Origin of the sequence: Chitinolyticbacter albus (assembly GCF_024437655.1) — a bacterium.
Lineage (GTDB): Bacteria > Pseudomonadota > Gammaproteobacteria > Burkholderiales > Chitinibacteraceae > Chitinolyticbacter > Chitinolyticbacter albus.
Map to the genome: position 1 here is coordinate 1 of NZ_JANBVF010000045.1, position 46,576 is coordinate 46,576.

34 protein-coding genes are annotated in these 46,576 nt (G+C 58.6%); 27 read left to right on the forward strand and 7 right to left on the reverse strand.

Annotation, left to right across the window (positions count from 1 at the left end; all coding sequences use genetic code 11):
• Nucleotides 1-107 precede the first annotated feature (107 nt).
• The gene (locus tag NLI84_RS17355; RefSeq protein ID WP_255992044.1) at nucleotides 108-533 is read left to right on the forward strand and encodes a hypothetical protein; all 426 of its coding nucleotides are present in this window, start codon (nucleotides 108-110) and stop codon (nucleotides 531-533) included.
• A 162-nt stretch (nucleotides 534-695) separates the two neighbouring features.
• On the opposite strand, the gene NLI84_RS17360 is transcribed toward NLI84_RS17355, so the two are convergent.
• On the reverse strand, nucleotides 696-1,013 hold the full coding sequence (locus NLI84_RS17360; protein WP_255992046.1) for a hypothetical protein: 318 nt from the start codon (nucleotides 1,011-1,013) through the stop codon (nucleotides 696-698).
• Between the two features lie 218 nt (nucleotides 1,014-1,231).
• Here NLI84_RS17360 and NLI84_RS17365 point away from each other — a divergent pair, with 218 nt between their 5' ends.
• A complete protein-coding gene (locus NLI84_RS17365) occupies nucleotides 1,232-1,495 on the forward strand; it encodes a hypothetical protein (RefSeq protein ID WP_255992048.1) in 264 nt (87 codons plus the stop codon).
• Here NLI84_RS17365 and NLI84_RS17370 read toward each other — a convergent pair.
• Complete coding sequence (locus tag NLI84_RS17370) at nucleotides 1,465-2,478, reverse strand: DNA-binding protein (protein WP_255992049.1); 1,014 nt, start codon at nucleotides 2,476-2,478, stop codon at nucleotides 1,465-1,467. The two genes, NLI84_RS17365 and NLI84_RS17370, sit on opposite strands and share 31 nt — an antisense overlap.
• Before the next feature lie 293 nt (nucleotides 2,479-2,771).
• Here NLI84_RS17370 and NLI84_RS17375 point away from each other — a divergent pair, with 293 nt between their 5' ends.
• The 7 genes from NLI84_RS17375 (at nucleotide 2,772) to NLI84_RS17405 (ending at nucleotide 20,454) form a co-directional block, all read left to right on the forward strand.
• On the forward strand, nucleotides 2,772-7,793 hold the full coding sequence (locus NLI84_RS17375; RefSeq protein WP_255992050.1) for a DEAD/DEAH box helicase: 5,022 nt from the start codon (nucleotides 2,772-2,774) through the stop codon (nucleotides 7,791-7,793).
• A gap of 18 nt (nucleotides 7,794-7,811) precedes the next feature.
• Nucleotides 7,812-10,085 carry an nSTAND3 domain-containing NTPase gene (locus NLI84_RS17380; RefSeq protein ID WP_255992051.1) on the forward strand — a complete coding sequence of 758 codons (2,274 nt, stop codon included), beginning with the start codon at nucleotides 7,812-7,814 and terminating at the stop codon, nucleotides 10,083-10,085.
• Nucleotides 10,086-10,653: 568 nt separating this feature from the next.
• Nucleotides 10,654-13,059 carry an AAA family ATPase gene (locus NLI84_RS17385; RefSeq protein WP_255992053.1) on the forward strand — a complete coding sequence of 802 codons (2,406 nt, stop codon included), beginning with the start codon at nucleotides 10,654-10,656 and terminating at the stop codon, nucleotides 13,057-13,059.
• Between the two features lie 969 nt (nucleotides 13,060-14,028).
• On the forward strand, nucleotides 14,029-16,626 hold the full coding sequence (locus NLI84_RS17390) for a type VI secretion system Vgr family protein (protein ID WP_255992054.1): 2,598 nt from the start codon (nucleotides 14,029-14,031) through the stop codon (nucleotides 16,624-16,626).
• 88 nt (nucleotides 16,627-16,714) lie between these two features.
• Complete coding sequence (locus NLI84_RS17395) at nucleotides 16,715-18,949, forward strand: M23 family metallopeptidase (RefSeq protein ID WP_255992056.1); 2,235 nt, start codon at nucleotides 16,715-16,717, stop codon at nucleotides 18,947-18,949.
• Nucleotides 18,912-19,454, forward strand: coding sequence for a hypothetical protein (locus tag NLI84_RS17400; protein WP_255992057.1), 543 nt, complete (start codon nucleotides 18,912-18,914; stop codon nucleotides 19,452-19,454). Before NLI84_RS17395 ends, NLI84_RS17400 begins: the two co-directional genes overlap by 38 nt.
• Nucleotides 19,455-19,524: 70 nt before the next feature.
• On the forward strand, nucleotides 19,525-20,454 hold the full coding sequence (locus NLI84_RS17405) for a site-specific integrase (protein ID WP_255992058.1): 930 nt from the start codon (nucleotides 19,525-19,527) through the stop codon (nucleotides 20,452-20,454).
• Here the strand turns inward: NLI84_RS17405 and tnpC are convergent.
• Together tnpC and NLI84_RS17415 are read right to left on the reverse strand one after the other, a co-directional pair.
• On the reverse strand, nucleotides 20,442-20,804 hold the full coding sequence (gene tnpC, locus NLI84_RS19070; protein WP_308445834.1) for a Tn3 family transposase post-transcriptional regulator TnpC: 363 nt from the start codon (nucleotides 20,802-20,804) through the stop codon (nucleotides 20,442-20,444). The genes NLI84_RS17405 and tnpC overlap by 13 nt on opposite strands.
• Nucleotides 20,801-23,818, reverse strand: coding sequence for a Tn3 family transposase (locus NLI84_RS17415; protein ID WP_255992060.1), 3,018 nt, complete (start codon nucleotides 23,816-23,818; stop codon nucleotides 20,801-20,803). Before NLI84_RS17415 ends, tnpC begins: the two co-directional genes overlap by 4 nt.
• A gap of 174 nt (nucleotides 23,819-23,992) precedes the next feature.
• On the opposite strand from NLI84_RS17415, the gene NLI84_RS17420 reads away from it, so the two are divergent.
• The gene (locus tag NLI84_RS17420) at nucleotides 23,993-24,259 is read left to right on the forward strand and encodes a hypothetical protein (RefSeq protein ID WP_255992061.1); all 267 of its coding nucleotides are present in this window, start codon (nucleotides 23,993-23,995) and stop codon (nucleotides 24,257-24,259) included.
• Here NLI84_RS17420 and NLI84_RS17425 read toward each other — a convergent pair.
• On the reverse strand, nucleotides 24,230-24,631 hold the full coding sequence (locus tag NLI84_RS17425; RefSeq protein ID WP_255992062.1) for a DUF3693 domain-containing protein: 402 nt from the start codon (nucleotides 24,629-24,631) through the stop codon (nucleotides 24,230-24,232). The genes NLI84_RS17420 and NLI84_RS17425 overlap by 30 nt on opposite strands.
• 243 nt (nucleotides 24,632-24,874) lie before the next feature.
• Between NLI84_RS17425 and NLI84_RS17430 the strand changes: the two genes are divergently transcribed.
• The 10 genes from NLI84_RS17430 to NLI84_RS17475 all read left to right on the forward strand — a co-directional run bounded on the left by NLI84_RS17430 (nucleotide 24,875) and on the right by NLI84_RS17475 (nucleotide 31,317).
• Nucleotides 24,875-26,245 (forward strand): replication initiation factor domain-containing protein, encoded by a 1,371-nt coding sequence (locus NLI84_RS17430; protein ID WP_255992063.1) that lies wholly within the window; start codon nucleotides 24,875-24,877, stop codon nucleotides 26,243-26,245.
• A 10-nt stretch (nucleotides 26,246-26,255) separates the two neighbouring features.
• Nucleotides 26,256-26,591, forward strand: coding sequence for a hypothetical protein (locus NLI84_RS17435; RefSeq protein WP_255992064.1), 336 nt, complete (start codon nucleotides 26,256-26,258; stop codon nucleotides 26,589-26,591).
• Between the two features lie 10 nt (nucleotides 26,592-26,601).
• Complete coding sequence (locus tag NLI84_RS17440) at nucleotides 26,602-26,805, forward strand: hypothetical protein (RefSeq protein ID WP_255992065.1); 204 nt, start codon at nucleotides 26,602-26,604, stop codon at nucleotides 26,803-26,805.
• A gap of 11 nt (nucleotides 26,806-26,816) precedes the next feature.
• Entirely contained in the window at nucleotides 26,817-27,107 is a 291-nt protein-coding gene (locus tag NLI84_RS17445) for a hypothetical protein (RefSeq protein WP_255992066.1), read from the forward strand.
• On the forward strand, nucleotides 27,104-27,307 hold the full coding sequence (locus NLI84_RS17450) for a hypothetical protein (protein ID WP_255992067.1): 204 nt from the start codon (nucleotides 27,104-27,106) through the stop codon (nucleotides 27,305-27,307). Before NLI84_RS17445 ends, NLI84_RS17450 begins: the two co-directional genes overlap by 4 nt.
• 108 nt (nucleotides 27,308-27,415) lie before the next feature.
• Entirely contained in the window at nucleotides 27,416-28,642 is a 1,227-nt protein-coding gene (locus tag NLI84_RS17455; RefSeq protein WP_255992069.1) for a hypothetical protein, read from the forward strand.
• A gap of 11 nt (nucleotides 28,643-28,653) precedes the next feature.
• Nucleotides 28,654-28,977 carry a hypothetical protein gene (locus tag NLI84_RS17460; protein ID WP_255992070.1) on the forward strand — a complete coding sequence of 108 codons (324 nt, stop codon included), beginning with the start codon at nucleotides 28,654-28,656 and terminating at the stop codon, nucleotides 28,975-28,977.
• A 4-nt stretch (nucleotides 28,978-28,981) separates the two neighbouring features.
• Nucleotides 28,982-30,136: a zonular occludens toxin domain-containing protein gene (locus NLI84_RS17465; protein ID WP_255992071.1), complete on the forward strand. Its 1,155-nt coding sequence runs from the start codon at nucleotides 28,982-28,984 to the stop codon at nucleotides 30,134-30,136.
• A 158-nt stretch (nucleotides 30,137-30,294) separates the two neighbouring features.
• Entirely contained in the window at nucleotides 30,295-30,831 is a 537-nt protein-coding gene (locus NLI84_RS17470) for a hypothetical protein (protein WP_255992072.1), read from the forward strand.
• A gap of 114 nt (nucleotides 30,832-30,945) precedes the next feature.
• Nucleotides 30,946-31,317: a hypothetical protein gene (locus tag NLI84_RS17475; RefSeq protein ID WP_255992073.1), complete on the forward strand. Its 372-nt coding sequence runs from the start codon at nucleotides 30,946-30,948 to the stop codon at nucleotides 31,315-31,317.
• Nucleotides 31,318-31,469: 152 nt separating this feature from the next.
• Here NLI84_RS17475 and NLI84_RS17480 read toward each other — a convergent pair whose 3' ends face one another.
• Nucleotides 31,470-31,910, reverse strand: coding sequence for a hypothetical protein (locus NLI84_RS17480; protein WP_255992074.1), 441 nt, complete (start codon nucleotides 31,908-31,910; stop codon nucleotides 31,470-31,472).
• Between the two features lie 360 nt (nucleotides 31,911-32,270).
• Between NLI84_RS17480 and adhE the strand changes: the two genes are divergently transcribed.
• Entirely contained in the window at nucleotides 32,271-34,889 is a 2,619-nt protein-coding gene (gene adhE, locus NLI84_RS17485; protein ID WP_255992075.1) for a bifunctional acetaldehyde-CoA/alcohol dehydrogenase, read from the forward strand.
• Between the two features lie 150 nt (nucleotides 34,890-35,039).
• On the opposite strand, the gene NLI84_RS17490 is transcribed toward adhE, so the two are convergent.
• Nucleotides 35,040-35,972 carry an alpha/beta hydrolase gene (locus NLI84_RS17490; protein WP_255992077.1) on the reverse strand — a complete coding sequence of 311 codons (933 nt, stop codon included), beginning with the start codon at nucleotides 35,970-35,972 and terminating at the stop codon, nucleotides 35,040-35,042.
• A gap of 420 nt (nucleotides 35,973-36,392) precedes the next feature.
• Here NLI84_RS17490 and NLI84_RS17495 point away from each other — a divergent pair, with 420 nt between their 5' ends.
• The 6 genes from NLI84_RS17495 to NLI84_RS17520 all read left to right on the forward strand — a co-directional run.
• Nucleotides 36,393-38,237 (forward strand): ABC transporter transmembrane domain-containing protein, encoded by a 1,845-nt coding sequence (locus tag NLI84_RS17495; RefSeq protein ID WP_255992078.1) that lies wholly within the window; start codon nucleotides 36,393-36,395, stop codon nucleotides 38,235-38,237.
• A 164-nt stretch (nucleotides 38,238-38,401) separates the two neighbouring features.
• Nucleotides 38,402-38,770, forward strand: coding sequence for a nuclear transport factor 2 family protein (locus NLI84_RS17500; protein WP_255992079.1), 369 nt, complete (start codon nucleotides 38,402-38,404; stop codon nucleotides 38,768-38,770).
• Nucleotides 38,771-38,777: 7 nt separating this feature from the next.
• Entirely contained in the window at nucleotides 38,778-39,692 is a 915-nt protein-coding gene (locus tag NLI84_RS19185; protein ID WP_255992080.1) for a sterol desaturase family protein, read from the forward strand.
• A 9-nt stretch (nucleotides 39,693-39,701) separates the two neighbouring features.
• On the forward strand, nucleotides 39,702-40,700 hold the full coding sequence (locus tag NLI84_RS17510; protein WP_255992081.1) for a fatty acid desaturase: 999 nt from the start codon (nucleotides 39,702-39,704) through the stop codon (nucleotides 40,698-40,700).
• Nucleotides 40,701-40,774: 74 nt separating this feature from the next.
• Entirely contained in the window at nucleotides 40,775-46,006 is a 5,232-nt protein-coding gene (locus NLI84_RS17515; RefSeq protein ID WP_255992082.1) for a non-ribosomal peptide synthetase, read from the forward strand.
• Between the two features lie 57 nt (nucleotides 46,007-46,063).
• A partial coding sequence (locus NLI84_RS17520) for a condensation domain-containing protein (protein WP_255992083.1) occupies nucleotides 46,064-46,576 on the forward strand: 513 nt, incomplete at its 3' end.

Sequence of the window (46,576 nt, forward strand, 5' to 3'; positions counted from 1 at the left end):
TTTATTTGTTAAGCGCGTAGTTAATCGTCCGGGACTGGACAGCTAACTTGCCTCAACCGAGGCGGGCTGCTAATGATGGTTACTCACATGTCATGGAGCAACCAGGGATGAGAAGTGAGGGCGAGCAAATAGCAGTGGGACTTGAGGATGCCGCAAAAAAGTACGCAGCTTCACGCAAACAGTTCGATGGACTCATTGAGTACGTGCTAGGACTTTTCGGCAACGACTACTGGGGCGAGACTCTGGACGCGGAGGCTAAAGGTGGTTCTCTTCTCGTGAAAATAGCCGGTAAATCGATAAAAATATCGAACGAGTTCAAGTGGGATGACCCAGGCAATAACTGGACGTCATTTGTTGTGGTTAGCGTGAAAGACGCCAAGAACGAAGATGTCGAAATATCAAGAATCGAATACAAAACGCATGGGGTGACATCAGAAATCGGGGAGAGTCCGGCAGACACAATATACATCGGCAACAATGCCGGGTCGGCACTTCTCGTGACCAGACTCATACTCAAAGCGATAAAGGGCTAAATCCAAACAATAAGCCGGCGAATGCCGGCTTATTTCTTTCGCGCATGTCCTCGCCGGGGATTGACCCGGCGACCCTACGGGCAAGGGACGGCATGCGCTCGGCACCATCCGCTGCGGTTGATACGTTGCTCGGCTTGCAGAAAGGTCCGGGGCTCGATCAGTTTAGGCTGTCTTGCCAACGACGCCGGCATCGGCCAGCAGCTCCATGAGCCGATCCAGGGCGCGACCCAGATCCAGGTCATTGGCCACGGCAAACTGCGCTAGGCGCGCTTTGGTGTCCGCATCTACCGTGCAGGAAAAATCCACCGGCAGCCGTTCCTGGTAGTTCGCTGCGGCCCGTTGCCGGGCCATCGAGCGCGATCGACGCTTGCGTTCCGCAGGCGTCATTGCGCGCTCACCAACGGTCGGCCGACCGCGCTGCGCAATCGCTGGCAAACCTGGCAATTCGAGGGTATGGGAGTCTTGCGAGTGCTTTGCCATTTTTGTTTTCCGTGACATGTCACACCAATAAGACAATTATAATTAAATTCATAAAAACACCAATGAATAAAGCCGACCATTTGTCGGCTTTATTCAAGGTCCGCATCGTCGCTTGCGATGCAAGCGACGGGCGGCCCCAACACCAGCAGTGGGTATCCACCATCGCTGAAACCCAATTCCCGGTCCGCTAAGGGGCCTAGGATCGATTGCGAGGAAAAATGAACGTCAAGACCATGGGCGACTACCTGGACGCAGCAAAGGCCGCGCTAGGCATCGAATCGGACTATGCGCTGGCTAAGCGCGTGGGCGTTTCGCACGGAGCGATCAGTAACTATCGAGCTGGCTTCAGCAAGATGGATGACTACGCGGGGTTATGCCGGGATGAAGGGAAAATCTATACACATCGCCTGGATGTACATGATTTTAAAGAATTTTTATGTGGACGTCCGTTCTATAAATTGCGTCCTGCGACTTCATTCTGACCTGTTGCAACCTGCTCAAGCGTTACCAAGCGGGTTCGCGCCTCGGCGATTTCAATATCTTTGCCGTGCAGCCGTCCTTCCAGCACCGAAATGGTCGATCGGTATTGATCGCGCTCACTAGCCAACTGTTCGACATCCTGCTCGCAGCGTTGGAGTTTGCTGTTAAGCACATCGTGGTCGCGTGCCACTTGGCGAAGACCCTCCAGCTCTTTGTTGAGCCCGGTCTGAGTCACCTCATCCCTCCGCCGTTGCTCATTGAGTTGTTGCAGCTCCGATGCTAGGCGGACCGCTTCGCGATTCAAATGAATGACCTCTTCTCCTTTTCCGATCAGGCCATCACGCAGCTGCCGGTTTTCGAGCTGCAGGTGCTGTAACTGCTGCTCGTACTGGCGCTGATCACGGTCTCGCTGCTCCTTGACCGAGTTGCGGTAGTGCTCCAGCGCGTCGCGGGCATGCTGGTGTTTTTCGTCGAGCGAGGCCACATGACGAGCGTTTTCAGTCAGGCGTTCATGTAAATCGCGCACCTGCTGCTCGAGCTGGGAGTTGGCAAGGATGGCGGTCTGACGTTGCTCGCGTGTAATGCCGTGATTTGCCTGCTCAGCTTGGAGTACTTCTCTTACCGATTTCAATTGGTCCTCGAGCTTAGCGACCTGTTGCTGCAGCTCGTTCATTGCCGCGGTTTGTACAGCTAGCCTGTCCTCGTGCCGTTTGGCCGCTTCGGCGATCCGCGAATCAGCCTCTTCGTGCAGGCGCACGGCCAGGCGAGCGACCAAATCCTGTAGCGCTTCACTGATGGCCACGGCGCGGCCTTGCAGGCCCGCTTCTTCCCCTTCCAACTCCTTCAGGTAACGGCTGATGGTGGTTTTGGAGCCGGTATTTCCCAGTTCGACCCGTACTGCGTCGATCGAAGGATGTTTGCCTTGGGCTAGCAGCGCGTCGCGGGCGCGTTGAACTTCGGACTTGTAGATACCGCTGCGTGCCATGTTCCGCCTCGTGAGTGAAATTTCATAACATGATACGTAGCATGTATTTACATACTATAAACTTCCGACAGAAAGCAGAAAAACAGAACAAAATAAAGGCGTGATAATCAAGAGTTATCACGCCTCATGGGGTGCTCAGCCCGAAAATCCACTCAGAATCGGTACGAGTCTCGATCTGGCGTGGAAAACTAGCGGATAAAGTCCTCAACGTTCTATTTATGTGTACCGCCAACTCGGTCCGTCGCGTTATGTCGGAAGCCTAGCTATTCAGTTACTCCTCGCGTAACCGTTCGATGAGCGCACTCCATCAGGACAAGATTGGACCCGGCAGGCAAAATGCCCGGCACAACCAGAACCGAACCGTGCTGATAGATATGACCTCTCTCACCTCGCTGCTGAACACTTTCCGACAATCCTCCCAGTCAGAGCGCGAGAAGGGCGCATACTTCGAAGAGCTAATGCTCTGTTACCTCCGCAACGAAGCGACCTATCGCGACCTTTACAGCGATGTCTGGACGTACGCCGACTGGGCTCAACTGCAAGGTCTCGACAGGCGGGACGCCGGGATCGACCTGGTGGCACGAACCAGCGGGACCGGCGAAATTCACGCGATCCAGTGCAAGTTGTACGCCGAAGACTATCGCCTGCAGAAGAGCGACATCGACAGTTTCTTCACCGCCTCGGGGAAGAAGCCTTTCGCTCACCGCCTCATCGTCAGTACCACCAACCACTGGAGCACCCACGCAGAGGATGCGCTGCGCGACCAGCAGCCCCCTATCAGCAAAATCGACTTAAACGATCTGGAGAACAGCCAGATCGACTGGACCCAGTACCAGCCCAAGATCGCTCCCGCCCTGAAGGCGCGAAAAGAGCTGCGCCCGCATCAGCGGCAGGCCGTCGATGCCGCGTTGAAGGGGCTGCAGATCGCCGACCGGGGCAAGCTCATCATGGCCTGCGGCACGGGCAAGACCTTCACCAGTCTGAAGATCGCTGAAGCCTTGGCAGGCAGTGGCAAGCGCGTGCTCTTCCTCGTGCCCAGCCTGTCATTGCTGTCCCAGACCCTCACGGAATGGACTCAAGAAAGCGCGGTTCCGCTGCACAGCTTCGCGGTCTGTTCCGACAGCGACGTAGGAAAGAAGCGCAAGAAGGACGACGACAGCGTCCAGACCTTCGCGCATGAGCTGCGGTACCCCGCCACCACCGAGCCAGCCCGCTTGGCCTCAGAGCTGGCCAAACGACACGATGACGCACACATGAGCGTCGTTTTCAGCACCTACCACTCCATCGACGTCATCAGTCGTGCGCAGAAGAGCCACGGCTTGGGTCACTTCGACCTCATCGTTTGTGATGAAGCGCATCGAACTACAGGCGCGACATTTGGCGATGAGGACGAAAGCACCTTCGTAAAAGTCCATGACGCGGACTTCATCCATTCGACAAAGCGTCTCTACATGACGGCCACGCCGCGCATCTACGGAGACAGTGCCAAAGCCAAAGCCGAACAGGACAGCGTGGCGTTGTGCTCAATGGACGACGAAGCGCTCTACGGCCGGGAGCTTCATGTCATCACTTTCTCCGAGGCCGTCAAGCGTGGCTTGCTGGTGGACTACAAGGTCATCGTGCTGTCCGTGGAGGAAAGCCATGTCAGCCGCCGCATCCAGTCCTTGCTCAAGGACGAGAACAACCAGCTCAAGGTGGACGACGCGGCCAAGATCATCGGCTGCTGGAAGGCCCTCGCTAAACAGGGACTCGCCGACGAACTGAACAGCGACCACGAGGCCATGAAGCGCGCCGTTGCCTTCTGCCAGGTCATCGAGGTGAACAAGGGCGCGAAGACCCACAAGGTCAGCTCTAAGAACATCGCAGGCATGTTCCAGGCGGTGGTCGAGGCCTACCAGGCGTCCGAGGAGGGCGAGCCCGCCTCGACGCTGGCCTGCGAAGCCGAGCATGTGGACGGCAGCATGAACGCCAGCGAGAAGGAAGCAAAGCTTGCCTGGCTGAAGGCCGATGCCGCCGACAACACCTGCCGCATTCTCAGCAACGTACGCTGCCTGTCCGAAGGGGTCGACGTGCCGGCGCTGGATGCCGTGCTGTTCCTGACCCCAAGGAACTCCCAGGTGGACGTGGTGCAGTCGGTTGGCCGTGTGATGCGCAACGCGCCCGGCAAGAAGCGTGGCTACGTCGTCCTGCCGGTAGTCATCCCTGCCGGCGTGGAGCCACATGATGCGCTGAATGACAACAAGACCTATGCCGTGGTGTGGCAGGTGCTGCAGGCACTGCGCTCGCACGACGACCGCTTCGATGCGATGGTCAACAAGCTGGACCTGATCGGCAAAGACACCAGCAAGATGGAAGTCATCGCCATCACCGACAAGATTCAAAAGAAGCAGGAGAAAGCGAAAGGGCCCAAGAACAAGGATGCAGGCAAGGGCGGCTTCACCATCGGCGAAGCGGTGCCCAAGCGCCCAGGCAAAGAAGACCAGATGACGCTTGAGTTCGAGATTGGCGAAATCGAGAAAGCCATCTATGCCAAGTTGGTTCAAAAGGTGGGCAATCGCCACCACTGGGAAGACTGGGCCAATGACATTGCCAAGATTGCCCGCACTCACATCGACCGCATCACCGGCATCGTTGAGGACCCAGCCAACGAGAAGGAGCGCGCTGCTTTCAGCACCTTCGCCGGTGAGTTGCGCGACGACCTGAACGGCAGCATCAGCGATGGCGAGGTCATCGAGATGCTGGCTCAGCACCTCATCACCAAACCAGTGTTCGATGCACTGTTCGAGGACTACAGCTTCGCCCAGCACAACCCCATGTCGCTCGCCATGCAGGGCGTGCTCGACGTGCTGCAGGAGCACCGGCTGGACAAAGAGGCGGATACCCTCCAGCGCTTCTACGACAGCGTGAAGATGCGTGCCCAGGGCATCGACAACGCGGCGGGCAAACAGAAGATCGTCGTCGAGCTGTACGACAAGTTCTTCCGCAACGCTTTCCCGAAGATGACCGAGCGGCTGGGCATCGTCTACACGCCGGTCGAGGTGGTGGACTTCATCATCCACAGCGTCGCCCACATCCTGGAGACCGAGTTCGGCCAGACGCTCGGCAGCAAGGGCGTCCACATCATCGACCCCTTCACCGGCACCGGCACCTTCATCACCCGCCTGCTGCAGAGCGGACTGATCGCGCCTGAGCACCTAGCCCACAAGTACAAGCACGAAATCCACGCCAATGAGCTAGTGCTGCTGGCCTACTACATCGCCGCCATCAACATCGAGGCGGTCTATCACAGCATCGTGGGTGGCAAGTACCAGCCTTTCGCGGGCATCTGCCTGACCGACACCTTCCAGATGTACGAGAAGGAAGACTTGGTCGATGCCGTGCTCGTGGACAACAGCGCGCGGCGCAAGCGGCAGAAGAAGCTGGACATCCGGGTCATCATCGGCAATCCGCCGTATTCCGTTGGACAAGACACAGCTAACGACAACAACCGGAACGTTGGCTATCCCCATCTGGATTCACGCATCGCTGAGACTTATGCGGGGCGCTCTGACAAGACGTCCGTTCGCAATATCTACGACAGCTACATCCGGGCAATCAGATGGGCTAGCGACCGCATAGGCAGCAGCGGCGTCGTGGGCTTCGTAACGAACGCCGGCTTCTTGGACTCGAAGTCCTCAGATGGAATGCGTAAATGCTTGGCCGACGAATTCAGCAGCATGTACGTTTTCCACCTGCGGGGAAATCAGCGCACTGCCGGTGAAATGTCTCGCAAGGAAGGCGGCAAGGTTTTCGGTAGCGGCAGCCGAGCGCCCATCGCCATTTCATTGCTCGTCAGGAACCCGGCCGCAAAGCAACACGGACAAATCTACTTCCACGACATCGGCGACTACTTGAGCAGAGAGGAGAAACTGGCCAAGATCGAGTCCCTGAGCAGCATTGCCGGTATCACTGCAGCCAAAGGCTGGCAGGCAATCACGCCCGATGTACATGGCGACTGGTTGAGGCAGCGAGACGAGAGCTTTACGGAGCACATCCCACTCGGAGACAAGAAGGGCGACGGTCCCAAGCTGTTTGAGAACTTCTCTTTGGGTATCGCTACCGGGCGTGACACATGGGCCTATAACGCATCGAAATCAGGTGTCGCCGCCAACATGACGCGGATGATCGTGTTCTACAACGCGGAGGCAGAGCGCTTTAACCGCAGTTTTCCTGGCCTGGCTAGGCGGCAGCGGGAAGCACGGGTCGACGATTTCATCAATCCAGATGCAACGCAAATAGCCTGGACTCATAGCCTGAAGCAGGAACTGGCAAAGGGCACGCGCTTCGAGCTTGACCAGCGTTGCCTTATGCCGAGCATCTATCGCCCCTTCAACAAGCAATGGCTGTATTACAACCGTCGCTTCAATGAGCGCCTCTATCAGATGCTGCGCTTCTTCCCGGACGCCGCGGCCAAGAACGTGGTGATCGGAGTATCTGCGTCAGATTCGCGCAGCGCCTATTCGGTGTTCATCAGCGACCATGTAGCCAGCCTGCACGCCGTGGACATGGTGGGCTCGCAATACTTCCCGCTGTACCTGTACGACGATCCGGAAGCCGACGCGGCGGAAACCAGCTCGAAGCAATCGGCCTTGTTCGACACGGAGGACAAGTCGGCGCCAGCTCCGATAGCCAAGCGCCGCGATGCCATCACGGCCGAGGGGTTGGCACACTTCCAGTCCGCCTACTCTGATGAGTCCATCAGCCGCGAAGACATCTTCTACTACGTTTACGGCCTGCTGCACTCGTCCGACTACAGGGAGCGCTTCGCCGATAATCTGGGCAAGGAACTGCCACGCATCCCGCGGGTGAAGACGGCGGCCGACTTCTGGGCCTTCTCCCATGCAGGTCGCAAGCTCGCCGAGCTGCACCTGAACTACGAGAGCATCGAGCCCTACCCGCTGAAGATCGACAGCGGCGGCAAGAAGCTCACCGACGCCGACTACCGGGTCGAGAAAATGCGCTACGGCAAGGGCAAAGGCAAGGACCTGACGACCCTGCACTACAACGACCGAATCACCTTGACCGGCATCCCGCTGGAAGCCTACGACTACGTCGTCAACGGCAAGCCGGCCCTGGACTGGGTGGTTGAGCGCCAGTGTGTCAAGACCGACAAGGACAGCGGCATCGTTAACGATGCCAATGATTGGGCTGTCGAAACCATGGGCAATCCACGCTATCCGCTGGAGCTCTTCCAACGCGTGGTCACGGTTAGCCTGGAAACCATGAAAATCGTGCGCTCACTCCCCAAGCTCGACATCGCGCCGGCAACCAACTGAACCTGAGAAGTCGCGCTGATGTCCACCTTTGAAACGCAGGCGTATCACGTCGATTTCGCGCTCCACACACTGGGCTGGAAGGCCTTCCAGGACTTGTGCGCGCAGGTCATGGAGGAAGAGTTAAAGGCCACGGTTTCGGTGTATCGCGAAGCGCAAGACGGGGGGCAGGACGCAGTGTTCCTCGTGAAGAGTCCTGGTGGGCTCAAAGCGGTGGGTACGGTGCAGTGCAAGTTCTCCAGCAAGCCCGAACAACGTCTGCGACCAGCTGACATTTCCAGCGAACTCGAACACGTCGAGCAGCTCGTCGCTAAGCAGATGGCAAGCGTCTATTACTTCATCACCAGTATGGGGGTGGACGCAGATGTCGCGCGCCAAGTCCGCGAACAGCTATCGGCTAAAGGTGTAGCAGAGCCCCACGTCGTCGGCAAAGAGTGGCTGCTTGGCAAGATCAAGGCGAGTCCGCGCCTCCGTGCGCTGGTTCCTCGCGTCTATGGGCTGGGGGACCTATCCACCATTTTGGACGAGCGGTGCGCCGCCCAGACCCTCGCGCTGCTGGGTGATCATCGCAAGGCCCTCAACGTCTATGTCCCGACGGAGCCGCACCGAGCCGCAGTGCGCATCTTGGCGCAGCACAAGCTAGTGCTACTTCTCGGGGCTCCGGCAACGGGGAAGTCTACCTTAGCAGCCATACTAGCCATGATGGCCGCCGACACGAACGGCGTGCAGGTATTCAAGTGCGACGGACCCATGGAGCTGAAGCAACACTGGAATCCTAACGACAACAAGCGGCTGTTCTGGGTCGACGATGCCTTCGGCGCAAATCTGCTGATGCCGGACTATGTCAATGCCTGGATTGAGTTCATGCCGAAACTCAAGGCAGCGCTTGACCATGGCTGTCATTTCATCCTCACGTCCCGCACGCACATCTGGAAAGATGCTGAGCCCCGACTGGGTTCCAGGAACCACCCTCTCCTGACAACAAGCGTGGCAGTCGTCAACGTCGGAAAATTGACGCAGTCAGAGCGCGAACAGATTCTTTATAACCACCTGAAGGCAGGCACCCAGCCCCCTACATGGAAGGCAGAGATTAAGGACCACCTGCCGAAACTTTCAGCGGAGTCCAGCCTGTTGCCGGAGCTTGCGCGACGCCTAGGTGACAAGGACTACACAGGGAACATCAAAAAGCTCCCAGACGACCTGCTGCGCTTCGTTGCAGACCCGCAGGAGTTTTTAGTGCAGACGTTCAAGGAACTGATGCCAGAGCAGCAAGCTGCTCTTACATTGGTATTCCTCACTCGATCCAGACTTCCTGTCCACCTGCTCCCCGAGGATGAAGCTGCCTTAGTGGCAGCAAGCTACGGCGTGGCGAAGGCCAACATGACTCAGGCCCTGCAGCAACTTGCCGGCTCCTTTGTCGTCCGCCGGAATGACGGCAAGGAATACTGGGCCTTCTGGCACCCGACGTTTGCCGATGCCATCAGCGCGATCCTGAGCAAGCGACCGGACTTGATTGACGTCTACGTGCGGGGTGCAGGGCTAGACACCCTACTCACTGAGGTGATTTGTGAGGGGGCGCCTTCTGTTCGCGATGCTGTCGTGGTTCCACTTAGCAGCAGTGATGCGCTCATCGGGCGGTTATTAGAAACTCCTGATGAAGAAGGTGCGAACGAACAGCTGTTTGAGTTCCTGAACCACCGGCTCCCCAGGGATTTGGTAGAGAAGGTATTGCGGCGTGCCCCCGATGTTCTTGGCCGACAGGGAAAGTATCCGTCTTGGCGCCGTCTCCGTTGGCGGCAAGAAGTTCGCCTTCGAGCCGTGGCTCATGAGATGGGGTTACTCACTAACGAAGTGCGCGAGGCGACAGTCTCCATGCTTAACGACGGTGCCCTCTACTCTCTCGACGCTTCATTTGTTCAAAACGACAGCATCCTCGCAATGTTCCGGCCTTCGGAACTGATGCATCTGACTGCCGGCCTGCTGGCCAAGCTGGACTCGGAAATTGCAGAGAAGATCGTCAAATGTCTGAGGGAAGCGGACCCGGATGGCGACATTGACAGCCAATTCGAAGAGGTCACGGACTTCCTCGACAACATCCGATACCTGGCTGAGGCTGATTGGGTTTTCGAAGAGAAGCATGGCGGGTTGATAGCCGACTTGGAACAAGCCAAGAAGGACGTAGAAGCCGAGAAGTCCAGCGAGGAAGAAGAGACCAGCTTCTTTAACAGCGTCCCCCGAGCTGTGCAGCGCGAGCAGCAGGGTGGTCGCTCAATCTTCAGCGACGTTGATGAATAGCAGTGTAGCGGTTGCGTAATAGCGGCCCTCGGCTTGCTAGAACCGTTGGCCGAACCGGCTAGATGTGGATTGATCGACACCGGCAATCAGCGCGGCATCAGAGAACGCTCCCCATGGTTTATGCCGTCAGCGGCAGTCCTGGCGTATGCATGGCCTAGTCAGCCAAACCAAACAAATGTACGTGGCATGTTCCATGCGACTCATACGTCTAAGATTGTATGAGACTTGGCGTAGCGCTCGGCGGCTGCCATCGCCGCGCTAGCCGTTCCGAGGCTGCAGGAACCAAAGACATTCAGGGGGAACTATGTCTTCTGCCAAGCATGACTTCGAGCGGTTCGTTACTTGGTTGCACGAACCCGCAGTCGAGGCTCCATCTGACGTGCGGCGCCTCGCCAATCTCGTGTTGGCGAACTTTGACGCATTGGAAGGAACGTCACGGTAGCGCAGTCAGCGCTCCAGCTTTCTAGTGAATCATGCGCGGACGACCTTGGCTCAAACACCTGACGGGCCGCCCGGCATCCAGGCAATAGCTGTGGATGGTACCTGGCCTTGGCGGCGCCTACGGAGCATGACCATTGGTCCCTTCCGGGGCTTTCGCACCCCCGAACCGTTTGATCTACAAAAGCGCATCATCCTGTTCTATGGCCCGAACGGCAGCGGCAAAACTAGCCTTTGCGAAGGCCTGGAGTACGGACTTTTGGGGGCCGTCGAAGAGGCCGAGTCCAAGCGCATTGAGGGACGCGCCTACCTTGCCAACCTCCATGCACGGCGGTTTGAGCCACCCGTCCTACGCGCGACTGACCATCAGAATCGTGAGGTAGCGATCACTGCCAATGCCGACACCTTCAGGTTCTGCTTCGTCGAGAAAAATCGCATCGACGCCTTCTCCCGAATTGCTGCCAGGCCGCCCGCCCAGCGTACCGAGCTGATCGCCACGCTGTTTGGCATGGACAAGTTCAACGAATTCGTCGGCCATTTCAACGAGTCGATTGACCAGCAACTGACCCTTATCCCAACCAAACTCACAGTCTTAACCGGCAAGCGCAACGCTTTAATCGCGGATCAGGCGACGGTCAACGGCGAAGCTCAAGCGTTGTTGAGCTTGGCCAATGAAGAAGCCGCGGTGGCACTTACGCACTCGGAGGGGATGACGTATGCGGGGCTGAAGGCGCTCATTGGCACCGCGGAAGCACCTGGACGCCTGCAAGAGCTGGAAGGCATCGTGAACGCCATGCCGCCAGCGGCAATTGGGCTGTCTCGACAAGGTCTGATGGACGCATTCGAGGCGCTACACCGGAGTTATGAAGAGGGTGCCGGCATCGCTGCGCAGCTTCAAGCCCGCAGCAGCCAAGTTTCGTTCAAGGACTTATACACCGCCGTACTGGCCTTACAGGCCAGTGAGGATGGCCACTGCCCGGCTTGTGATACCCCGCTGGCTGAAGTCCAGGCCAATCCGTACGAGAAGGCAGCGGCCGGTCTGATCCAATTGAAGGCACTTGGGGAGCTACAGGGGCAACTGACAGCAGCGCAGGCCAAGGTAGCCGCCGGGTCGCGAGAACTGCGGCGGCAACTTGCCGTTCTGTCCGCCTTCCTTGCCTCCCATGAGAAGCAAGATACAACGGTAGGCCATTACTTGGCTGGCCTGCCAGCAGAACCCCCTGGTGAATGGTGGACAACCATCTATCCCGCGACGGCGGCACATCCGGAAGAAGCTGCTATGGAGCGAGTGACGCTTGAACACCTGATGGCCATAGCAGACCGTGCAGAGGAGCAGGATAGGGCATCAGCTCTTGCGCGACAGGAGCGTCAGAACAACATCGCCGAACGCGATGGGCTCAACGGGTTCCGTTTTGCCGTCCAGGCACAGGATTTGAAACGGCAGCAGCTTGTCGACAGTGTGATCGCGGCCAAAGCCCGCATCGCAGCCTTTGACGTGGACAACGCTGCACTCATTCAGGACGTGGCACAAGAAGCGCTCGACATAGAACGTGATACGCCCATCAAGAGCGCATATGACCGCTTCTTGGCCATGTTGAGGAGTTATCGGGACGAGCTTCCCGGAAATCTGATGGCGGGTCTGAACGACGCAGCGATGAACCTCTACAACGAGTTCAATCGCAACGACTTGGACGCGGATAAGCTTGCGGCCCTGTACCTGCCACTTACTGCCGAGCAGAAAATCGAGATTGCCTTCAGAGGGAACCCGCAGGTTCGAGTTGATGCTCTTCGCATCCTCAGTGAGGGCCATATTCGATGTCTGGGTCTGGCGATTCTGCTTGCCAAGGGCCAGAGTATCCAGAGCCCGCTGATCGTCTTCGACGACGCCATCAACGCTATCGACCATGACCATCGTAGCGGTATTCGCGAGACGATCTTCGAAAGCGACCATTTCATGGATACCCAGCTCATCGTCACCTGCCATAGCAACGAATTCATCAAGGACATCCAGCAGCATCTCCCCGCGCAACGTCGCAACGATTGTCAGGTGTACTTGTTCCGCCATCACACTGGCAACTACCAGCCCCGAGTGACCGGCAATGTTCCCAGTCGGAACTACGTGGTGAGGGCTCGGGCATTCAAGGATGCGCTGGACAACCGGGAAGCGCTGGCGTCATGCCGACAGGGCCTTGAGATGTTGTCTGATAAGGTATGGCGCTGGCTCGCCAGCCACGACCTCGGTGTGTTAAACCTGCAGCTCGCAGGCGTCGGGGCCGAACCAAGCCTGCGCAACCTTTGCGAAGCGCTCTTCAAACGGCTGAATGACGCTACCACCTTCAACCACGCCAATAAGCCTGCTCTGGTGGCCGCCTTCGGCCGCATACTTGGCATCCCCGAGGTCAACTTGGTGTGGACGTATCTCAACAAGGGGACTCACGAAGAGGCAAATAGGGATGACTTCGACGCCGACTTGGTGGAGTCGGTAGTTCATACGCTAGAGGCACTGGACGGTCTCGACCTTCGGGCGGGGCGATAGCGGGACACTCATCCCCTTTTCAGAATGCCAGTGGGCGTGCAGAGCTACGCGTCCGGCCAACCGAAATTGAACAGCCGAATCGTACCGATCAGGATGGTCTTCGTCCTTAGGTGATTCTGCTACAAAGCCCGAATGCCAAGCTTGCGCTGAGCCATCAGAGGGGCGGATCAAAGCCGCAATCCGTCAAACCTACCGGCTCAGCTCTTCAATACTTAGGTGCACGCCCTCGGGCGCCTGGAGTATCCCGGAAATGTCGCGCAGGGAGCGCGTCTTGGCCCGGACGATGACACCACGCGCCCGACCAGCCGGTCGATACGGTAGGCCGCCAGTGGGTCGGGGTTGCGACCGAACAGCGCAGCGAGCTGCTCCAGCACGTCCGCTTCCCTGTTCTCATTAGCGCTATCCGCATCAGGATAGCTTTTCCCGTCGTGGGTCATAGCAGCACCGACACCAGGTACCGGCCAGCGCCCTTTGCGCCAGCATTTGCAGCGTGCGACCACGGCGGCAAGTGAAGCGGTGCTGTAGGGGGCTCTCAGGGCATGGGCCGAGGTATTGGCCCCCACGTTGCGCGGCCAGCGACTGCAGCTGGGCGTGCAATGCAGCTTGGGCGCATTCGGGGCACTGGATCGGTCGGTGCAGCAGCACAGAGGCCGAGGCGCTGAAGCGATGCCCCGCCGGGCAGCGCAAGGCGTAGGCTGCTTTCCAACCCAGCCAGGCTTGTTCCTCCAGGGCGCAGTTTGCCTGCGCAGCATGCTGCTGCAGTCGCACAAACAGCAGGACGGGTTGTGGGTTGAGATGACGTGACATGAGCGTGGCAGTGTGGCGAACAAGGTGCTGGCGACACACTTCGCCAGTCTGGGGGTTCCTACCGTTCATCGTGACCGGCCCAATACCGGTACACCCAGGTTAGGCGAACAGCATGATGCTTGATAGCATGCTTTCTCTCTGACAAGTTGTGTCGGCAAAAGCATGGATATTCATCAGCTATTGGCTTCGTTCGCGGCGGCCTTCACCCAGGAACAACGGCTGGTCACGCTGCACCTCGGTGACGGGGCCAGTTTTGGCGAGCAACTGCTGCCTCAATCGGTGTCCGGTGAGGAAGCGCTGTCCCAGCCCTATCGCTACGTGGTGGAGTGCCTATCGCCCGATGTCGGATTGGAACTCAAATCGCTGCTGGGTCTGCCGGCCGAGCTGGGTATTCTGACAGCGGAAGGCGGCACGGTCGTGCGCTGTGGGGTGGTGACCCGCGCTCAGGCGCTGCCGTCGGACGGCGGCTTTGCCAAATACGGCCTGACCATCGAGCCGCCGTTCTCGTTGCTGCAACACCGCCGTACCAGCCGGGTATTCCAAGACCAGACCCCGGTCGAGATCATCAAGGCGGTGGTGGATGAGCACATCGGCAGCAACCCAGTGTTCGGCGCGTCGTTTGCCATCCGATTCGACCTGAAGCAAACCTACGCTCCCCGTTCCTACTGCCTGCAGTATCGCGAATCCGATTTTGCCTTTATCAGCCGGCTACTGGCCGAGGAAGGCCTGGCTTATCGTTTCGAACACGAGTCCGGTGACACGCCTAAGGTCACGCTGGTCGCTTTTGACGATCCCTATGCACTCCCCCAGGCCGAACAGGGCTCAGCCCGTTTCCATCGCGCCGACGCGACGGAAGCAGCGGACAGCATCACCGACTGGACCAGCGCGCGGCAGCTGGGACCGACCAAGGTATCGCTGGCCAGCTTCGATTACAAACCGGTGCTCACTCAGCAAGTGTCCGAAGACACCGCAGTGGACCAGGGCGCGGGCGGCGAGCAGGCACAGTCCTCCTTGGAGAACTACGATCCGCAGTCGCTGTACTACGCCGGCGATGCCGAGCAGCTGTCGCGCTATGCGCAGATTCGCCAGCAAGCGTTCGACGTCGAGAAGAAGTACTTCCGCGGTAGCGGCACGCTGCGCCAGCTCAAGGTCGGGGAATGGTTTGCCCTGACCGACCACCCGCTGCATGACGCCGACGCGCCAGAGCAGCGTGAATTCGTCGCCAGCAAGCTGAGCTTCACGGCGAACAACAATCTCCCAGGCGACCTGCTCAAGTTTCTGAAGCAAGGCGTCGAGACACCGCAACCCTTCGTGGCTCAGTTCGAAGCACAGCGCCGTGGTATCCCATTGCCGCCGCGCTATGACGACAGCCACCGCGCCAAGCCCACCTCGCTGGGCGTGCAGACCGCCACCGTGGTCGGCCCGGCGGGTGAAGAAATCCACACGGACGAGCACGGCCGGGTCAAAGTGCAGTTCCATTGGCAGCGTGGCCAGGAACATCCCGAGTTCGGTGCCAACCTCGACGAGCGCTCCAGTTGCTGGCTAAGGGTGATCTACCCCAGTGCGGGCGTCGCCTGGGGGCACCAGTTCATCCCCCGAGTGGGGCAAGAGGTCTTGGTCGACTTCATCGAAGGCGACGTCGACCGGCCAGTGATCAAGGGCGTGGTCTACAACGGCAGCCATCCGCCCCCCAGTTTCTCTGGCGCTGGCAACCTGCCGGCGAACAAGACGCTCTCCGGCATCAAGTCCAAGGAATATCAGGGCAGCCAGTATGGCGAGCTGCTGTTCGACGACACCCAGGGTGAAGTCAGAACCAAGCTCTCGTCCGAGCATGGCAAGACCCAGCTGAACCAGGGTTACCTGGCCCACCCCAGAACCGAGGGCAAGGCCGAACCGCGTGGCGACGGCTTCGAACTCAGAACCGACCGCCACGGCGCCCTCCGCGCCGCGCAAGGCCTGCTGCTCAGTACCGAAGCCAAATCCGGCGCCAGCGGTAAACAGCTGGATCGCGAACAGGCGCAAGCCCAACTCGAAGCGGCGCAGCAACTGGCGCAGACCCTGTCCGACACCGCGCAGCATCAACTGGCCGACCCCACTGAGATCGGCCCGGAGACGCTGGATATCGAAGGGGCGAAACAAGCCAAAGCCAGCGCAGGCCACCTCGATCACCTGAACGAAGCACTGAAGGCCTGGGAAGCGGGCTCCAACACCGACGAGCAAGGCAAGAGCGCCAAAGAACAACCCGGCCAGCAACCGATCCTGATCGCCACCGCCCCGGCCGGCATTGCCCTGACCACGCCGAATGAACTGGTGCTCAATGCTGGGCATAACCTCGACCTGGTCAGCCAGCGTGATACCCAGCAGACCACTGCACGGCGCTGGGTGCACAACGTCGGCAGCAAGCTCAGCCTGTTCGTGCAAGGGGTGGCGGACAAGGTGAACCTGAAGCTGATTGCCGCCAAGGGGCACGTGAACATGCACGCCCAAGCTGGCGATGTGGAGATCGTCGGGGACAAGAACGTCCGCGTCTATGCGAATAAAGAAACGCTCACAGTCGCCGCCAAGGAAGAATTGCTGCTCAATTGTGGCGGCGCCTACATCAGGCTATCGGGTGGGAAGATCGAGATTCATGCCCCCGGCAAGCTCAGCGTGAAAGGTAAAAACTACACTTTTGAAGGTCCGGCAAAGCTTAATTTCCGGCTACCGAGCTTCCCTATCGGGGAGCTGAAATTGAAACGCCGCTATTCCCTCTCTCGATAATCGAGATGACCCACTTATGCTGATCAGTCCCCCCTTCCTGCCTACGCGGCAAGACAACGAAACCGACAGTGCCTGGCTAGACCGGGCCATGAGCGAAGTCGCCGACGGTATGTACCCCGTCGCCCGGAACCTTTGCTGGCACGGCGGCATCCATCTCGAAGCGCCCTCTGTGGATCGGCAACCGCTGCCCGTACGAGCCATTGCCGACGGCATCGTACGCTGTGCTCGGCCCGCCTCAGCAAACCAAAGTGGCGATCCGGAGCATGCACAAAGCTATGGAGGCTGGACCGACAACGGCGTCGTGGTGATTGAGCACACCACCGAGATTGGCGCCGCCGCCAACGATACCCCAGTGACGGTACGTTTCTACTCGATTTACCAACACCTGATCGAGGTGCCTCGGACCTTGCGGCTTGGGCAACGGGTTTATCGCAAGGCCGAACTGGGCCACGCAGGCTACATAGACGGCCAACCTAACCGAATCCACTTCGAGATCGCCTGCGATAATGCAAACCTGCAGCTATTGATTGGCCGCAATCAGGGGCAAGTGGCCACCGAACAAGATGGCCGCAGCAATGTGGTATTCGGCGAAATATATGTCCGACTGCCCAGCGGTACGCCGATTTATACCCTGCCGGAAGGCCACAGGCTGCTCGACAACAATCCAGCTGCGCAGAGCCAGGGCCCGGAGCCCAGAGCCAACGCACCCCGCCCCCCTGCGCAGCCACTCGCAGCATCAATGTCCACCACTATTGATTGCTATGTAGGCCTGCGGTATGCCATGGGCGATGGTCCCATCAACGAACGAGGTGACCTAACAGTAACCACTTACCGCGAAGACGGTAGTGTCTGCGGTCAACGCAGCGAGGCAGGTGCCGAATACGACATCTTCAGTCGCGCCAAAGCAATCAGCCAGGCATATGCCGCCCCAAATCAACCCATTCGCAGTGCCGTTTATGAGTTGCTGCGCTTTGGCAGGGTGATCAATACCGCCAACGAAACGCTCACGCCAGCCGATGTGCCGCACTGGCGGGCAATCATCGTGCCAACTGCCAACGGCACCGGTACCCAGACCGGCTGGGTCAATCTGAACAATCAGGCACAAGGCCAGCAAGTACGGGTGTTCAGCGACGCCGACTTCCCGCATTGGCGCGGGTGGCAGCTGTTCAACGATGACCTCAGCGCAGGCGATAGCCGTTGCGACTCGGATGCAATCAAGACTTTGCTGGACGTGGATGGCGATCATCACGTGACTCCCAATGAGCGCCTCAGCCGCATGCAGGATGCTCAGGTTCGCAGCAAGCTGCGCCACGCAATTTGCCCCATGCCGTCGGAGTGGAACGCTGCGGACTTGCAGGCCCGCTGGGATTGGCTGCAAACGACTACCGAGGAAAACCCGGAACCGCTGGTGGGCGATAGTTACACCGACTTCATTGCCCATGCTCAGGCATTGAGTTTTGAAGCACCCCAAGCGTTTGCGGCAACGTGGCGGTTTCATCCGCGAGGGTTTATTGAAGCCTTCCGCTATTGCATGTGGTTCGGGCTGGAGGAATTTGCCCAATGCCTGCCCAGGCAAAGCCTATCTGCCGCTGATTTACCATGGGATATGGCACGAACACGTGCACAAACCCATTACATTCCTTTAAATAGATTGTTTCAAAAATACAAAGGGCACTCTAAACAACGAATCGCCCATAGCTTAGCGCAAGTCTATATTGAAACAGGATTGCTTCGTACCTTGTTTGAAGACGGTCGAGGGCGTAGGTATGTATATGGCGCATTTTACGGAAGAGGCTACCATCAGCTTACTTGGGCTGGGAATTATGAACAGTATGGAAAATACAAGGGCATTCCAAATCAACGGGCCCCGGTGTATTCTGATACGCGAATCACCTTGACATCCACACATGCGAAGGACAGTGGTGGGACAACCATGAATTGGTCTCCTCGCTACGACCCCGCTATTGTGGGTGAAAACACCGCACATGCTGCGGAATCGAGCGGCTTTTATTGGGTTTCCAAATCGTTCCGGCGCCGAACCAACATAAACCGTGCATGTGATTTGGCTTTCAACCAAACATCCCTGGCTTTTATATGTTGGCTAATCAATGGTGGCGGTAATGGATATGCGGATCGTCAGCAATTCGCGAAATATCTTGCCAATATGCTTTTTGACGCCCCTCCATTGACTGGCAGCGAGACTTATCGTTACCCCCCGCTTGAGCCGCCAGCCGATCCGCCTTTGTGCCGGACGTTTCCGCCGACAGAGGTGGTATACACTTTAAATGGAACAGTTAATTATGTCGCCCAAAGGCCTGCCTAGAAAATTTGCTTGCGCTTTCTTTTTTATTTTTTGGAACAATCTTGCTATCGCTTCAGCGTTTGAGGGAGGCAGGACGGGTGAGTGCTTTTCATCTGTTGACGACTACCTGCTTACTGTGTTTGGCCAAGGTTATGAACTTGATGACAATATCGAGGCCAGACCTCTCTCCAGCAATGCCGGGAATGTTATTACATTGGCAGTAGATAAAACGCCGGGCCTTAATCCAACTTACGTTCTTTTGCAGCAAAAAGACAATGCCAAGCACTGCGTAGTTTTGACTGCGCCATATGTGAGCAACTTTAAGTTTTCGCTCAACAGGGACGGAAGCTTGCCAACTGAAGTTGTAACTATTGACACTCCGCCTCCGGGCTTTCCAGCTACCAGGGTAGCATATAGATTAAAAAATACTGGCGTCTATGCCCCGAAAAGTTGTTTATTGATATTCCCAAACAACAAGAAAAGCAAAATCTCGTGCGACAAGGCCTTTGGTGATTCGCGAAATTAAATTCCGGCTGCCTTAGGCCCCCGCCTCTTGGTGATATTCCCCAATTAACCGTTAGAATACGGGGATACTCATGAGCGAACTGGAAACTTACCTCGCTGCTGCAACCCGAGATAACACCCGACGCAGCTACGAATCTGCCATCCGCCACTTTGAGGTTGAGTGGGGCGGCTTCCTGCCGGCGACAGCCGACAGCGTTGCGCGCTACTTGGTGGACCACGCCGCCACGCTGGCAATCAACACACTGAAGCAACGTCTGGCAGCGCTGGCGCAATGGCACCAGCAACAGGGATTTGCTGATCCGACCAAAACCGCCGTGGTGCGCAAGGTACTCAAAGGCATTCAAGCGCTGCATCCTGCGGTAGAGAAACAGGCCGTACCGTTGCAGATTGGCCAGCTTGAACAAGTGACCAACTGGCTGGGTGAAGCGATCCGACTAGGTCGAGAGCGTGGCGATCGTGCGGCCGAGCTGCGCCATACGCGCGACAAAGCCTTGTTGCTGATCGGCTTTTGGCGCGGTTTTCGCGGGGATGAACTGAAGCGGCTGCAGGTGGAATTCATCGAACTGGTACCGGGCCATGGGATGCAGTGTTTTCTGCCGCAAAGCAAAGGAGATCGGCAGCTGCAGGGGCGTACCTTCCGCGTGCCGGCGCTGGCGCAGTTGTGTCCGGTTACGGCCTACGGCGACTGGATTGCGGTATCCGGCTTGTCTGATGGGCCGGTGTTTCGTGGCATCGATCGCTGGGGTGGGATCAGCGACTCTGGTTTGCACTCGAACAGCTTGATTCCGCTCCTGCGCCGGCTGTTCACCAACGCTGGCCTGCCGGCGCCAGATGAATTCAGCAGCCACTCGCTGCGGCGCGGATTTGCTGGTTGGGCCAATGCCAATGGTTGGGATCTCAAAACTTTGATGGAATATGTCGGCTGGCGCGATGTGAAGTCAGTGATGCGCTACCTCGATGGCGCAGATCCATTTGCATTCGGGCCATTTCAGGATTCGTAGCTGGGCCGAAGCTGCGACAACGGCTGCAGCTGCTGGGCGATCGCGTCAAACGTGCTGGCGAGGTGTTTGAACTCGTCGGCCAGCGCCACGGCGCACTCCCAGAGGTCGGTGTCGCCGATGGGCTCGCTTAAAGGCCCGCCGTTGATGATGCAGTGGGCCATACGGTGGAGCCGAAGTAAGTCATCCCGGATGCCGGCACCGGCCGCTAGCCGTGGCCGTAGGCGATCCAGTTGCTCAACGAGTTTGAGTAACGCCGCCGTTTCATAGCCTTGTCTTAGGGTAGCCAATTGCGCGGCATCGACATCGCCATACGGCGTGACCGCAAACGTGGGCTTGGGTAGGTCCATCATCCGGCGTGCTCTAGTTCGTTGCGTCGAGCGGCTTGCGCCGCAATCAGCGCCCCCTGGAACGCGCCATTGCGAATCCACGGCTCGGGTGTGCGTTTCAAGCGTACGTTGTATTCGCCAAAGCGCTTGATATGGCTCGACATGTACGGGCTCAGAAAACCGAGATCGTCTTCACTGATAGAGATGCCTTCTGCTTCCAGCTGTCGGAGCACCAGAATCATGTCGACCGTGTTCTGCAGAATGAGCGCCGAGGCGACCAAATCGTTGTAACGTAGCCGCTTCTGCTGCTCGTTGGGTTCGTTGACGGGGATGACGTCGCCGCCGAACGATAGCCATTTGGCGAAACCGTTGTACGACTCGATCTTGTTGGTGTTGGCGGTCACTTCTTGGCGCAACTCCCTGCTGCCGATCCATTCGAGCAGGAAGCCAGTCCGCACCACGTTCCCCAGGAGCTGCGCTGCGGCGTACAGCTTGTTCTTGCGGCTGTAGGAACCCAGTTTGCGCAGCAACACCGGCGACGAAATCTTGCCAGCATGGATCGACAGCGTGACTTGCATCAGATCCTGCCAATGCCTCTCGAGCATCGGCCAGTCGACGGTGTCTTCGAACAGCCGGTTGATGTGTTGGTATTTGACGCTCTTGTCGGGGCGATACAGGGTCAGGTTTTTCCAGTTCCGGATGCGTGGCATCAGCTTGATGCCGAGCAGATGGGTGAACGCAAACACGGTGGCCGACTGGCCTTGCGTGTCGGCATGTACCGTATCGGCCGCGACGCTCAATCCGGCCTTGAGCAAGCCCTCGATCACGTAGATGGCTTCCCATACACCGGGCGGGATGAAGTGCCGGAACACGGCAATGTAATTGTTGGCCACGTGCCGGTAGGCCACGGCTCCCATTTTGCGATAGCGGAAGTGGTAACCGGCCAGCAGGTTTTCATCATAGAAGTCGTACTGGGAGCCATCCGCGGCGACCGTTTTGCCGTCGCCCCACATTTTGGGCAAGTCCAGTTGCAGATAGACCTCGTTCAGCACCCGCTGCGCGGCCGTGAGGTTCTCCAGCGAAAAATGACGGCGATTCACGAACGACAAGGCGTGGGGGCTGACACCGGATTTGGATAGATGCCGTGCCGCTTGTGTCGGCCCCAGATTGCATCCCATGGAAAATACCGTCATCAGGTAACGTTCGGCGGGTTCGCGCAACTTGCTCTCGTTCCCGGAAAGCGGACCGAAAAAGCGCGTGAACGACAACCAGTGCTCAATGTTGGCCAAAACGTCGAGGATATGCCGCTGCGGCAGGCGCTGCGTCAGCAGGTTCTGCAACGAGATGGCGGAATCGGGGATCTCCTTGGCAACGGTCTTGCGCAACACGGGCTCGCCGTTACTGCCCCACGTAACGTCGCCGCGGCAGTCCGGAAACTTGTTGTCCAGATCTTGGGCTTTCTCGGTCAGCCATTCTCGCAAGCTGGCGACGAATTCGGCCGCGGTATCGGGCAGGCCGACCTTTTCGCAGTAGGCCGGCAGTAACGTCTGGCATTCGTCCCACGGCAGCAGCTGCTTACGATAATCCGCAAAGTCCTCCGAGCCCGCCACGCACAAGTCGCCCGAGCGGAGTTCATCGGCGAGGTAGGAAAACACGCAGATTTCGAGGTGCCGGCGATCGATGCCGAGTTGGCCGCCGGTCGATTGCAACAACAACTTGCGCCAGCGTTCCGACGCGAACGATAAATCGAGGTCTTCGTCGATGAATTCGATCCGGTGCTTGTCTTGATACGCCTTGATGACCTGCAAGGCGTCCAGCAAGGCGGTGTCTTGGCTGGTCGCCTCGATTCGTAGCAGGTGGACCAGCCGGAATAGCACCGCGCGATGGCTTTTGAAGAATGCCCAAATGCGCGGGAGATAGTTAGTGCTGCTGCTGGCCTGAATCTGTTCGCAGGTCAGCAGCATCTGATCGGCCGTGCTGCCAGAGACGTATTCCCGGATCGCTTTGCCGGCCTGAGTGTCGTCGTTTTCGTGCTTGATGATGGTGATCACGCCGGCCAGCGTTGCAGCCACGCGTTCGACCTGACCGCGCTGGCGCAAATGCGCTTGGTCAAGATCCTCTTTGGCCCGTTTGTGAATTGTGGCCACCCGCCGCAGGAACATTTCGGTCAGCTGGTCGCGAGCGCGAACCTGCATCCGGTGAATCAACGCCAGCAACAGCGTAAAGCGTTTCGGTGGCGTGCATTCCTTGAGTTCGGAGATGTCGTAGGCCATCGCCTGTTCGGCGAGATGGCGTACTTTGGTCTGTGGCACCTCATGGAAGGCGTCTTCCACATCACCTAACGACTCGAGCCAGGTCAAGTGCTCGACCAACATTTCCAAGTGCTTGCGGGTAGGGCGTCGCGCGGCGCTCTTCAGGGTGTTGTACTCGCTTTGGCGAGCCTCGAAGTTTTCGCCGAGGAAAAGTTGCCCCAGCGCAGCCAGGTGCGAAGCCGACAGACGGGCCAGCACCATATCGAACAGTTGGCTCTGGGTTTTCGCATGCACGCGCTCGGCGAGGTCATCGAGCGTAGAGAACGCCGGCAGCTCATATTTGTGCTGAATAAGCCCCTCGATCACGGCGTTAATGATGTCCAGTCGCTGATCCAGCAGTTGCGCCGCTTCGGTTGCAAGCAGCTCCGCCAATGCCATGGCGTGGTTGCCGTAAAACGGTGTCACCTCCAAGAATGCCAAGATCGCCGCCATGTGCCGTTGCAGCGTCAACTGCACGGCGTATTCAAAGCGGAACTGGTCACCGATGCCCAAGCTGTCGCGGACGTAGTTCACGACATCCGGTGGGACCGCTTCCGGCCGCGGGAAGTACCAAAGCTGCTGGAAGCATTTCAGCAGCACAGCCAAGCCCAACCGGGTAGCGGGCGAACGCCCCTGAGCGCGAAGCCAAAGCAGTTCGTCTTCAGAGAGAGTGAAAGTGCGCCGTAGCTCGGCACTGGTGTAGCTACGCGCGAACTGGGGGTATGCGGAACGTTGAATGGAGGCCATGCGAGCGGGGCAAGTTTTATGACTTGAACAGCCTAGTACATGATGATGACAACGCCAGTTCGTTCCGCTGATTTTCGCGTGGACGAGTGAGAAAAATCCTCTTATGAATCATGCACATCTAGGCGATGTGTATAGATTTTCCCTTCATCCCGGCATGACCCCTACGCCGCATGCGTGATCGCAGGAATTCTGGACATCGATCCGCTGGAGATCATCGCGGCGCGAGAGCTGGCCAAGGAGAAGAACGAGAAGAAGCGGGAGTTCTGGCAGGGTTTTTGGAACCAGCGATTTGGGAAGTTGGCCGTGTGCCTGGCGCTGGCGGGGGTGTTGCTCGGGGCGGCCAACCCGAGCTTACAAAGCGTAAGTGAGGCTGCGACGGCGTTTATAGCCGTTCTAGCCATCCTGATCACTTTACATAATATACAGAGCGTCCTTATTTGATAATGTAAGGGCCGCCCGATTTTGCCCTGCGGCATCGGACGAAGAGGGCGTTCCGAACAGGGCTACCGCCGTCGCCAAAGCCACGGCGGAAGAAACGCCTTTCGTAGAGAAACCTTTTTTGATTTCCTCCCAGTAACCGCGTCGTTCCTCGGTTTTTGCGCGTTCTGCTTCGATGGTCGCGAGCAATTCGCGGGCGTCCACCTTCAGGATTTTTTGAAGCTCCATTAGCCCGTACGCATCGGGGGCTCCTTTCTTCGTGCGCCATAGGCTGATGGCGGCAGGGGTCACTCCCATGTGAAGGGCGAGTTGCCTGTCGCTTTCTTTTCCTATCGCAGCTTTTGCTGCATCAAGTATTTCGTCCAGCGTGTTCATATCAATACCCCTTGACATCAACGGTCGTTAATACGTAGCGTGTAAAGCATCGTTGATACGGTAGCACGCTATGCCCCAGCGCGAACAGTTCCTGATCGTTCTCGACCAGCCACGCCCCAGTGACGACGCCTTAGCGCTCCTGTGTGGCCTGTCCGTCACCGCCATGGCCATCTTCTGCGCGTGGGGTATTTAACGGTGCCTAAGCGTCAACGCCCTCCAGAGCCGCTGCTGCTCACGCCGACCGTGCTGGACGCCGCCAACTTCCCCAGGGCGCCGTTGCAGTGCTTCATGCCGCCGCGCCCCGAATACGCGCCCATTCACGGCTCTGCGCTCACTCCCGCTTTCGTGGCGGATGTCACTGCGGTTAGGGCGGCTGCAGTCGAGCGGGAGCGAGACGCGGCCGACATGGCCGCAGGCCTTCCCCCCCACACTAACAGGGGGGAAAAGGCCCTAGCCGGCGATGGCGTCGCCGCGGTCGTGGCGCAAGAACTGGAGCATGTCGAGCTGGTTTTGTCCGATTCCGGCGATGTTCTCCTCGTGCCCCGGCGCTTCGGCTATGGCGACGATGCGGCTTTCATCGACTGGCTGCACATCACGATGCACAAGGACACGGCGCTGCGTTACAGCCCGCTGCCCTTCGCAAGCGATGAGGATCTGGTACTTGCGCTGAGCTTGCGCCTGGAAACCATCCTTGGCTATGGCGTCACCAGCCAAAAGCCCAACGGCCACAACTACTACAAGGCCACGTACGCCCTGGGCGACAACTGGGGCACCGTCAGCGTCGGCGGCCAGCAGGACACGATCATGGTCGCCGTCTTCGGCTCGGGCCTTGCTGCAGCCGCTGCAGGCTGGGAAGCACGCATGCACCAGTTCCTGACTGCCGAAGCCATCCGACCGCGCATTACCCGGGTTGATCTGTCCTTTGATGACATCGATGGCCAGTACTACAGCGTCGATCAGGCTCACGCCGAATGGGTGGCGGGTCGGTTTACGAACGGCGGCCGTAGGCCTGCCGGAGAACGGCGCGGGGATTGGGATTTTCCGAGTGGGGCAGGGCGGACCATGAATATCGGGAAACGCGATTCCGGCCGTATGTGCCGCGTCTACGAAAAGGGCATGCAACTTGGCCACAAGTGGCACCCATGGGTGCGGGTTGAGGTTGAGCTTAAAAGCGAAGGTTATCTGATCCCGTTCGATGTGCTGATGCATGCCGGGGCCTATCTGGCCGCTTCGTATCCCGCTCTGAATTGGATTGCTGAAAAGAAGGCCGACCGGCTCGAATCGGTCAAAAACACCGCCGTAATCAACCTCAACAAAGCGATTGAAGTGGTCCGTAATCAATTCGGCCACTACCTCTGGATGATTCAAGAGCTTTGTGGTGGCGACGCACAAACGACGCTTGATCTCGTGTCGCGTCAAGACAAAATCCCGCCCCGCTTCAAGGTTCCGGATCACAAATTCACGCCGCAGCCTATGCATGACGAGCAAAAACGCTGGCTGAGCAGTGACGAGCTGCAACGGCTCTACGTTGGCGAACTTGATTTTAATTGGAAAAAAGCCCCCGCACATTCAGGCGCAATGCGGACTGGTGGCTTAACTGCGCCGCTCCATTGAGGGTGATCAAATGCAATTTCATACCGTAGTTACCGTAGTGGGCGTTAAGGGCTTCAAAGGCGAAATTAACGGTGATTCGCTCAACTCGACAACACTTTTTGTACAGGTTGCTCTGGACGAAAGTAAGGGTACGCAACGCGGTTTTTCAGCCGCTGAATATCGTTTTCCCGATGTGGCCCTGTATGAGTCAATGAAGAATCATCCTTTTCCGCATCAGGCTGAATTGGAGCTGGAATTGGTGGCAACGGGTAAAGGCGACTCTAAGACCATCCTGCGCGGCTGGAAACCCATTAAACCCGCCCAAACGGTTGATACCGGTTCGGGCGAAATTAAGAATAAGCTGTAAGGGGTAGGTTATGCCGGAATATACCCAAGCCTTTTTGGTGCAGGACAAGGATTCCGGCTTATTCCTTCGTCCGCGTGAGGGCGATGTAGGTTATACGAAATATGTCGATCAAGCTGGCCCCTTTGATTCGTATGAAGAAGCGTTTGAAACGGCAAAATATAACCTCGGCGCCAATTTCCTTATATGGTCATTTGGCCGGCGGGTGAGGCACTAATGCCGCTTTGCGTGCTTGTCAAAGAGTTGGTGGCGGGTGGTCGCCCGGCCGGTTTTACCGATGGATCAGCTAATGCATTGGGAATGCAGGTTCAAGACTTGCCCATTGAGCAGTGTGCGGGCTACGTCATGGTTACACCGGTTGAGTTTCAGCAATTAAACGTAATTGCTCAGGTGTTTGCCGCGCCGTCGCCAGAGCAAATTCAAGGTGCGTTCATGGCCGGGCTATCGTTGCCGGTCATAGCGTACCTAACGGCGTGGGCATATCAGTTCGTAATTAACTTCATAGGGAAATCAAGATGAAAACTCGCATCGTTGCTGTTGCCGCTCTGCTTGGCGCCATGTCCGCTCCTTCGTGGGCTGCAGCGCTCGATTTCAGTGCAATCACTAGCGCTGTAGATGCCACCACAATCGTGGCTGCAATCAGCGCTATCGCCGCAATCAAGGTGCTGCCGAATGTCGCCAAGTGGGGTTACAACAAGGTGATTAGCTGGTTCCGTTAATCAAGTCAACATGGGCGGGGCTTCGGCCCCGTTTTTTATGCTAATACTCTCGCTTACTTTTCTGCTTGGCGCGCTCGTAGCCTTTGCGATTATCAAGGGATTTACGTCATGATTAAGCGATATTTGCTAGTGCTCGTAATCGCACTTATTCCGCTATTTGCGCAAGCTGTAATCCCGAAAACGATTCTTGGTTATGTTAAAAACGGTACCAATGGCGGCGGAACTCTGTGCACTACGTTGCAGTGCACGGCGCAATTAGAGGGGTTGCAGTGTGACAGCGTTGATTTTCTGTCTAGGTACGCATCAGGCAGTGTCATTCAGAACGAGCTGTATTGTAATGGCAAAAATTGGTCCGGGAAATTTTACGTTATTGAGTATTTTCAATGCCCGTCGGATGGTGTGAAAACCACCAATAAAGATTACCAATGCAATGAATGCCCGGACGGCAAGATTTATAACGCCACGCTTAAGCAATGCGTTTCGCCAAATACGCCCGTACCTACTCCGCAAATTTGCCCGGCAGCTGGGACGAACTGGCAAGGGGCAACCGTATATGTGGGATTGCAAAAATATGGGTGCAATTTGGCGGGTTGTACCGTCGAGCTGTCGAACATCGGCGGTTGTTCTGGGGGTGTATGCGATGCCACGTTTACGTCTACGGGCCAGTCTTGCACTTCGCAGCCTCCGCCGCCGTCGTCGAATAACGATTGTCCTAGCGGTACGGTGTACGCCGAATTCGATGGTGCGGGACGTTGTGTGAAGGTAAGCGACCCGGTAACGCCGCCTCCTGGAACGACGCCGACTCCTCCAACTGCTACGCCGCCTCCGGCGACGCCTACGCCGGGTGATGGTGGCGAAGGTGGCGAGGGTGGGGAGGGCGGTGATGGTGGAACGGGGGGAGGTGGCACTGGTGGTGGCGGTGGCACAGGCGGCGGTACGGGTGGTGATGGTGGCGAAGGTGGTGAGGGCGGGGAGGGTGAAGAAGGTGAAGAGGGGGAGGGAGGTAATTCCTCTGTTCCAGGGTCGCCCAGTGGCAGTGATATTTACAAAAAGAAATATGAACAATCAGTTGCTGATATGGCCTCTGGTCATCTCAATAAAATCAGACATACACCAGTATTTGAGTCTGCATCAAAATTTTTCGAAATTAATGTAATGGGTTCGTGCCCGATTTGGACAATACCGTCGGTGAATATATACGGCACTTATTCCTTGCCAGCCATTCTTATTGACCATTTTTGCACGTCTACTGCTAAAGCAATATATGCAATCATGAAAACCGTTCTATTAATTTGCGCCACGTGGGTTGCTTTTAGGATTGCCATTTTGGATTAGCGGGGGTTGTTATGGAATGGTTGTCGGAAAAAATTAGCAAGGCATTGCTATGGCTGCTCAGTTTGGTCAAGGCAGTATTTGCAACAATTTTTGATATTTTGTCAGACGTTTTTTATTGGCTTGTTGACAAATTATTTAATTTGATAGTTGAGCTATGGAAGCTGATTCCTCCTATCGATTTTAATGGGTATAGCTTGCAAGCGCTGATGGCGTTGCTCCCGGACTGGCTGGCTTATCTGTTTTATATAACGGGGTTTCATATAGCGCTGGCAATCATTGGTGGCGGTGTTGTGTTTAGGTTGGTTCGTAAACTGTTTACTGTTGGCCAGTGGTGACGACATGATTGTTTTTCACGAAGGCTTGCCGCGCTCGGGAAAGTCATATGAGGCGATGGTTAATCAGGTGTTGCCGGCAATTAAGTCCGGCAGAAAGGTCTATTCCAACATAAAGGGGATGAATCACGCCAAAATAGCTGCCGTACTTGAAATGGATGAGAATCAGGTGCAAGAGTTGCTTTTTCAAGTTGAATGGGAAAAGACAACTGAAATAAACACTTTCGTCACCAATGATTCGCTCGTGGTTATCGATGAGGTGCAGGATTTTTGGCCTACGCGAGCCGCAAAGCGAATGGCGAATGATGTGCAGCAATGGTTTACGCAGCATGGTCATTTGGGTCTCGATATTGTGTGCTGCGGGCAGGATATACGCGACGTTGACCCGATCATTAGGCGTCGGGTGGATCAGAAAATTGTGTTCCGAAAGCAGGATGCCTTGGGTCGGGCGTCAAAATATTCTTGGGTAAATCACAAAGCGACGGCATCAGAAAAATTTGAACCGATTTCAAAGGGTGTTGGGAAGTATGATGAAAAATACTTCGGCGTCTACCAATCGCATCGCCCGGAAACGACAAATAAAGAAACAAAGCATGACGATCGTTCGATTCTGTGGAAAACGCCGGGATTTAAGTATGGATTGCCGGCCGCTGCAATTGCGGCCATTTTGGCAGCCAACTTTCTTTTTGGGTTCTTCACAAAACCCAATGCTTTGGTTAATTCACCCAATGCCGCGACGCAACTGCCGGCGCCGATGGATGCAAGGTATACAACCTTGATGACAAGGCCGCCTGAACCAATGACGGCTCCTGTTTTGACGCCCGTGCCGGCGCCGGTCCCTACATCTGTGCCGGTTATGCAGGACTACTTCACGAACGCATTGAAGCAAGGCCGGCCGCGCCTGGGCGGCTATGTCGTGAACGCCTATGGGCGAATCGGTGGATACGTTGAATTTCTGGACGATGGCTATCGGGTCAAAGACATGTTGACGTTCGCGCAGCTTCTGGATCTCGGGTTCACGGTGAAGCCAATCACTGATGGTGTCGTACTGATAAACGACCTCACCGGCGAGAAAACGGTAATTACCGCATGGCCGATTGATCCGTTTGGCCGGGTCAGCGACATCCAGCGTCGCGAAATGTCCTCAATGAAGGCTAGCTAAGGGAGTTGTATGAAAAGAGTCGTCATCATCGCCCTGATCCTCACCGGCTGCGCCAGCATTGAGCGATCGCCAGAGCAGCGGCGTCTTGACTTCATCGCGTGGGCCGAGTGTCCCATACGCTCCCCGAGGCCAACCGATTGTCGTTAAGTGGCATAATCATGAGGTTCATTTTGGGAGGTGAGCGGGAGATGGTTAGATTAGAGCGGTGGATAAAGGCTAGTCATGTGCTTGCGGCGTATGCTCCAAAGAGAGCCTTCATCGTCGTAACCTGTCAAGACTTGGCGCGGCTGGATGTGAAATTAATTTCAGAGGATGAGCTTGTTACTCAGCAGCTCAAGTTGAATAATGAGGTTGGCGTGTTTTCTGAAACAAGCGCTTATTCATATTTTTGGGTTTTGGGCGGTTATGAGTTAGTTAGAGCGCTTGATCAAAGGGCCCGGGAAGATTCGGATTTTTTTCCAGATTTTAGTCAGGCAATAAATGATTTGAAGCACCAGTTTGAGAGGGTGCGAGTCCCTCTTGCGAAATTTGAGCCTGCGGGGCGCCATAGAAGGACGGATGATGACATTGCAGTTCCGGGTTTTAATTATGATCTTGGTACCATGTGGCGGGTAGCTCCTGATGTTTGGATTTCTCGACGCGAACTCTCGGATGGTCTGTTAAACCTTTTGGAGCTGATGGCCAGTAAGGGCTGATTGCAACTGCCACATCACGATGTTCGCCGGTGAAAAACAAAGCCCCAAGTTGGGGCTTTTTCGTTGCTGCAGCTCATGCTATAGGTATTGCTTGGGTTCTCACGTCACATAGCTATGGCTCGCAACTTCCTTCTCTTCTCTGCTGCTTTGCTCATCATTACGGGCGCTGTGATGCATTTCCTCGGCCCGTTCTCGTTCATGGTCGGCTCGGCCTACGTCACGTTGGCGTTGCCGTGGCAGCAGCGCCCATCGGCCCTTCGGCAGCTTGAGGTTGTCCTGGAGCCGGCAGGGCAGGCTGGGGATTATCAGGTGCCAGTGGAACAAGTAGAGCCAGCGCCTTCACTCGAAAACCGTGATGAAAGTACGCGAGTTAAGCGCCCGTCCGCTCCTGAGGATGGCGTTTACAAGTGCAAATCGTCTTCTGGTGGTGTCCTGTATCAGCAGACCCCTTGTGAGCGCGATACGCTCAAGCGTGACACGCTCTAAGGCCGATAGCGGTTATTGCAAGCCGGAAGACGCCCAGTCCCGCAAAGCTCCGTCATCAGCCCGTGCTGTTCCTTGCCCTCGGTGCAGGGGTCCGAGGGTGCCGGGGTCGAATCCCCCGGCAGGACACGGGCGTTACGCTGCAGCGTGACTTGTCACGTAAATAGGTTGGTCAGCATCAGCCCCCAGCGCGCTTCAAGCCCGCATTGCTGCTTGTAGAAATCACGCTGACGCAACGTGCCGTCCAGTAGCTCGGCTTGCTGTTCGGTGAGGCGTCGATCGATGCGGTAATGGTCGATGAATTCCAGCTCGATCTGCCTGGGCGCTGCGGCCGGCGTCATGCCAGGTGCGCAGATGCGGTCCTCGATAAAGCGCCAGCCAGCCCACGGCCCGAACGGCACGCGGCCCAGCGCCCGGAACAACAGCAACTGATAGGCCATGTATGGCACCGGCTCACGACCGGCACGCCATGCTTCGGCCGTGGTAATTCCGACGCCGCAAACCTCTGCAATTTCCGACACGCTGAGCGAGAACAGCGCGTGCATCAGATCGGCCAGGTCAGACTTAAACTCCGTTCTTGGGAATCTGCGTTCCATTTTTCACCCCTGTAAAAGCAAACACCCGCAAGAAGCGGGTGTAGGTTCCGTGCAACAAAGCATGTGTTATAGGAAACCGTTCGTCGGGATGAAAGGGGGTCGAAACAGCGCCTTGAGGAATGACAGCTTTCTTAGGAAACCTCGGATGTAACTTGACATAATATACATTATTTGTATTTATGGTGCTGCAAAGGCAAATTTCTGCGCCAGATCAAATCCTGTTGCATTGCTGGAGCGTATCTTGAGCTTGCGGCCGTCGGGTGGTGATGACGATAGCGCGGCACTAAGGTAACGCGCGCGCTATCAAACGGACAACACGCCATCCTTTCGGGCCATCCATACATAGCTAGGAGAACACCGATGACAGTTACCAATGTGCAGGAACTGGACGCACTGGTCGCTCGGGTCAAGAAAGCGCAGCAGCTGTTTGCTACATATTCCCAACAGCAGGTCGACGAGATCTTTCGTTGCGCGGCCTTGGCTGCGGCCGATGCACGGATTCCGCTGGCCAAGATGGCCGCTAGCGAAACTGGTATGGGTGTCGTCGAGGACAAGGTGATCAAGAACCACTTTGCCTCCGAATATATCTACAACAAGTACAAGGACGACAAGACCTGTGGCGTCGTCTCAACCGACGACAACTTCGGCACCATCACCATCGCCGAGCCGATCGGCATCATCTGCGGCATCGTGCCCACCACCAATCCGACGTCAACCGCCATCTTCAAGGCACTGATTTCGCTGAAGACACGCAACGCTGTCATTTTCAGCCCGCACCCGCGCGCCAAGAAATCCACTACCGAGGCTGCGCGTCTGGTACTGGAAGCCGCGGTTAAGGCCGGCGCACCCAAGGACATCATCGGTTGGATCGATACACCATCGGTCGAACTCTCCAACCACCTGATGCGCCATCCGGATGTAAACCTGATTCTGGCTACCGGCGGCCCGGGCATGGTGCGCGCGGCGTATTCCAGCGGCAAGCCGGCGATCGGCGTCGGTGCCGGCAACACGCCGGTGGTGATCGATGAAACCGCCGATATCAAGCGCGCCGTTGCCTCGATTCTGATGTCGAAGACCTTCGATAACGGCGTGGTCTGTGCGTCTGAGCAGGCCGTCATCGTGGTCGATGCCATCTACGACAAGGTACGCGAACGTTTTGTGCAGCATGGTGGCCATCTGCTGAACAAGAAAGATACCGAGGCCGTGCGCAAGGTGATTCTGGTCAATGGCGGGCTCAATGCCGACATCGTTGGCCAGAGCGCGATCAAGATTGCCGAGATGGCGGGCGTCAAGGTGCCGCCGTATACCAAGGTGTTGATCGGCGAGGTGACCTCGGTCGGCGAGGAAGAAGCCTTCGCGCATGAAAAGCTGTCGCCCACGCTCGGCATGTATCGCGCCAAGGATTTCTACGACGCGGTAAGCAAGGCCGAAGCGCTGGTGGCACTGGGCGGGATCGGTCATACCTCTTCGCTTTATACCGACCAGGATCTGCAGCCAGAGCGCATCAAGTACTTTGGCGACAAGATGAAGACGGCGCGGATCCTGATCAATACGCCCTCCTCCCAAGGCGGGATTGGCGACCTCTACAACTTTGCGCTGGCACCCTCGCTGACGCTGGGTTGCGGCTCATGGGGTGGCAACTCGATCTCGGAAAATGTCGGTCCGCAACACTTGATCAACAAGAAAACCGTCGCCAAGAGGGCCGAAAACATGTTGTGGCACAAACTGCCCAAGAGCATCTATTTCCGCCGTGGCAGCCTGCCCTTCGCGCTGGAAGAACTCAAGGACAAGCGCCGCGCGGCCATCGTTACCGGCAGTTATCTGTTCAACAATGGCTACTGCGATGAAACCATCCATATCCTCAAGCAGATGGGCCTTGAAGTTGAAGTGTTTTATGAAGTAGAGGCCGACCCAACGCTGGAAGTGGTACGCAAGGGTACGCAAATGCTCAACACCTTCAAGCCGGACGTGATCGTGGCGCTGGGTGGCGGTAGCCCGATGGATGCAGCCAAGATCATGTGGGTGTTGTACGAGCATCCGGACGTCCATTTCGAGGATCTGGCGCTGCGTTTCATGGATATCCGCAAGCGGATCTATCAGTTCCCCAAGCTGGGCGCCAAGGCACAGCTCGTTGCCATCCCGACCACCTCGGGCACTGGCTCGGAAGTCACGCCGTTTGCCGTGGTCACCGATGAAAAAACCGGCAAGAAGTACCCGATTGCCGATTACGAGCTCACGCCAAACATGGCCATTGTCGATCCGAACCTCGTGATGAACATGCCCAAGAGCCTCACGGCCTATGGCGGTATCGATGCGGTGACGCACGCGCTGGAAGCTTATGTGTCGGTGATGGCGAACGAATATTCCGATCCGCAGGCGCTGCAGGCCCTCAAGCTGCTGGGGCAGTACCTGCCCTCCTCCTACGCCAACGGTGTGAACGATCCGAAGGCACGCGAAATGGTGCATAGTGCCGCCACCATTGCGGGGATCGCCTTTGCCAATGCTTTCCTCGGTGTGTGCCACAGCATGGCGCACAAGATCGGCGCCGAGTTCCATCTGGCGCACGGCCTGGCCAACGCGCTCTTGATCAGTAATGTGATCCGCTACAACGCGGTGGACATTCCGACCAAGCAGACTGCATTCAGCCAGTACGACCGGCCGATCGCCAAGTGCCGCTACGCCGACATCGCCGAGCACCTGGGGCTCAAGGGCCGCAACGACGACGAGAAGGTGGAAAGCCTGGTGGCGTGGGTGGATAACCTCAAGACCGCGCTGGATATTCCGGCGTCGATCCAGGCCGCCGGCGTTCCGGAAAAGGAATTCCTCGCCAAGCTCGACGTGGTGGCGGAAGAAGCGTTCGACGACCAATGCACCGGCGCCAACCCGCGTTTCCCGTTGATCAGCGAAATCAAGCAATTGCTGGTCGACAGCTACTATGGCCGGCCGTACGTGGAAACGTATGCGCGCGAGGTAAAGTAAGCAGGGAGCCTGAGTAAGCTTCATGGAAAAACCCGGTGCATGCCGGGTTTTTCATTTCAGGGAGGCTCAGCCCGGCGACCAAAGTCTGGCATGGCGGTTCTAGCCAGTGGCGCGAAACGTACTGGACCATCAGGGCTTTGTGAGCTGCTCTTAATACGGCGCGTGTCGAGCGTTGCTGTTGCGCGAGTCCGCAGCGTTCAGTTGATCAAGGAACGTGCTGACGGCGCTCCAGCAGGCGGTGCGATCCACAATATTGTTGTGATTGGCATCCGCAAGGTTTTTCCATTGTTTAGGGCCTGCCCACGCGTCGAATAGTCGCCGTGAATGCGCGGGCTTGATGTACCCATCCTGATCGGCAACGACCATCAGTACCGGCGCATGAATGCCCGGAGCGCGCGAAGCCGAATCGAACGGGTGCTTGAGCAACAGCCCGACTGGCAGGAATGGATATATTTCCTGCGCAACGTCGCGCACGCTGTCGTAGGGGGAAATCAGCACCACGCCGGCCAGCGGCCGCTGTTGGGCCAGATAAACCGCGACACCGGTTCCCAGACTGCGCCCCAGCGCTACGATTTTGCTGTTGTCCACGCCAGGGTGGTGCGATATGGCATCGTAAATCGTCAGCGCATCAGCCTGCATCGCCCGCTCGCTCGGATGGCCCGTGCTCCGCCCGTAGCCGCGATAGTTCATCAGCAGGATGTTCCAATATTTAAAGAAGTGACGCTTCCCGGCAAACCACGACACCTCCTCATCGTTGCCGCCAAAGAAAATCAGCGTGGGGGCCGGTTCGTCGGTATCGGCGTGCAACAGCCAGCCATGCAAGCGCTGTCCATCCGGCGTAGCCACGCTGATGGTCTGCGCACGCTGCTCTGGCTGAGCGAGCTTACGTGCCGCCACCACATCGGGCTTGGGCGGGAAAAAGATCATCTGTTCCTGGTAGAGGAAGAAGTAGCCGAAGACAGACAGCAGCGCGAGTACGGGAACAAGCAGCAGCCAGGAAAGTACTCGCTTGGCGGACAGTCTGGATTTCCTGGGCAATGTGGCTGCCATCGGCAGGCAAGGCTGCGGCTCGGCTTGCGGCACTTGGCGGGGGGGCGCTAGGGGGTGATTGATGCCGTTGCGGCGTTGTCTCCCTAGCATTCCGGGCGCTCTGCTAATGAAGGCGTCGCGAAGCTTTCGGGTTGTTCGCTTGCACGGCGATCGTTACGGGCGGGGGCCATGTCGAATCCAATAAATGCGGTCACGTCCTGCAGCACATGCCCAGGCAAATTGGCGCAAGGACGCATCAGTCAGGCTTTGATCCGATCGTTGTACCGCGCGCTGAGCTCGGTCAGCGGTGCGAAGCGGTCGCCGCTGATTGGGTCCGGGCGCGACGATGATACCTAAATAACAAATAATCAAGAAAGAAAACGTAGTGAATATATAAGCAACTCCTTTAATTTACTGTCCGTTGGATTGCCTTTACCATCAGCGCCAATTTATTAGGTCCCGTGGAACGAAGGCATGAATCCAGCCCCCACTAGGTCCCGCCGACCCGCTGCACTGGCTGGCCTGCTGCCGTTTGCGCGCCCCTATCGCGCGCGCATCCTGCTGGCACTGTTGTTCCTCGTCCTCGGCGCAGCTGCCACCCTTGCCCTGCCGGTCGCGATCCGCAGCCTGCTGGACCAAGGCTTGTTCGATACGGACTCGGCGCAGCACGGGGCTCGCCTGTTGATGCTGCGGGGCCACTTCCTATTGCTGTTCGGCGTGGCCATCGCCATCGGCGTCTTTACCTCGGCGCGCTACTTTCTGGTGACCTGGCTGGGCGAACGCATCACGGCCGACCTGCGCAACGCCGTCTACGCCCATGTATTGCGACAAAGCCCCGCATTTTTCGAGTCAGCCCATACCGGAGAAGTACTCAGCCGACTGACCACCGATACCTCGCTGGTACAGACCGTGGTTGGCACTTCGCTGTCGATGGGGCTGCGCAATCTGATGATGGGCGCCGGGGCGCTGGGCATGCTGGTGTGGACCGCCCCGTGGATGATGCTGCTGGTGTTCTGTGGACTGGCGTTTATTGTCGCGCCTTCCGTCTGGATCGGGCGGCGCGTGCGCAAGCTGTCGCGCGCGAGCCAAGATCGTGTGGCGGATTCCAGCGCCATCGCGACGGAAGTGCTGAATGCGGTCTCCGTGGTGCAGAGCTATACGGCTGAGGCGCGCGAATCGGCCCGGTTTGCCACAGCAACCGAACACGCTTTCCAGACGGCGGTTCGGCGAACGGTATCTCGCTCGGCGCTGGTGGCCTTTATCACCATCGCAACCTCCGCCATCCTGCTTTGGGGGCTCTACCAAGGCGCCGAGTCGGTCATGGCGGGGCGCATGAGCACTGGCGAGCTGAGCCAAACCGTGGTTTACGTCATCATCCTTGCCGGTGCCGCGTCCATCATGAGCGAGGTATATGGCGACTTGTTGCGCGCTGCCGGTGCCACCGAACGCCTGATCGAACTGCTGCATACCGAATCCATCATCGTCTCCCCCGACCAGCCCGTGGCTGCGCCGAAAGTCGGCGGCGGCTGTGCGCTGGCTTTATGCGATGTCGGTTTCCACTACCCCTCCCGCCCTCAAAGCCCAGCGTTGCAGCGGCTGTCATTCTCGATCGCCCCTGGTGAGACCGTCGCGCTGGTCGGCCCAAGCGGTGGGGGCAAGACCACGGTGTTCCAGCTGCTGCAACGCTTCTACGACCCACAGCACGGCGAGCTGTTGATCGACGGCGTACCCATACGCCGGTTGTCGCTCGAACAACTGCGCCAGCGCATCGGCATCGTGCCTCAGGAAGCCTCGATGTTCTCTGGCACCGTACTGGACAACATCCGCTATGGGCGGCCCGATGCCTGCCTCGACGAGGTTGAGGCCGCTGCCCGCGCGGCGTTCGCCCATGACTTCATCGTTGCCCTGCCCGATGGCTATCAAACCGTTCTTGGCGAGCGTGGCATGCGGCTGAGCGGCGGTCAGCGACAGCGTATCGCCATCGCTCGGGCCATGCTCAAGAACCCACCTCTACTCCTGCTCGATGAAGCCACCAGCGCCCTCGACGCGCACAGCGAGCGCATGGTGCAGGCAGCGCTCGATGCCATCATGGTTGATCGCACCACATTGGTGATCGCGCATCGGCTGGCCACGGTACAGCAGGCTGACCGTATCTTGGTGCTGGACCACGGCCGGCTGGTCGAGCACGGCTCGCATGCCAGTCTGATTGCGGCCAACGGGCTGTATGCCAAGCTCGCGGCGCTGCAGTTTGCCGCCACGCCCACCGCCGCTCCGACCATTGCACCTTTCCAGTTCGGCGTAGTGGAGAAAGAGATTTGAAATATGTTTGTTGCCAACGCATCAACCACGCAAAAGGCAGCAAAATCATATCGAAAAGAATAAATAGAATATTTACATCTTTGGCTTTCGCCACGCTTCAACGGAAAATTCTTTCCGGCTCACGGGGGCGTGTACCTACCAGACGGACCTGACACGCGATGACTATGCAGCACGACACGATCACGCCGGAAATGGTGGTTCAGCGTCAACTGGACGCCTATAACGCACACGACCTTGCCGGCTGGTTGGCAACCTATGCGCAGGATGCGGTCCAGTACCAGTTTCCGGATACGGTGCTGGCCTCTGGCATTGACGCGATTGCCGACCGCGCCGCAAGCCGCTTCGCTGAGCCGAATCTGCACGCGGCGCTGAAGCACCGCACCGTTTGCGGCAATGTGGTTATCGACAGCGAGGACGTCATACGCACCTTCCCCGAAGGGCCAGGCCGCATGGCGATGGTCGCGATCTATCAGGTCGTCGAGGGCCGGATCAAGACCGCGTCCTTTGTTTTCGGCGACAAAGTACTCGACTGAGGGCCCGGTGGAGATTCCCTCCTTGGTCATCGCCAGTGGCATGCAGGCGATGGCGGCAGCCTGGGTGAATGCGTTGCCCGTCACCCTCGTGGACTTCGCCGGCACACTGGCGATCGCCGCGGGCGTCTTGTTGCTCGAATGCGTGCTGCTGGGGTGGTCACGGTCATCGTCACAGGCCTTGCTGCGCCCCAAGGGCAGTGCACGCAATGACCTCTGGGCTATGCTACTGGTCGGCCTGGGGCTGGCTTGGCCTCTGGCGCAGATGATGCTGGCCGGCCTGCCCGAATGGCTGAAAGAAGCCGTTGTTGCAGGGGGCAAGGCGGCAAGCCCTGATCTTTCCAACCCCATGCTGCTTACGCTGCTGTGGTTCCTCTGCTATGACCTCACGATGTACTGGATACACCGCTGGTCGCACGCCATCCCCGCGCTATGGGCCTTGCACAGTTACCACCACAGCGCAGACCGGATGACGGTCCTGACGCGCTTTCGCTTTCATCCGCTCGAAGAGGCCCTGTATACGATAGCCTTTGCCGGCCTGCTGGCCTTGCTGCCCGTGCCAGCGCAGCATGTTTTTATGCTGCTGGGCGTGTCGATCGCCCATACCTGCCTCAAGCATTCCCGCATCATTCATGACTGGGGCTGGATAGGACGGCACATCCTGTCGTCACCGGCAGCCCATCATCTGCACCATTCCAGTAGCAGCACACACTATGGCCGCAACTATGCGACCACGTTCCAATTCTGGGACAACCTGTTCGGCACGGCCTGCTACGCGGATAGAGCCAGTACGGCCAGCCTGAGCTACGGCGTCCCCGGCACGCCAGGCGACGATGCGGTGCTGCTCACGCTGTGGCGTCACTACGTGCTCTTCGTCAAAGCCTTGCTTCCTCCCATCTGGCGCCCGCGCCCCTCCCGGAACTGATCTCACGCCATGGAACCCACCCGAATCACGCGCAATGCAAGCCTGCCGGAGCGCAGGCTATTCAAATATTCACGCTGGGATGCGTTCAATGTGGTCATCATCCCGCTGCATATCGGCTTCTTTGTTTGGCTGGCGTGCGCCTTCCACTCGCTGCCGCTATGGGCCTTGCTGGTGCTGGTACCGGTGCAGTTCGCCATTTCGCTCCAGAATGCCGGCGCCAATCACAACCACTTCCACACGCCCTTCTTTACCGTGCGCGGGCTCAACACCTTGACGCGCATGGGTTTTTCCATGACTGCCGCACCCAAGACGCCACACAATATCGGGCACGGCCTGCATCATGCCAACCCGCGGTCGTGGAACAACGATACGTTGCTGGGCACGCTCGGGCTCAAGCGAGCCTGGCACGTGCAACTGCTGGCGTTCGCGCAATACGTGGCAGAGTCTCTGGGCCTGAAATATCTGGTCTTGCTCTACCTGCTCGAAATCAAGCAATGGCCGTCGGAGCGGCTTGCGGCGTTGGCGGCGCCGGGCGAGCCGGAACTGGGCAAGCGCTTTTTCGACAAGATCAGGGCTCCCCACAAGCTGCGTGAGGCCAAGCTCGATCTTGCCGCTTGGATGATGTTCCGCATCGCGCTATGCGTGATCGACTGGCGTTTCTTCCTGTTTTATTTCGTTCCCGTCGCTTATGTGGTCGATACCGTCCGGTTGGCGGAGAACTTCCTGCAGCATTGGGGTGCCACTGACCCGGCCGACGCGAGCCGTGACTCGGTAAGCAGCTACGGCCGTTGGTATAACTGGCTGACCTTTAATTTGGGCTATCACCAGGAACATCACTACCGTCCTGGCGCGCACTGGCAGCAACTCCCGCTATTACGCCAGCAACTGCCAGCCGACCGGCGCACCGTGCCCTACACGCACTACATCAATATCCCGCTGTTCTACCCCGAGCTTGCAGTGAGGCTAGCTCGCGCCAAAGAACAGGCATCAGCTGCCACCAATGCCTGAGCCTATCCAATGACTTCCCGCGCGCCAATCCGGTACGCGAGGCAGGTCGAACGCCCCATTGCGAACATCTAGTCATGCCACTTGCGACGCTCCCAGACCTGCATACCCTGTTCGATATCCTGCGCCATCGTGCTTCGGCAGCCTCGGGCTGGGCAGACCGGCCTGCTTTTACCTATCTGAACGACGGCGAGCAGATCGGCACTGAACTGAGCTACGCCGAGCTGGATGCGCGCGCTCGCGCGCTTGCAGCCCACCTGCAGCGGCATACCCGGCCGGGTGAGCGCGTGCTGCTGGTCTATCCACCTTGCGTCGATTACATCGTCGGCTTTTACGCCTGCGTCTATGCCGGCGTGATCGCGGTGCCTACCGTGACGCCAAGCAATGCCCGCACCTTGCCCAGATTGCGCGCCATGGCGATCGACTGCCAACCGGCGGTTGCACTGACTCTGCAAAGCATCGTCGATACCGTAACGGCCTGGCCGCAGGATGGCACGGACGATCCGCTACCCCGGCTGCGTTGGCTGGCCAGCGATCACGTCACGGACGACGGCGCCGGCTGGCATGCGCCGAACACCCGGGCCGATGACATCGTTTTCCTGCAATACACCTCCGGCTCAACGGGCACGCCCAAAGGGGTCATGGTCAACAACGCCAGCCTGCTCGCCAATGCCAAACTCAGTCGTCAGGCTTACCGGATCGAGGAAGGCGACGTCTTTGTCTCCTGGTTGCCGCCGCACCATGATTTTGGCTTGATTGGCGCCACCATCATTCCGGTCTGCGTGGGCGGACATTGCGTACAGTTCCCGCCTGCAAGCTTCCTGATGCGCCCCTATCGCTGGCTGGAGCTCATCAGCCGCTACCGCGCCCGTATCACGGGTGCTCCCAATTTTGCCTATCAACTGTGCGTGCAACGGATCAGCGATGGCGAAAAACAGACGCTGGATCTGAGCAGCCTGGCCATCACCGTCAACGGCGCGGAGCGCATCAGGGCTGAAACGCTGCGCCAGTTCGCGGCCGCATTTGCGCCGTGCGGGTTGGCCCCCGAGAGCATGACGCCCTCGTATGGAATGGCCGAGTCGGTGCTGATGGCATCGGCCAATCTGGCCACACCGAGCGGGCAGACGCCGAAGGTCTGCAGTATCAGCAAGTCGGCGCTGGAGTCTGGGCAGATCCAGCCGGGTACTAACGAGCAGGACACCGCGGAAGTGGTGCTCACGGGGGCAGGCCTCACGATCAACCACCGTGTGGTCATCGTCGATCCGGCCAGCGCCGCCGCATTACCCTCCGGGCAGGTTGGCGAAGTGTGGATACAGGGGACCACGGTCGCCAGCGGCTATTGGGGGCGACCGGAAGAGAGCGAGCAGGTGTTTCGCGCCCGCTTGGCCTCGGAGGCGGGCACCTGGCTGCGCACGGGTGACCTTGGCTTCATGCGGGAAGGGGGCTTGTACATCACGGGCCGCATCAAGGAAGTGATGATCTTCAACGGCCGTAACATCTATCCCCAGGATGTGGAGATCACGGTCGAGTCGCTCGATCCGGCATTTCGTGCCAATGGTTGCGCGGCCTTTGCGTTGGAAGAAGGGGCAACGACCTCGCTGGTGATCGTGCAGGAGCTCGATCGTCGGCAGCAGCCGGATCTGGAGGGGCTCGTGGCGCGCCTGCGCACGGCATTGGCCGAACGGCATGAGATTCTCGATCTGGCCGCAGTGCTGCTGGTCAGGGCTGGCCATATCCCGCGGACGTCCAGCGGAAAAATCCAGCGCGGGCGCTGCCGGGAGCTATTCGAGACCGCCGCTATCGCTTCGGTTTGGTCGTGGCGACAGGAGGATGACGTTCACGGCGACGAGGTTGCCTATCCTGAGACGCCGACCGAAATACAGTTGCTGCAAGCCTGGTGCGATGCCTTTGGCCGTCGCGATATCACGGTCGTTGATAATTTCTTCCGGCTCGGCGGGCATTCGCTGCTCGCCACCACGCTGATTGCCCGCCTGCGCGACGAATTTGGCGTCGACCTGCCGTTGCCCGTGCTGTTCCATGCGCCAACGATCAGGGCGCTGGCGCGTGAAATTGATGCTGCACGTGGCAGTAGCAGCATCGCGCTGCCCGCGATCATCCACGGCGAGCAGGGGGATAGGCTGCCGCTGAGCTTTGCACAGCAGCGCTTCTGGTTCCTCGACCAATATCAGCCCGGCAATCCGTTCTACACCGTACCGCTGGCGTTGACCCTGGCTGGCGAGATCGATGCAGCCGTGTTGCAGCGTGCTGTCGATGCATTGGTGGAGCGACACGCACCACTGCGCACCGTATTTGCAGAACAGGCGGGGCAGCCGGTACAGATCATCTGCGCCGATCTGCGCATTCCGCTGCGGGTGATCGATCTAAGCGCGTTGGCGGCAGATGAGGCTGAACGCCAGACCGATACCGAAATCCGCGCCGAAGCGCACCACGCCTATGACCTTGGCTCCGGCCCGCTGATGCGCGTGACGTTGCTGCGGCGCGAGGGCGGGCCCAATACCTTGCTCTTGTCGTTCCATCACATCATCTACGACGGCAGCTCCACCCTGCCCTTGCTGGATGAACTGAACCGGTTGTATGCCGCACTGCGGGGCGCTCCGTCGGCGTCGCTTGCGCCATTGCACGTCGATCATGCCGACTACGTGACATGGGAAGCACGTCATTTCACGGGCGCATGGCTCGATATGCAGTTGGCCTGGTGGCGAACCGAACTGGAAGGCGTGCCTGCGCTGCTGGCACTGCAGACGGATCGCCCTCGGCTGCCTGGTAATCGTCGTAGTGGCGCGGTAGAGCGGCTGACCCTGTCGCCCGAGTTGGTCCAGGGCCTGGTGGCCATGGGCGGGCGCTGCAATGCCACGCTGTTCATGGTGTTGGCGGCAGCCATGAACGCCTTGCTCTACCGCCAAACCGGGCAGGAGAATTTCTGCCTGGGCGTGATGACCGCCAACCGGCCGGCGGGTACCGAAAGGCTGATCGGCAACTTCATCAATGTGATCCCGCTGCGAGCCCACATCGATCACGACCAGTCATTCGACAAACTGCTGGCTGATACTGCCGTGCGCTTGCTGGCAGGCTACGAGCGGCAGCTGCCATTCGAATTGATCCTGCAGCACTTGGCGCCGCAACGCGAAGCGACTTGGCAGCCTTATGTGCAAGTGGTGCTCAATTTCCATAGCGAACTGGCCCTCGAGGATGCATCGGGGCAATGGCAGGGTGCACAGGCACTGCAGATTGCTGGCCGCCATCCGGCCAGCATCCTGCATGCGGCGTTTGACATCAAGGTTGAAATCCAGCATCACGATGATGGCCTCGCAGTCGACTTCGAATACAGCACCGAGTTGTTTGATGCCGCCACCATCGCCAGCCTGGCCCGCCAATTCCATACCCTGCTCACCGCCCTGCCCAGCCAGGCGCACCGCCCCCTCGCCGCGCTGCCCCTGCTCGAGCCCAGCGAGCGGCAACGCCTGCTGCAGGCCGGCCAGGGACCACACACGCCCCTGCCCGAACACACGCTCACCGCGCTGTTCGAGGCCCAGGCCGCCCGCACCCCACACGCCCCCGCCGTCTGCTGCGGCACGGTCCAGCTCGACTATGCCACCCTCAACCAGCGCGCCAATCAGCTGGCACATCAGCTGCGCCAGCTGGGGGTCGGCCCGGATCAGCTGGTCGCGCTGTGCGTCGAGCGCGGGGTTGACCTGCTGATCGGCCTGCTGGGCATCCTCAAGGCCGGCGCGGCCTATGTGCCGCTCGATCCCGATTACCCGCCGCAACGCCTGGCCTGGATGCTGCAAGACACCGCCGCGCCGGTGCTGCTGACCCAGGCGGCGCTGCAACCCCGGCTGCCGGCACACCCGCAGGTATGGTGTCTGGACCGCGACTGGTCGCGCATCGCGACCCAGCCGGTCGACAACCCACCCGACTTGGCGTTGCCGCAGCATCTGGCGTATTGCATCTATACCTCCGGTTCGACCGGCACCCCCAAGGGCGCCATCAATACCCGGCAAGGTTTGCTCAATCTGCTGCAGTGGTATGCCGATCCGGCGCTGGGCAGCGTGGAGCGGGTGCTGCTGGCCAGCTCGCCCAGCTTCGATCTGACGCAGAAGAACCTGTTCGCACCGCTGTTGGCCGGCGGCCTGCTGGTCATTCCCGAGGGGCCGCTGGCCGACGTGACGGCCTTGCAGACGGCCGTGCGTACCCATCGTCCGACCCGCATCAACTGTGCGCCGTCGGCCTTCCGCGCCTTCCAGTTGCCGCCGGACTGCCCGGTGCCGACGGTGGTGCTGGGCGGCGAACCCATTGATGCCGCGCTGGCGGCGACCCTGGCGGCGCAGGGGGTGACGCTGGTCAACTCCTATGGGCCGACCGAATGCGCCGATGTGGCGGTCTGGCATGCCCAGACCACGGCGGCCGGTGAGGTGCCACTGGGGCGGCCGTTGCCGAATGTGCGGGTGTACGTGCTGGACGAGGCTTGGCAGCCGGTGCCCAGTGGGGTGATCGGTGAGCTGTATCTGGCCGGCAGCGGGGTGGCGCGGGGTTATCTGCATCGCCCGGAGCTGACGGCCGAGCGATTCGTGCCCGACCCGTTCGGGCCTCCCGGCAGCCGCATGTACCGCACCGGCGATCTGGTGCGCTGGCGTGCCGATGGCTGCCTGGCCTTCCTGGGGCGGGCCGACCAGCAGGTGAAGCTGCGCGGGCTGCGCATCGAGCCGGGCGAGATCGAACAGGCCTTGTTGCAATGCGCCGGAGTGCGTGCGGCGGCGGTCCTGGTGCGCGAGGACCAGCCGGGGCAGCAACGGTTGGTGGCCTATGTGGCGGGCACGGTGTCGGTGGCGCTGCTGCGGACCGCGCTGCAGGCCAGCCTGCCGGCCTATATGGTGCCGACGGCCTGGGTCGTGCTGGAGGCCTTGCCGCTCAATCCCAATGGCAAGACCGATCGGGCGGCGTTGCCGGTGCCGGACGAGGCGGCGCTGGCGATCAGCAGTGCCTACCAGGCGCCGGGCACGCCGACCGAGATCGCGCTGGCTGCGATCTGGGCCGAGGTGCTGGGCCTGAGCCGGGTTGGGGTGCAGGACAACTTCTTCGAACTGGGCGGCCACTCCTTGTTGGCGGCACAAATTGTCTCGCGCATACAGACCCAGATGCAGATCCAGGCCCCGGTAAGGCTGTTTTTTGACTCACCCACGATAGCGCAGCTCGCGGCGCGCCTGGATGCGCATGCATCGAGGCCACCCGCTGCAGTTTCCGCCATTCCCAGACTGGCTCGGCGCAACAGTCTTGCCCAAACGCCCTGAGCGAGCGATGGCACTTCGCCCCCACCACGACTTGAGCATCAACCGGAAAAGCCCCGCATGACCCAGATCGACATGGATCAGTTCGCTACCTCATTCGCCCAGCAGCGGCTCTGGTTCCTGGACCAGTATCAACCCGGCTCCTCGCAATACAACATCCCAGCGGCATGCCGAGTGCGCGGCCAACTGGACCGGGAAGCACTGGCATGGAGCCTGGATGAAATCGTGCTCCGCCACGAAACGCTACGCACCGTTTTCGCGGTGGATGGCGAAATGCCCGTGCAATGCATTGCGGCGGCGTCACCGGTCCAATTGCATGAGATCGATCTGCGAGGCCAGGACGATGCCCAGATCCAGGCGCTGCAGCTTGCGCAGGACGAGGCGCAACGGCCATTCGATCTATCGAAAGGCCCGTTGTTGCGCGTTCTGCTGATCGAACTGGGCGATGACGATTACCTGCTGCAACTGACCTTGCACCATATCATTGCGGACGGCTGGTCGATCGGCGTGCTGTTGGCCGAGCTGGGCGCGCTGTACGACGCCTGCCGCCGGGGTGAGTCGTCCCCGCTGCCG

What these genes read in the sequence shown, in the direction of transcription:
- NLI84_RS17395 (WP_255992056.1), top strand. Translation starts at nt 16,715, where the DNA reads ATGAGCGAAGTCGCCGACGGTATGTACCCCGTCGCCCGGAACCTTTGC.
- NLI84_RS17465 (WP_255992071.1), top strand. Translation starts at nt 28,982, where the DNA reads ATGATTGTTTTTCACGAAGGCTTGCCGCGCTCGGGAAAGTCATATGAG.
- NLI84_RS17415 (WP_255992060.1), bottom strand. Translation starts at nt 23,818, where the DNA reads ATGGCCTCCATTCAACGTTCCGCATACCCCCAGTTCGCGCGTAGCTAC.
- NLI84_RS17370 (WP_255992049.1), bottom strand. Translation starts at nt 2,478, where the DNA reads ATGGCACGCAGCGGTATCTACAAGTCCGAAGTTCAACGCGCCCGCGAC.
- tnpC (WP_308445834.1), bottom strand. Translation starts at nt 20,804, where the DNA reads ATGATGGACCTACCCAAGCCCACGTTTGCGGTCACGCCGTATGGCGAT.
- NLI84_RS17425 (WP_255992062.1), bottom strand. Translation starts at nt 24,631, where the DNA reads ATGAACACGCTGGACGAAATACTTGATGCAGCAAAAGCTGCGATAGGA.
- NLI84_RS17480 (WP_255992074.1), bottom strand. Translation starts at nt 31,910, where the DNA reads ATGGAACGCAGATTCCCAAGAACGGAGTTTAAGTCTGACCTGGCCGAT.
- NLI84_RS17515 (WP_255992082.1), top strand. Translation starts at nt 40,775, where the DNA reads ATGCCACTTGCGACGCTCCCAGACCTGCATACCCTGTTCGATATCCTG.
- NLI84_RS17470 (WP_255992072.1), top strand. Translation starts at nt 30,295, where the DNA reads ATGAGGTTCATTTTGGGAGGTGAGCGGGAGATGGTTAGATTAGAGCGG.
- NLI84_RS17440 (WP_255992065.1), top strand. Translation starts at nt 26,602, where the DNA reads ATGCCGGAATATACCCAAGCCTTTTTGGTGCAGGACAAGGATTCCGGC.
- NLI84_RS17435 (WP_255992064.1), top strand. Translation starts at nt 26,256, where the DNA reads ATGCAATTTCATACCGTAGTTACCGTAGTGGGCGTTAAGGGCTTCAAA.
- NLI84_RS17500 (WP_255992079.1), top strand. Translation starts at nt 38,402, where the DNA reads ATGCAGCACGACACGATCACGCCGGAAATGGTGGTTCAGCGTCAACTG.
- NLI84_RS17475 (WP_255992073.1), top strand. Translation starts at nt 30,946, where the DNA reads ATGGCTCGCAACTTCCTTCTCTTCTCTGCTGCTTTGCTCATCATTACG.
- NLI84_RS17355 (WP_255992044.1), top strand. Translation starts at nt 108, where the DNA reads ATGAGAAGTGAGGGCGAGCAAATAGCAGTGGGACTTGAGGATGCCGCA.
- NLI84_RS17390 (WP_255992054.1), top strand. Translation starts at nt 14,029, where the DNA reads ATGGATATTCATCAGCTATTGGCTTCGTTCGCGGCGGCCTTCACCCAG.
- NLI84_RS17460 (WP_255992070.1), top strand. Translation starts at nt 28,654, where the DNA reads ATGGAATGGTTGTCGGAAAAAATTAGCAAGGCATTGCTATGGCTGCTC.
- NLI84_RS17365 (WP_255992048.1), top strand. Translation starts at nt 1,232, where the DNA reads ATGAACGTCAAGACCATGGGCGACTACCTGGACGCAGCAAAGGCCGCG.
- NLI84_RS17455 (WP_255992069.1), top strand. Translation starts at nt 27,416, where the DNA reads ATGATTAAGCGATATTTGCTAGTGCTCGTAATCGCACTTATTCCGCTA.
- NLI84_RS17375 (WP_255992050.1), top strand. Translation starts at nt 2,772, where the DNA reads ATGAGCGCACTCCATCAGGACAAGATTGGACCCGGCAGGCAAAATGCC.
- NLI84_RS17450 (WP_255992067.1), top strand. Translation starts at nt 27,104, where the DNA reads ATGAAAACTCGCATCGTTGCTGTTGCCGCTCTGCTTGGCGCCATGTCC.
- NLI84_RS17385 (WP_255992053.1), top strand. Translation starts at nt 10,654, where the DNA reads ATGACCATTGGTCCCTTCCGGGGCTTTCGCACCCCCGAACCGTTTGAT.
- NLI84_RS17495 (WP_255992078.1), top strand. Translation starts at nt 36,393, where the DNA reads ATGAATCCAGCCCCCACTAGGTCCCGCCGACCCGCTGCACTGGCTGGC.
- adhE (WP_255992075.1), top strand. Translation starts at nt 32,271, where the DNA reads ATGACAGTTACCAATGTGCAGGAACTGGACGCACTGGTCGCTCGGGTC.
- NLI84_RS17405 (WP_255992058.1), top strand. Translation starts at nt 19,525, where the DNA reads ATGAGCGAACTGGAAACTTACCTCGCTGCTGCAACCCGAGATAACACC.
- NLI84_RS17360 (WP_255992046.1), bottom strand. Translation starts at nt 1,013, where the DNA reads ATGGCAAAGCACTCGCAAGACTCCCATACCCTCGAATTGCCAGGTTTG.
- NLI84_RS17510 (WP_255992081.1), top strand. Translation starts at nt 39,702, where the DNA reads ATGGAACCCACCCGAATCACGCGCAATGCAAGCCTGCCGGAGCGCAGG.
- NLI84_RS17400 (WP_255992057.1), top strand. Translation starts at nt 18,912, where the DNA reads ATGGAACAGTTAATTATGTCGCCCAAAGGCCTGCCTAGAAAATTTGCT.
- NLI84_RS17380 (WP_255992051.1), top strand. Translation starts at nt 7,812, where the DNA reads ATGTCCACCTTTGAAACGCAGGCGTATCACGTCGATTTCGCGCTCCAC.